Source organism: Acidimicrobiales bacterium, assembly GCA_035547835.1.
Taxonomy (GTDB): Bacteria; Actinomycetota; Acidimicrobiia; order Acidimicrobiales; family Iamiaceae; genus DASZTW01.
Genome location: DASZTW010000017.1, coordinates 170796 through 226193 on the forward strand (window position 1 = coordinate 170796; position 55398 = coordinate 226193).

The window sequence follows — 55398 nt, forward strand, 5'->3', positions numbered from 1 at the left end:
CGGCGAGACCGTGGTCGGTCAGCGGGTCGACCAAGTGCGCGGACTCGGTCGTGGCGGTCGCGGTACCGCTGACGAGGGCGAGCAGCCGAGCGGCCGGGTCGCCCGCCTGCGACACGGCCGGCGGCCCAGCGAGGGGATCTTGGCGGTTGGGCTCGTTCACGCCCCATGAGAGGAACCGCCCCACCGATCATGACGCAGATGGAGCGAATTTCTTCTGGCCGCGCCCGCCGTGTCGGCGACGCGGGCCGCGCCGGCCGTAGCGAGCCGGTGTCAGGTGAGCAGCGACGCCGCCTCGTCCAGCGCCGCGCCGCCGATCAGGCTGAGCACCGCGAACGGCTCGCCGTCGGCTGACCGGAGCGCGAGCGTGGCGACCATCGGTCGCGACCCTCCGGCAGGGTGCGCGTACACGACCGCACCGCGATGGTCGCGGCGGCCCGTCCCCACGCAGTACGCCACGGGGTCGGCCAGCCACGGCACCCGCTCACCGTCGGTTGTGCGCAACCTGCGGCCGAGCTCGGCTTCGACCGGTCCTGCGAAGAACTCCGGCGAGAGACCGAGCAGCTTGCTGGCCACCCGGTTCGCCGTCACGATCTCGCCGCCGGGCGCGACCACCACGAGCGCGTCGAACGTCGACGCCAACATGAGGTCGCGCGCCGCCTCGACCCAGCGCGACCGGGGCGTCTCGGCCAGGAACACCCGCACGCCGCCGAACGACGGGTGCCGGTCGCCCGACACGATCGCGTCGACCCACACCCACCCACCGGTGGCCCGCCACAGGCGCAGCTCGCAGCCGCCGAGCGGCGGATCAGCGTCGAGCAGCCGCAACAGGCGGTCGAGCGCCGGGTCGTCGGCACCGAGCAACGTGGCGATCGACTGGCCCACCAGCTCCTCGACCGAGCGGTGGAGGAGCTCCGCCGCGTCGGTGTCGGCCCACACGATGGCGCCCTCGGGGTCGAGGTACAGCGAGCCGCCGGCCGCGTTCACGCGACGTTCGTTAGCACAGCCGATCCACCCGGTGACAGGATTGTCACGGTCCGAGTGCGAATGCGCACGAACGACCCGGTGACCAGGAGCAGACAGGTGAACCCGGTGGCCGACACGTCCGTCGCCAGCGATGCAGACCTCATCACTCGGGCCCGGGAGGGCGACGAGGACGCTTTCGCGGCCTTGTGGGAGCGCCATGAGGCCGCGGCACGGCGGCTGGCCGGTACGTATGCCCGCAACGACGCCGATCGCGACGACCTCGTGTCGATCGCCTTCGAGCGGGTGCTGGGCGCGGTTCGCAACGGCGGCGGACCCGACGAATCGTTCCGCGCGTACCTGTTCGTCACACTGCGGCGAGCGGCTGCCGAGGCCGCCAAACGGCGCGAGGAGCTGCCGCCGCAAGGCTTGATCGACTTGGCGATCGAGGCCGACGAGCCGCCCCTCGAAGGCGAGGAGCGCGAGTTGATCACCCGGGCGTTCGCGTCGCTCCCCGACCGCTGGCAGACGGTGCTGTGGCACACCGCAGTCGAGGGACGGGCGCCACGTGAGCTGGCACCGCGCCTCGGCGTGTCCCCCAACGCGGCGGCGGCCATGGCGTACCGGGCACGCGAGAAGCTGCGCCAGGCGTACCTACAAGCCCATCTCCAGCAGGCACCACGGCCGGGTTGCGAGCCGCATACCGCCCTACTCGGGTCGTACGTGCGCGGCGCCCTGTCGGCGCGCGACCACCGCGCGGTGGAGGCGCACCTGGAGCACTGCGAGCACTGCCAGGCGTTGGTGGCCGAGCTCCACGACGTCAACTCGCTGCTGCTGCGGGCCGTGCTGCCGATCCTGGCGGTCGGCGGCGCCAAGGCCGCTGCGGTCGCGGGCGGCGCGGCGGCGGGCGGCACCGGCGGGCTCGCCGTGGTCCGGTGGTTGAGCGGCCGCTCGGGTCCCGGCCCCCAAGCCGGTGCGGTGGCCGGCGCGGCTGCAGCCGTGGTCGCCGTCGTGATGGCCTCGGTCGCGCTGGCCGGTGGGTTCCGGGGCGACCACCACCACACGCAGCTCGCTGCCGAGCGTCCCGCGCCATCGGTCGCCGCGCCCGCGCCCCCGTCGACCGCACCGCCGGCGACGCCCACCACGGCGGCGCCGACCACCGTGTCGCCCACCACCACCTCGACCACCGTGCCACCCACCTCCACCTCCTCGCTGGTGCCGGCACCACGGGCGATTCCGGTGCCGACCACCGCGCCCGACCCGCCGGTCACCACGCCCCGCACGGCCCCGACCACCACGCCGCCACCGCCGTCGACGGCGCCGCCGACTGCACCGCCCACGCCGCCGACGACCGTCCCCACCAAACCCGTGTTGTGGTTCGGTGGCTCCTACAGCCACGCCCACCCCGGGCTCCGCTCGACCAGCTTCCTGGTCGGGAACCGCAAGCCCTCGAGAGCGGCAACCGGCCTCGTGGTGGTGTTCGCCGCCGACCACGGTGCGGTGAGCCCGATACCCGGCGGACCGGGGTGGAACTGCGGGCCGGCCAACCACCACTTGACGTGCCGGTGGAGCGGGTCGCTCGCGCCGGGTCAGACCACCAACGTGCTCGGTTGGGACGCGCCCGGCGCCACCAAGGTCACCATCACCGCCACCACCGACCAGGGCGCCACCCAGTCGGTGACGCTCCAATAGCCGCCGCGCTCAGCGGGTGGGGGTGGTGAAGTTCTCCCAATAGCGGCTCGGCGTCGGGCCGCGCTGGCCCTGGTACTTCGATCCGACCTCGGCCGACCCGTACGGCACGTCGGCCGGGGTGGTCATGCGGATGAAGGAGATCTGGCCGATCTTCATGGCGGGATACAGCGTGATGGGCAACGTGGCGACGTTCGAGAGCTCGAGGGTGAGGTGACCCTGGAAGCCCGCGTCGACGAACCCCGCCGTCGAGTGGATCAGCAGACCGAGTCGACCCAAGCTCGACTTGCCCTCGAGACGGGCCACGAGGTCGATCGGGAGCTGCACCATCTCGGCAGTGGAGCCGAGCACGAACTCGCCGGGGTGCAACACGAACACGTCGTCGGCGGAGATCTCGACCAGCTCGGTGAGATCCTCGAGGTTCTGCTTCACGTCGATCATCGGCATCGTGTGATTCCGGAACACCCGGAAGTAGCGGTCGAGCGTGAGGTCGATCGACGACGGCTGGATGTAGGACGGGTCGAGCGGATCGACCACGATCCGCCCGGCCTCGAGCTCTTCACGGATGGACCGGTCAGACAGGATCACGCCGGGCACGATACTCGCCGCCGCCCCGGCACCCCGGCGGCGTCGCGGCGGACGCCGGAATCCTGGCGTCTGATGGCGATCCGGTAGGGTGATCGCTCCCTCGCGGGTGTAGTTCAATGGTAGAACAGCAGCTTCCCAAGCTGAGAACGCGAGTTCGATTCTCGTCACCCGCTCTCGTAGGAAGGCCCAGGTCAGCCGTGTTTCCGGTGCCTGGGCCTTCATCGCGCAAGGCCCGAGATCGGCGGGCGTGACCCTAACGTGACCCTACGGATCGGCCGCTTGTGACGTCGGCCTCCTCGGACTGGTCCCGCACCACGAGGGGCAGAAGGTTCAACAGCACGTCCTCATGAGCAGCGAAGCCTCCGTCTCGCTCGACGATCAGGTCGAGCCCCACGAGTTCATTGAGGTCTCGAGTGAGAGTCTTCGGCCCACAAGCGGCGTAGGCGGCGGCGAGGTCAGGCGTGAGCCGCGGGAGATCCTTCTTGGCGACGGCGCCGCGGCCGAGGAGGGTGTTGGCGATCAGGCTTCGCCGTTGGCGCATCTCGATGTCGCGGCCGGTCACCTGTTCAGCGACGTGCTCGTGCCAGGTGAGCCGGACCTGGCGGTCGTAGACGAACTGGAGTTGGCCGGTCAGTCCGGACACGAAGCCCTCGGCGCAGTACTCCAGGAACCGGCTGACATCGCCCCCGGACTCACTGGCGTAACGGAGTTGGCGGTAGTACTCGTCACGGGTGTCGTTGCAGTGGTTGGAAATGAGGTGGGCGGCGGATGTCGGCACCCCCGAGGTCACGAGCACGAGGTACTCGCAGAGGCGAGCTGTGCGGCCGTTGCCGTCGCCGAAGGGGTGGATCCATGCAAGGTACAGGTGTGCCATCGAGGCGCGGATGATCGCGGTCGGTAGGCGCATGTGCCCTTCACCGGCGAAGCCCGAACCGTTGAGCCAATCACACATCCACGCGAGGAGGGCTTCGCACTCAGCAGTTCTGTCCACGGGGCTAGGGCCTCTGAGCAGCGAGAATACAAACTACAAGTGTGTAACTTGTCCATCTATCCGTCCGAGGATGTCCCGAGACTTGTCCCGGGAGGCGTCCAAGAGCTGGTCGAGCGCATCGGCGATGGCTCGGCCCCGCTGCCTGGTGGAGTGCTGGTAGCGGCGTCGCCGGAAGCCACCCGGGCACCAGATACGCCCCAGCACGGAGGTGTCCCTGCGCTCGCAGACTCGCCTGCACGAAGGCGGCGCTGGCGGTCCGATCCCCAGGGAGGAGCGGCGAGGACGGGGCCCAGCTCGCAGCTGTGAGCTTGCCGACGTCGAAGGCCGCCTCATGCCGGAAGCGCCAACCGTGCGTGCCGACCAGCGGGCTGGCGCCGTGCTCCTGAAGCGTGCCCACCAATTCGGGCTTCCGCTCGGCCCAGGCTCCGTCGACGATTCCCCGCGGGAGATCAAGCGCGGTGGAGAAGAGGTCCGCCGGCCCTACGCAACGATCCACCGCCTTGTAGTTCTCGTCGCCGATGCGCGGGACCGTGTCCGAAGTCGAGGTCCACTGGATTGTCTCCTTACGAGCACTCGACGTATAGTATGACATATGCACGACGTATTGGTACATGTTGGGGCGACGAGGAGACCATGACCACACTCACCTCTCTGTTGGACCACCTCTACGAGGGTGACGTCGTCGACACGGCCGACCTGGCGCGGGTGAGCGACACCAACCCTCGAAGCGTGGCCCGGTGGAAGGCCGAGGCCGCCACCCCACGGCGTGACGCCGAGGAGCGCCTGCTCGAGCTCCGCGCGGTCATCGACCTCGCTCGACGCGTCATGCGCGACGACGCCGCCCGGTTCTGGATGCGCTCGCCGAACCCCGACCTCGGCTACGAGAAGCCCCTCGACCTCATCGCCGCCGGCCAGTACCAGCGCGTCGTCGACCTACTGCTCGCGTTGGCGGAGGGCGTGACCATCTGACATGCCGTCGCTCGACCCTCGGGCGATCGGTCTTGCGCCGGCTGCCTCGCTCTCCGTTGTCGCCTACCGGAACCAGGCCAAGGGGTTCGACCCCCGCAGCGGTGACGGTGCACGACGCCTTGGCGGCCGGTTCAACCCGCCACACAGCTTCCCGGTGCTCTACCTCTGCCTCACTCGACCATGCGTGGTCGCGGAGCTGACGCGACAGGCCGAGCGGCAGGGGCTCAACGTCGACGCCCTCCTGCCTCGCGAGCTGTTCGAGATCAGCGCCGACCTCGACATGGTCCTCGACCTCACCGACGCGGCAACTCTGGACGCGATCGGCGTCGCCCCGTCTGATCTTGTCCGCGAGGACCACCGGTTCACGCAGGAGATCGGCGACGCAGCCCACGAGCACGCCTTCCAGGCCATCCGCTCGCCGTCTGCGACCGGAGTCGACCAAGTCCTGGCAGTCTTCCCCGAGAAGCTCGCCGGTACCGTCCTCGACGCGAGGCCTCTCGGCGAGTGGAACACTCCAGACGACCTTGCCCACCTCGCTCCTTGATCGACCGATTCCAATCCTCGATCCCGAAACTGGGAATCGCAGCGTTGACATCCAACGTTCTGCGCGGGCACGGCAACCGCCGCCTCTCCCGAACCGTGAACCGCCAGAACAACGCAGCGGTTCACCGCATCGCGGCCACCCAGATGCGCTGTCACGACGACGCCCGCACCTACCTCGAACGGCGAATGAACCAAGACCACAAGACCAAGACCGAAGCGCTCCGAGCCCTCAAACGACGCCTCTCCGACATCGTCTACCGAGCCCTGCTCGCCGACACCCAACCAACCGACCAAGCCGGCAGAGCGGACTTGCTCGCCGCCGCCGCTTGACATAGGAGCAAACCATGGCCGATCTCGACGCCGACCGCGACCTCGACGCGTTCACCGCACGGGCAGCCGCCTTCCTGGCCGACGCCGCGGCCGCCGGCACCGCACCGGTCGACTGGGGGGCGATCGTGCCGCCCGAACGGGTCGACGAGGCCCGTGCCTGGCAGGCCGAGCTCCACGCCGCCGGCTTCGCCGGCATCCACTGGCCCGTCGAGTACGGCGGCCGTGGCCTGACGATCGAGCACACCGCGGCATGGACCACCGAGTGCGCCAAGGCCGAAGCGCCGGCCTTCCTGAACATGGTCGGGCACGTGCTCACCGCGGGATCGCTGCTGCTGTTCGGCAGCGATCAGCAGAAGGCGGCATACCTGCCCGGCATCGCGTCGGGCGACAAGGTGTGGTGCCAGCTCTTCAGCGAGCCCGGCGCGGGCAGCGACCTGGCGTCGCTCACGACACGGGCGGTGAGCGACGGCGACTCCTACGTGCTCACCGGGCAGAAGGTGTGGTGCTCCAACGGTCGGGTCGCCGACTTCGGCATCTGTCTCGCCCGCACCCTGTCGCTCGACGAGCAGCCCAAGAAGCACAAGGGCATCTCGTTCTTCCTGGTCGACATGACCGCGCCCGGCATCGAAGTCCGGCCGCTGCGGCAGATGACCGGCGGCTCGGAGTTCGACGAGGTCTTCATCGACGAGGTCACGATCCCGGCCAGTTCCCTGCTCGGTCCGGAGCACGAGGGCTGGGGGGTCGCCATGGCCACGTTGACCAACGAGCGCGGCCACATCGGCAGCGCGTCGATCTCGATGCAACGCCGCCTCGACCGCATGGCTGCCGGGCTGGCCGGGGCGACCTCGGCGCTCGAGCGCCAGCGGGTGGCGTCGCTGATCGGCCGCGGCAACGTGCTGGCCATGCTCGGCGGCCGCCAAGGGCCCGTGGCCAGCGTGGCGTCGTCGCTGTCGAAACTCGGCGTGACCGAGCTGATGTTCGACGCCGCCGTCGCCCGCTCCGACGCCGCCGGCGCCAACGGCATGCTCGCGGGCAGCGACGCGAACGGTCTGGTCGCCGCGCCCGGTGGACGCATCGCCGGCGGCACGACCCAGGTGCAGAAGAACATCATCGGCGAGCGGATCCTCGGCCTCCCGAAAGACCCGAGCTGAGCGCCGCGGCGCGGGGCCGCCGCCGTTCGGGCGCGGGTAGCCGCCACTCGACGGCGACCGGTCAGCGCGCCAGCGACTGCACCACGAGCGTCACCGTGTGGTCGTACAGGTCGGCGGTCAGCGCCACGTAACGACGCGCGTCGGCGCCGGCCAGGTCGCCGAGATCGAGCGCGTCGAGCTCGACCAGGGTGGCGAAGCGTCGCTGCGCGAACAGCCCGGCGGGATCGGCGCGCGACTGCTCGACCGCCCGCGCCAGTTCAGCGGTGACTCGGCCGGTGCGCACCTCGTCCCGGCCGATGGCCGACAAGTGGAGACCGCCACGTGATCGGACTTCGGCCACGAGACGACGCCGCAGCGTTTGGCGCTGCGCTCGCTGGTCCGCCGACAAGCCATCGTGATGGGCGATGATCCGCCCGCGCACGGCGCCGGCATCGACGTCGGGGCCGGACAGGATCGACAGCTCGATGTCGGCGTTCGAACCGTTCCATCGACGGTGGTCCCCCACTTGGCGCACCATCGACTGGTCGTGGCCGAAGGTGGGCACCACGAAGTCGATCCCGTGGCTCTGCAACATGGACAGCAAAGCCGGAGCGACCGCAAACAGCGCCTTGGACGGCAGCGCGGGCGGGCGACCCGGGTCATCGACCAACACCGCGTGGTTCCGCAACGCGGGTGCGGCTTGAGCGAACAACGACTTCGTCGCCCCGATGGCCCACATCGACCCGCCGCTCCCCCGGTCGACACGCGGCAAGTTCGCGCCGGCGATCACCGCCAGGACCATCACCAGCCCGAGCGCGATGAGCGCGGGTAGCGACCTTCCCGGCGACGACCGGCGTGGGTCTGCGCCACTCGTCGGTCGTGCAACCGGCTCGGCGCTCCGATCGCCCAGGGCGCGTTCGTCGCCGCCAGCGTCGCCGGCGTGGGCGGGATTGTGGACCTGTCCCCGGTCGGCTCGGCGGTCGGTCACCGCGCCGGCAGCGGACAGCACCAACGCGAACCAACTGAACATCGCGATGGGCCACATCCACTGCACGTACGCCGGGACGAGACCGAACGGCGACGTGCTGCGCGTCGCGCTCAGCAGACCGAGCGCCAGCGCGACCACCACGACCATGCCGAGCGATGCTCGCGTCCGATCGCCTCGCTTCCAGGCGAGCACCGCCAGACCCACGGTGACCACCACGACGAGCGCGAGCAGGAGCCCGGGCACGACCGCGTCGGACGCGGTGGGGTGCAGCGAGAAGCGGGGGTGGTCCCAGCTGCCCAGCAGCCAGAACGGTGGGCGGGCCACCACCGAGCCCAGCGCGTCGACGGCACCCGGCAGCCCCGGCGTCTGCGGCGGCTTCACCGACGAGGCCTGCCACAGTCGGGTGAAGTTGCCCTTCGAAGCGGTGAGCTGCTCGTACAGCGGGGCCGACCAGCACACGAGCAACGCCGCGAGCCCGACCAGCAGGCCGCGGCGGTCGCGGCGCGACAGCCACCGGCGGCGACGACCGGCCCGCCGGTCAAACCCGTGGTCGACCAGCGCGACGACGAGCGCGGCGGCCAGCAGGCCGGGCACGAGCAGCACGTAGCTCAGGTGGGTCTGGAGCGTGAAGCTGCCGGCCACCACCGCGACCCACAGCACGCCGAGGTCGCCGTCGGCCACCGACCACACGCCGAACAGGAACAAGACGAACGGCAACATCGCCGCGTTCGGGTTCCACGGGTCGTAGAGCAGCACGCTGCCGAACGTGAGCGACATCGCCGACATGGCGACCAGCGCGAGGATCGCGCCGAGAGGGCCGGCACGACGGCGGGCCAGGCACGCCGCGAGCACCACGCTGGCGGCGTTGACCAGCGCCATCCCCACCGCCACGCCGGCGCCGACGCCGAGGACGGCGACCGGAACGGCGAGGCTCACGAACAACGCTGGCCCGGGGTGGTTCAGCCACTGGTGCGACCACATCGAGGCAGAGGACCACGTGCCGAGCAGCGGTGGGCGGTTGGTGAAGACGTCCTGCGCGCGAAGGCCGACGATCCCGTCGTCGCCGGTCGGGTACCAGCCGCTGGTCGCGGCGCGAAGGCCGGCAACCAGGATCGGCGTGATCGCCACCGCGACCGCGACCACGAACCACCAGTCGAGCACGCCGCGCGCGACTGGCCCGTCGCCACGGCCGCCCGCACCGCGGCCGCCACCGCCGGCTCGGACGGTTGCCGGCAGACCGCTCCCCGCCGCCCGAGCCATCGCCGCCCGAGCCATCGCCGACCGCGCCATCGCCGTCAGCCGGCTCGGCGGGCCCGCAGCGCCCAGGGCCGGGCGTACTTCACGATGCACCACAATGCGGTGACGCCGTCGCGCCAACCGATCTTCTTGCCCTCGTCGTACGTGCGCCCGCGGTAGCTGATCGACACTTCGTAGACCCGGAACCCGCCGCGCGCGACTTTCGCAGTGATCTCCGGCTCGATGCCGAAGCGGTCCTCGCGCAAGTCGAGCGACTGGATCACCTCGCGGCGAAACGCCTTGTAGCACGTCTCGATGTCGCTCAAGTTCAGGTTGGTCAACATGTTGGACAGCAGTGTCAGCAGCGAGTTGCCGAGGTAGTGCCAGAAGTAGACCACCCGCCGGGCGCTGGCGGTGATGAACCGCGAGCCGTACACGACGTCGGCGTCGCCGGCCAGGAGCGGCGCGAGCAGCACCGGGTACTCGGCGGGGTCGTACTCGAGATCGGCGTCTTGCACGATCACGTACTCGGCGCTCGCCATGGCGAAGCCGCGTCGCAGCGCGGCACCCTTGCCGAGGTTGACGGGCTGGTGGAGCACGCGGACGCGCGGGTCGTGGACGTCGTCGAGCAGCTCGGCTGATCGGTCGGTGGAGCCGTCGTCGACCACGATGAGCTCTGCCGTCCAAGGCGATGCCAACACCCGGTCGATCACTTCGGTGACCGTCGCCTCTTCGTTGTAACAAGCCATGACCACCGAGAGGCACGGGGTGGGCTCCATCGGTAGCAACCTACTGGCCACCCGCCCGCCGTCCGGGTGACGCGACGACCTCGGCCCGTCCGACTCACGGGACGATTTCGCAAGCGCCGTCCGATCGGGCAGCATCGAGGTGATGGCTCAACCCGCCAGGTCTGGCTTGTTCCGGCGTCTGTGGCCCGCCGGCCAAGACGACGGCGCCCGCGCGTTCCGGCTCGCCGCGATCGCGCTGACCGGCGTGATGGCCGTGATGCTCGTGATCGTGGTGGTCGCCGCCATCATGTCGCCCGAGTCGAAGGACCAGCAGCAGCAGGCCCACCAAGACGCCATCGCCAACCCGCAGAGCGTGTCGCAACCCGACTACGGCCAAAAGCCCCAGCACAGCAGCGACCCCGGCGGCTGGGAGCAGCTGGCGCTCGGCGGCTTGTTGTTCGGCGGGATCGGCCTCTGTGGTCTGTGGGTGGTGCACACCAGCCGCAAGGCGCGAGCTGCCCGCGACCAACGCCGCGCGCCCGGCACCGCGCCGAGCGCCTGAACGAGCACCGACACCCCGCGCTGCGCCACCCCGTCCCGCTGTGAGCACTTGGCCACCTCCCCGGTGGCCAAGTGCTCACAGCACCGGGAATCACAGCACCGGGAATCACAGCACCGGGAATTACAGCACCGGGAATCACAGCACCGGGAAAGGGGGACCGGTGCTGACCGGTCCGGTCAGCTGTCGACTGCTAACCCAGCGCTAACGCACGGTTGCGGCGCGCTTTTCGGGGCCACCCGTACCGTGCGAGACATGGATCCGAACCACACCGGTCACCCGCACCCCGGGACAGGGGCACACGACCGAGACCGTGGCAACCGCCTCGTCCGGCGGGTCACCACCACGTTGGCCCTCGGTGCCGTCGGCGCCACGGCGGCCTTCGCCGGCCTCACCGGCCTCGTCACCCAGCACGCTCGAAACCACGCGGCGACCACCGCCACCACCGCGACCACCGCCACCACCTCCTCCACCACGTCGTCCACCGGCTCGACGACGAGCTCCACCGAATCGGAGCGTCACGAAGGGTCCGACGACGACGACGGGGCGGCGCGCCAGTCGACCGCTTCGACGACCACGACCACGACCACGCCCACGACGACGGCGACGATCACGCCGACCCAACAGGCTCCATCTGTCGTGAGCGGCGGCTCGTGATGCACGTCGACGGACCAGTCGACGCCAGCGCACGCTGGTCGGCGATCGGCACGACCGTCCGCGTGCTCGTCGCCGAGCCGGCGTACCTGGCGTCGGCGGCGTACGCCGTGGCGGCCGTCGTCAACGACGTCGACGTCGCCTGCAGCCGCTTCCGCGCCGACTCCGAGCTCATGCGCCTGTGTCGCGCCGGGGTGGCCACCGAGGTCTCGCCGCTCCTGGCGCAGGCAATCGAGGCGGCGCTCGACGCCGCCAAGCAGACCGACGGGGCGGTCGACCCCACCGGCGGTGCATCCATCCGTGCGCTCGGCTACGACCGCTCGTTCGACGACCTCGGCGGCACGAGTCGCACGCACGCCGCGTCCCTCAGCGCCGGACCGTACGACCCTCCCGGTCCCGCCTTCGCCGGGTGGGAGCTGGTCCGGCTCGACCCGCGCACCCGCACCGTCTGCATGCCGCGAGGCGTCGAGCTCGACCTCGGCGCGACGGCCAAGGGCCTCGCCGCCGACCTGGCAGCGCATGCCGCGGCCGGCGCGGCCGATGGCACCGGCGTCCTCGTGTCGCTCGGGGGCGACCTGTCGGTTGCCGGCGCTACGCCATCGGGCGGCTGGGCGGTCAAAGTCGCCGACGACCACCGCGCACCGCTCGACACGACCGGCCCGACCATCGCCGTCCACTCCGGCGGCCTGGCCACGTCGAGCACCACCGTCCGGCGTTGGACGCGCGGCGAAACAACCGCGCACCACGTGCTCGACCCCGCCACCGGACGCTCGACCACGGGCCCGTGGCGGACCGTGACCGCCGCAGCGGCGAGTTGCCTCGAGGCCAACGTGGCCACCACGGCCGCCATCGTCATGGGTGCCGCTGCACCCGCGTGGCTCGAAGCCCACCACATCCCCGCCCGCCTCGTGGGCGCCGACGGCCAAGTCGTGCTCGTGGGCGGCTGGCCCGCTGATGAGCAACCGGTCGAACCTGCGCCGGTCGGCCCGGCAACGGTGGAAGGGTCGCCACGATGACCGCAGCCATCGGCGGCCAGGCCATGTGGTTCCTCGTCAGAGGCTCAGGGATCGTGTCGCTGCTCTTGTTGACCGCCGGAACCGCCCTCGGCATCCTCACCTCGCAGCGCTGGTCGCTCACCCGCCGCATCCCTCGATTCGTGGTCGGCGACTTGCACCGCAACCTGTCGATGCTCGCGGTCGCGTTCGTGGCGTTGCACGTCGTCACCACGATCGTCGACGGGTTCGTGCCGATCCGCTGGATCTCCGCCGTCATCCCCTTCACCTCGTGGTACCGGGGCTGGTGGCTCGGCCTCGGCGCACTGGCAAGCGACCTCTTCCTGGCCGCGGCGATCACCAGCGCGTTTCGCCGCCGCCCGCCCTATCGGGCCTGGCGGACCATCCACCTGGCCGCCTATGCCTCATGGCCGATCGCCGTGGCGCACTCGCTCGGCACCGGAACCGATCGCGGTGAGGGCTGGATGCTCATGCTGGTCGCGCTCTGCATGGCCCTGATCGCCGGCTTGGCCGCCTGGAGGGCGTTCGACCGCTTGCGACCGCTCCGCACTCGGCCTCCCGCCGGCTCGCTGGGGACACAGGCAAGGTGACACGAGCCCGATGACGTCCACCGCGATCGACTTCCCCTCCGTGCACCGACCCTCGTCGGCCACCGCAGCATCGGGGCACCTGCCCCGGCTCTTCGCACCGATGTCCGGCCCGGCCCACCATCACGCCAGCCATCTGGCCCGCTTCGGCCCGCTGCCCGACGGCTACCACCGACTCGGGCATGGCCTCATCGAGGAGGTGCGGCGCGCCGGCCTGCTGGGGCGCGGCGGTGCGGCCTTTCCAGTCGCCACGAAACTCGACGCGGTGGCGGGACGGCGCAACGGGGTGGTGGTCGTGAACGCCACCGACGGCGAGCCGGCGAGTCGCAAGGACGCGGTGCTCGCCAGGGTCGCGCCACATCTGGTGATCGACGGTGCCGTCTTGGCGGCCGGAGCCATCGGCGCACTCGACGTGTTCGTGTGTGTCGACCGACTCGACGGCGACACCCTGCGCTCGCTACAAGCGGCCGCGGCCGACCGGCCGTCGTTCGAACCGCCGACCCGCGTGCTGGCGGCACCGGCCCGATACGTGGTCGGGGAAGCGACCGCGCTCGCTCGCTGGGTCGGCGGCGGCGAGGCGCGACCCGTCTTCGGTGTCCGTCCCGACCAGCGGGGGTCCTGGGGTCGTCCGACGTTGGTCCACAACGCCGAGACCCTGGCGCACCTCGCGCTGATCGCGCGCCACGGCGCAGATTGGTTCCGCGCGATGGGGACCGCGGCCGAGCCCGGCTCCACGCTGGTCACGTTCGTGGGCGACATCGAACGCCCCGGCGTCATGGAAGTGGCCATGGGGAGCGACTTGCGCAGCCTCGTCGACGAGGCCACGCCCACCGCGCGGCCCACGGCGTTGCTGCTCGGCGGCTACGGCGGCACATGGGTGCACGCAACGACGGCCGCAGAGCTCCGTTGGTGCGACCATTCCTTGCGCACCGCCGGCGCGTCGGCTGGCGCAGGCGTGGTGGCCGTTCTGGGAACCCACCGCTGCGGCCTCGCCGAGACGGCCGGTCTGGCTCGCTGGTTCGCCGGGGAGTCTGCGGGCCAGTGCGGGCCCTGTCGCTTTGGTCTGCCCGCCATCGCCGACGTGCTCGAGACCCTGGCGGCCGGTCGTGCCCAGCCCGGCGACGTCGCGCAGCTCCACCGATGGCTCGCTGATGTCGACAGGCGGGGCGCGTGCGCCCACCCGGACCTCGCGGTCCGCCTGGTGCGCAGCGCGCTCACCACCTTCGGAGAGGACATCGCGTCCCACCTGCAGGGTCGACCGTGCGCCGGCGCGGGCCTCCCACCGATGCTGCCCGTGCCCGACTTGGGAGGTGAACCGTGGCGTTGACCCGGCGGGCCGGACTCGAGTTGGTCGTCGACCCGATCCTGTGCGACGGCGCGGGGATGTGCGCCGAATTGCTCCCCGAGCACATTCGGCTCGACGACTGGGGCTTTCCGATCGTGCACACGCCCGAAGTGCCGCTCGCCAACCGTGGGGCAGCAAGGCGGGCCTGCCGGGCCTGCCCGAAGCTCGCGCTCCGGTTGCAGGGAACGCTCCGCTGACCGACCTCGTGCCTGCCGGGCCCTGTGGCTCGACGGCCTCTGCACGCACGGCCGGTGGCTTGATCGGTCATGCTGTCGACGTGCGGCTGCTGCTGATCGAAGACGACCGCGGCATCGCGGAACCGCTGGTCGAGGGCCTGCATGCCCACGGCTACGAAGTGGGCTGGGTGACCACAGGCGGCGAGGCGCTCGAGGACCAAGGCGGTGGTCTGGTGCTGCTCGATCTCGGTCTCCCCGACCTCGACGGCACCGAGGTGTGCCGGCGCCTGCGAGCCAGGGACGCAAACCGTCCCATCATCGTGATCACCGCGCGGGGCGAGGAAGACGATCGGGTCCGCGGTCTCGACGCCGGCGCGGACGACTATCTCGTCAAGCCGTTCGGGTTCCGCGAGCTCACCGCCCGGATCCGTGCCGTGACCCGCCGCGTGGGTGGCGACAACGCTGGCGAGGACGTGCGCGTGCAGCAGCTCGGACGGCTGGTGGTCGACCGGTCGGCGCACCGGGTGCTCGTCGACGGCCGAGAAGTGGCCCTCACACCGAAGGAGCTCCAACTGCTCGCGGCACTCGCCGAGCGTCCCGGCAGGGTCGTGAACCGTCACGTCGTGTTCGAGCGCGTGTGGGGCCCGCACTTCTACGGCCCGACCAAGACGCTCGACGTCCACGTCGCCTCGCTGCGCCGCAAGCTCGGCCACCCCGAATGGATCGAGACGATCCGCAACGTCGGGCTCCGGCTGGGCGACACCGGGACCGACGGCGCGCCGGACCACGCGCCGTCGCCGCGCGACTAGGTCCGCCGTGCGGCGCCGGTTGCTCGCCTCCTATCTGGTCTTGGCGCTGGTGGTGCTCGTGGCCCTCGAAGTCCCCCTCGGGGTCGTGGGCACGCGCCGTGAGCGCGACGGGGTGCGCGCCAATGCCGAGCGCGACGCCACGGTGCTCGCCGCGCTGTCGTACCTGGCCGTCGACCCCGACCACGACCGGCCCCACGGCGCGGACAGCGACCACCAGCGCGAGGTCACCGACCTCAACGACCTCACCCGCCGGTACGTGACCGGATCGCGCGTCGAGGTGCTCGTGGTCGACGCCAACCGCAACGTGATCGCCTACCAGTCCCACAACGGTGAAACGCGACCCGACACCCGCCAGGACCTGAGCCCGCTGCTCGGACAGGCCCTCGAAGGCAACGCAGCCGTCGCGGCTGGCACGACCGAGGGCGAAGCGACCGAAGTGGCCGCCCAACCGATCACCAACCCCGGTGGGCAGGTGGTGGGCGCCGTGCAGGTGACGGTGTCGGCCCAAGCCGCGCAACACCGGGCCCTCGAGCTGGTCTGGGCGCTCATCGGCTTCGCCGCGCTCGTGCTGGCGGTCGCCGCTGCGGTCGGTGTGCTGATGGCCCGATCCGTGGCTCGCCCGTTGGCGAGCTTGGAGACGGCCGTTCGCTCGCTCGAGAGCGGCGACCTCGACGTGCGCGCCCGGCCCGGAGGCCCGAAGGAGATCCGGACGGTGGCGGTCGCGTTCAACAGCATGGCCGACCGTCTGCGCGAGCTGATCAACAGCCAACGCAACTTCTTGGCCGACGCGTCGCACCAGCTGCGCTCCCCCCTCACCGCGCTGCGACTCCGGCTCGAAGCCATCAACCCGGACGACCGCGAAGGCACCCGGCGGCATCTGGCCGGCGCGGTCGGTGAGGTCGAGCGACTCTCGCGGCTGACCGAAGGTCTGTTGGCGCTCATGCGGGTCGAGGGCAGACGTCCATCCCGCAAGCAGGTCGCGGTCGGCGACATCGTCCGCGAGCGCGCGGCGATCTGGGAAGCCTTCGCCGACGAGCGCGAGGTCCACTTGCGCGTCGACCTCCCCGCCGAGCCGCTCCTCGCCCTCGACGTCGAGGGCCACCTCGAGCAGGCGCTCGACAACTTGCTGGCCAACGCACTCCAGGTCGCGCCCGCTGGCTCGGAGATCTCGCTGGCGGCCCAGTCGACCGTTGACGGTGACCGTTCCCTGGTCGAGGTGACGGTGACCGACGAGGGCCCGGGCATGACCCCCGAGGAGCGCGCTTCGGCGTTCGAGCGCTTCTGGCAGCACCACGACAACCGCACCGGCCGCACCGGACTCGGTCTCACGATCTCACGGCAGCTGTCGCGGGCCAGCGGCGGCGACCTGTTGCTCGACGACGCGCCCGGGGGCGGCTTGCGCGCGACCGTGCAGCTCGAGGCGGCCTCGGCCTGAGACGGGCGCCGTCGCGCGAGGGTGGTCGGCGCACCCGGCACGGTGGCCGGGAGTCTCCGGGCCGTGCCGAGGTCAGCGACTCACTTGGTGAGCAGCGTCGCCGCAGACCAGATCACGGCGATGGCACCGATGCCGATCATCACCAGACTGCGCCCGAGCGGCGCCTCGGGGAGGTCACGCCGACCGCCCCGCGCCGGCCCTCGCCCACCCGCCCTGGCCGGCCCGCGCCGGGTGCCACCCGCCTTGTTCGCCCGACCCGAGGCGGACTTGGCGCGACCCCCGCCGGACGTGGCAACACGCCCTCCGCCCGACTTCGCCCCGCGGCCCTTCCCCGACCTGGCGGCGTCTGGTGGACGCGACGGAGGGCGCAGCAACGCCAGGCCGTAACCGACCACCATCGCCGCGCCGAGCGCCAACACCAGCCACACCAGAAGGTCGGCGCCGAACACGCCGGAGTCAGCCAGCACGGGTCCTCCTCGGTCGTCGGCCGGACCGGGCCGCCCGGTCGAGCGTCGACCTTAGGACCCGGCTGGCTGCGCCGTGACACGCGACCGTCCACCAGGTCCACCGAGGCCGCCCCCCAGGCGCCGACGTGCCCGCCACGGGCGCGCCCGGCCAGACTGACGGGACCATGGAGCCCACCACCGCGGACCCCTCGATCGTGGCGCCGGTCACCACCCCCGCTGCTGACACCCCGGCCTGGCCGGTTTGGATGACCCGGGCATCGACCGCGCTGGCATGGCTGGCCGTGGCCTCGTTCGTGGGCGGCGTTGTCCTGTTCGCGTTGCCGGTGGCGAACCGCTACCGCGGCCGCACGCTGCAGGACTGCGGCGTGCCGGCCGCGTACCTCTGGGACGGGCGCAGCAGCGCCACCGTGTCGACCAGCGATCCGCCCACGTTCATCCGCCCAGCCGACCGAAACCACATCGACGCGATCAACGCCCACCAGTGCTCGTCGCTGGTGGCCGAGCGGGCCGTGCCCGGTTCGGCGCTGCTGCTCGGCGTGGTGGTGCTCGGCTTGGTGGCGTTCGTGTTGGCGATCATCGGTCATCGCGCCGACGAACGGGCGGCGATGCTCGCCCCGCCGCCGCCACCGCCCGCCCAGGGCTGAAGCCCACTGGCAACCTCACCGGCCGGCGGACCACCGACCTGCGCCCTGCGGGCCCTCCAGCCGTCGACCCGCCCGACCCTGCCCGGCCGGCCGGCCCATGTACCCCCACGCGAACGACGGGGCCACGCGGGCCCCGTCGAGCAGATCGTGTTGGCGGAATGGGCCGTCTAGGGCCGGACGACGGCCTCAGGGGTCGACATGTAGAGGCTGGCGTAGCGGACGACGTCGCCCGTGTGCGGCGCGTGGATCACGGTGCCGCCACCCACGTACATCGCCACGTGGCCGGTGCCGTAGTAGAAGACCAGGTCGCCCGGCTGGATCTGCGAGATCGACACGCGGCGACCGGCGTTGATCTGGGCGTACGTGGTGCGCGGGATGCTCACTCCGGCACGAGCCCAGGCCCATTGCGTGAGGCCCGAGCAGTCGAACGCCACGCCGGGTTGCTCCGCGCCCCAGCCGTAGGGAACGCCGAGTTGCGACTGCGCTGCGGCGACGGCCGCGCCGCCACCACTACCGCTGGAGACCGGGACGTTGTAGTTGCCGCCGGACGACGTCGGTGCGGCCGGAATGTTGGCGACGGCCACGACACCGGTGCTGCGGCGAGCGGCGCTGGCCTGTGCAGCTTGCGCCTGCGCCCGTGCCTGGGCCGCCGCAAAGGCGCGGGCCTCGGCGGCACGCGCTTCGGCCTGGCGCTTGGCCTCGACGAGCTGGCGCAGCTCGCCTTGCACCTGGTTGTTCAGCGCTTCGTACTGGTTGGTGGCCGCCTGCGCCGATGCCTTCTCCTGCGCGGCCTTCGCCTTGGCAGCGTCGGCTTCCTTGCGGGCGGCGTCGAGGCGCTGGATCTGGTCCTCGGCGTCCTTGCGGGACGCCTGGAGGTTGTCGACGAGCTGCTGGCGGTTGCCCATGGCCGCCTGGGTGTAGCCCTGACGCTGGCCCAGCTTGTCGGTCGACGTGCTCACGAGGTCGGTGAGCGAGTCGGTACCGCCGCCGGTCACATAGGAGTTGATGGCGTACTTGGCGAGCTCGCGCTGGTCCTGCGACTGCTGAGCCTTGGCGTTTGCGACGTTGGTCTGCTGCGTCTGGATCTCGGCGTCAAGCTCGGCGATCCGGCTCTGGGCCGCTTCGTACTTGTTGGCCGCGTTCTCGACCTGGTGCTGGAGGCTGTCGAGCTTGGCCGCGATCTCCTGTGCCTGCTTCTGCTTGTCGGCGATGGGATCACCGTGCGCGCCCGACGAAGTGACGGCGATCGGCCCTGCGGCCATCACCACACCCAGGCACGCCGCGACGACCCGCTTTCGGAGACCTCGGCGTGGCATGGGCGACAAAGCTACCGACCCCCCAGGATCATTACAAGTCGGTGACGATTCGCAACGTAGCGACCCGATTGCCCTGCCAAGGCCACCGTTCGTGTCGGATCGGGCCGACCAGCGCCCACGCCGGCTACGCAGCGTAGGGAATGACCGCGCGGGCCAGCGGCTGATGCTCGCATCCCAAAGCGGGGAAGCGGTGCGCCCGGGCAGCGCCCGGACCGGGAGCCGACGGACGCACCGCACCCCATCAGATCAGGCCTTCTTCAGCTTCGCTGCGGGCGATTCACCGTTGACGACCTTCTTCAGGGAGCCGCCAGCGGTGAGCTTCACGTTCTTGCGAGCCTTGGTCTTCACGGTCTCGCCGGTACGCGGGTTGCGGGCCGTCCCCGCCGGGCGGGACGTGCGGGACGCCGAGAAGAAGCCCGTGATGGTGATCTTGTCGCCCTTCTTGACCGTGGCGCCGATCACGTCCTCCATGGCGTTGAGGACCGCCGCCGTGTCCTTGGCACTGACTCCGGCCTGCGCGGCCACCTGGGCGATGAACTCGGACTTGTTCACAGAAGGAGGTTCCTTTCGAGTCGTTCGACAACGCCGTCGGGGGGATTCCTTGTCGGCGAGCAACCAGCTTGGCAACCAGGCCACCGCGATTGGGGGATGCTCGGCGCGGAACCCCTTGCGAGGCAAGGGTTCCCGACCCGCGATCTCGCCGAAAGCCTTGTCACACAACGACATCGGTCCGCTCACCCATGTGCACCACCCCGCCCCGAGACTCCCTACGCTGCGGATGACGCGATGCCGCTCCACCGACGGAGACCCGATGGACTCGTCCCAGCTGCCACCCGCCCGCCTCGACCACGACACGTGCGTGCGCGCCCTGCGCGAGGAGGCCGACCGCTACGCCGCCGCACTCGAGGCCGGTCCGCTCGATGCGCCCGTCGCCGCCTGCCCGGGCTGGGACGTGGCCGGTTTGATCGCGCACGTGGGCAGCGTGCACCGCTGGGCCACCCGCCATGTCACCGACCGGGCGACCGGGCTGATGTCGCGCCGCAACCTCGGCATCGAAGCGCCCGCCGAACCCGGCGCACTCGTGCCCTGGGCCCGTGAAGGCGCCGACGAGCTGATCGAGGTGTTGTCCAAGACTCCAGGCGACACGCCGGTGTGGAACTGGGTCGGCCCGCCGAGTGCCTGGTTCTGGTCGCGACGCCAATTGCACGAGACGGCCATGCACCGGGTGGACGTCGAGCTGGCCCGCGGTCCGGCGTCGCCCATCGACACCGCCGTCGCGCTCGACGGGATCGACGAGCTGCTCGCGTTGGTCAACGGGCTCGAGGACCTCCCCGGCCGGCTCGGCAGCGAAGGGGGTCCCGGCCGCACGATCCACTTGCACGCAACCGACGGCGCAGGCGGCGGCGACGGCGGGGGTGGCGGCGAGTGGACGATCACGACCACCGCCGAGGGCTTCGAGTGGACGCACGACCACACCAAGGGCGACGTCGCCGTGCGCGCCACGGCGTCGGACCTGTTGCAGATCCTGTCGAACCGGCTCGATCCCGCGGCCGGCGACGTCGGGGTGTTCGGCGACGCCGGCCTGCTCCGGCTCTGGACCTCGTCGACCGCGCTCTGACCGTCGCCATGCCCGGCCCCAAGCCAGCGGCCACCCGCCTCGAGATCTTCAGTGTCGACATCGACTCCGTGCAGGTCACCTGGGCGGCGCTCGGGCCTGGTCCGGTGTCGATCACCGCGGCGGACACCAGGGTCGAGCTCACCGCCGACGGCGGACCCGGCGCGGTCGTGCTCGACAAGTTGCCGCCAGGCCGCGCCCTCGAGGTCGTGGTCCGCGGCGAGGGCGTGCGCGGCGGGGAGCGGCGCCTGACCGCCACCACGTTGTCGCCGCCGCCCGGTGACGAAGTCGCCCGCTTCGCGACGATCAGCGACATCCACACCGGCGAGGAGGGGTTCGGCTACTTCCACGGCATCAAAGAGCGCGACGACGTCGAGCCCTACCCGACCCGCAGCGCGGCGGCCGCCGTCGACGAGCTCACGGCGTGGGGGGCCGAGCTGTTGGTCGTCAAGGGCGACATCACCAACAAGGGCGTCGAGACGGAGTGGGCGGCCGTCGCCGACGTGCTCGGGGCCGCGGCGCTGCCCGTGACGGCCGTCGCCGGCAACCACGACGTGAAGCACACCAGCGAGCTCGACCTGGCCGGTGGTTTGACCGGCACCGGGGTGACCACCGTCGAAGGAACCGGCATCCACGACCTGCCCGGCGCCCGCGTGGTGGTGGTCGACAGCACGATGCCCGACGTCCACCGCGGCCACGTCCACGCGCACATGCCCGCCGCGCATGCCGCGCTCGCCGAAGCCGCCGCCGAAGGCCGCGGGGCCGTCATCGCGCTCCACCACCAACTCGGCGTGCGCGGGCTCGGCGTGGGCTGGCCACCGGGCCTACGCCGGCGCGAGTCGCGTGACTTCCTCGCCGCGATCGCAGCCGCCAACCCGCACACGCTCATCACGTCGGGCCACACCCACCGCCACCGTCGTCACGAGGCCGGACCGGTGACGGCCACCACGGTGGGGTCGGTGAAGGACTATCCGGGCGTGTGGGCCGGCTACGTGGTGCACGAAGGTGGCATCCGCCAAGTGGTCCGACGGGTGGCCCGTCCCGACGTCATCCGTTGGACCGAACGCTCCGGCGACACCGCGTTCGGCGCGTACCGCCACTGGACGCCAGGGCGGTTGTCGGCCCGCTGCTTCGCCCTCGACTGGAGCGGCTGAGCGGCTGAGCGGCTGAGCGGCTGAGCGGCGAGCACCGACCGACACCCGTCGAACCACCCCGGAACTGGGCACCTGAATGAAGGTCTGCTGGGGGACGGGCTCGCGGGTGGGAAGGACGGTTGGGTCCGTCGGGTGGCGACCTCAGACGTCGCGGGCCATGTTGGCGAAGCGGGTGTAGTGGCTGAGGAAGGCCAGGCGGACCGACCCGGTGGGGCCGCTGCGGTGCTTGGCCACGAGGACCTCAGCCGTGCCCCGGTCGGGCGACTCGGCGTTGTACACCTCGTCGCGGTACAAGAACATCACGACGTCGGCGTCTTGTTCGAGGCTCCCCGATTCGCGCAGGTCGGACAGCATCGGCCGCTTGTCGGCTCGCTGTTCGAGGCCGCGGTTGAGCTGTGCGAGCGCCACCACCGGCACCTCGAGCTCGCGGGCCAGGATCTTCAGCCCGCGGGACAGCTCGGCCACCTCGACTTGGCGGCTCTCGGCGCCGGCCCGGCCGGTCATCAGCTGGATGTAGTCGACCACCACCATGCCGAGATCGCCCACCCGGCTCTTGAGCCGCCGAGCCTTGCCGCGGATCTCCATGAGCGACACGTTCGGGTTGTCGTCGATCCAGATCGGCGCATCGCCCAGGCGGCCGACCGCGTGGGTGATCTTGGTCCAGTCGGTGTCGTCGAGCTTGCCATTGCGGATCCGTTGCGAATCGACACGGGCTTCGGAGCACAGCAGCCGCTGCGACAGCTCGATGCGGCTCATCTCCAACGAGAAGAACAGCACCGGCCGGCGGGCATGCAGCGCGGCATGCGACGCCATACCGAGTGCGAACGAGGTCTTGCCCATGGCGGGACGGGCACCGACGACCACCAGTGCGTTCGGCTGCAGGCCCGACAACAGGGAGTCGAGGTCGACGAAACCGGTGGGCACGCCGGTGATCGCGTCGCCCCGGTCGTACAGCTCCTCGATGCGGTCGAGGGTGTCCTTCAACATGTCCTGCAGCTGACTCATGGAGTCGGTCATGCGGTGCTGGGACAGGTGGTAGACGAGCGACTCGGCGTGGTCGATGGTCTTCACCACGTCGTCGGGCAGGGAGTAACCGAGCTCGGAGATCTCGCTGGCCACGCCGATCATGCGCCGCAACAGGGCGTGCTCCTCGACGATCTTGGCGTAGTGCGCAGCGTTGGTGGTGGCCGGCGTGCTGGTCTGCAGCCGGATCAGCGCCTCGGGGCCGCCCACCGCGTCGAGCAGGTCGGCCCGGCGCAGCTCGTCGGCCACGGTGACGGGGTCGACCGGTTCTCCCGAGGCCACCAGCGACGTGATGGCTTCGTAGAGGTGGCTGTGGGCCGGCTTGTAGAAGTCGCCCGCCGCCACCTGCTCCGCGGCCGCGGCCACCGCATCGCGAGACAACAACATGGCCCCCAGCAACGACTCCTCGGCGTCGAGGTTGTGCGGCGGCACCCGCAGCGCCCCTTCCCGGGCCGCAGCGGGACGGCCACCCGCAGGACGCGAGGCCGCCAGCGCTGCGAACTCCGGATCGTCGTCGGGTTGCTCGCCGTTCGCCATTGGTTCACCTTGGAGGATCAAGCCTGTGGGCAACCAGCCCCAACAGCCTGGGGATTGCGGGCCGTGGCTTGGGGATGTCGGGTGGACAACCCCGCGCCGGTTGTGGATGGGCGCGTCGAAGCTGACGCGTCGACGCTCGGGCGTCGTTACGGGTCACGGGCTGCCGTGCAACCCGTTGGTCACGGGCCGGCGTACCGGTCCGTTGGCGGGGCGACCGGCCGACCGGCCGGGCACCCCCGATCGGGGCCTAGTGGTGCGTCTGGCAAATGGCGGGGCGGGCCTGGCGGCCCTCGCCACCGCTGGGCGGCGTCCCCCTCCTCACCGCAGCTACGGCTGCGCCTTCGTCGTGCGTCCTTGCCAGCGGCACCGAATGACTCGCCATGACCACCTCCTCACCCACCAGCCACACCGCTAGGAGGCGACGACCTCGATGGTGATGGGGAACTCCACGTCGGCGTGCAGCTTGGCGGGGACGAGGTGGGTACCCACCGACTTGATGGCGTCGTCGATGTGGAGCAGCCGACGGTCGAGCTCGATGCCGGTCTGCTCTTGCACCGCGTCGGCCACCTCGCTGGTGGTGATCGACCCGAACAACTTGCCTTCGCTGCCGGCGCGTGCCGCGACGGTGATCACTTTGGGCACGAGCTGCGAGGCGATCTGCTCGGCGGCCGCGCGGTCGGACGCGTCCTTCACGTCGCGCGCGCGGCGCATGCGAGCGGCCTGCTCCTCGGCGCCCTTGGTGGCCGTCATGGCGAGGCCCTTCGGGATCAGGAAGTTGCGACCGAACCCGTCGGTCACATCGACCACGTCGCCCTTCTTGCCGACGCCGTCGACGGCGGCGCGCAGGATGAGGCGCATCAGGCTTCGACCTCCTCAGTGGCCTCCTCGGCGACGAAGTCGGTCGACGTGTCGTTCACGGAGGTGTCGTCGAACGTCTCGTCGCCGAGCTCCTCGTCGCCCGCACGCGTGGGCGGCGGCGCGGTGGGGCGCGGCGGCGGGCCGTCGGCCCGGACCGAACGCTCGCCGCCGCCACCGTCGCGCTTGTTGCGCTGCTGGGTGACGCGGTTGGCGTAGGGGATCAACGCCATCTCCCGGGCGTTCTTGATGGCCATGGCCACCTTGGCCTGCTGCTGGGCGTTGTTGCCGGTGACCCGACGAGCGCGGACCTTGGCCCGCTCGGAGATGAACCGCCGCAGGAGGTTGACGTCTTTCCAGTCGACGTACTCGATGTGCTCCTGGGAGAGAAGGCTGACCTTCTTCTTGGCCCTTCGGTTGTTGTCCTTGTTCTTGTTGCGCTTGCCCTTGGGTGCCATCAGAAAGGTTCCTCGTCGTCTGCGTAGCTGCCGCCGCCACCGCCGCTGGACGCCGCGGGCCGGCTCTGGCCGCCACCTTGGTTGTCGTAGCCGCCGCCGGTGTTGCCACCCTCACGGCGCTCGTTCTTCTTGACTTCGGCAGTGGCCCACCGAAGGCTGGGCGCGACTTCGTCGGCCACGACCTCGACCTTGGAGCGCTTGTCGCCCTGCTCGGTCTCCCACGAGCGCTGCTCGAGGCGACCGGTCACGATCACCCGGGCGCCGCGGGCGAGCGACTCGGCGACGTTCTCGGCCATCTGTGACCAGCACTTCACGTCGATGAACGACGTCTGCTCCTGCCACTGACCGCTGCCACGGTCCTGCCAGCGGCGGTTGACGGCCAGCCCGAAGCTGGCCACGGACTGGCCCGAGGGCGTGAAGCGCAGCTCGGGATCGCGGGTGATGTTGCCCACGAGGGTCACGGTGTTGTCTGGCATGGTCGGTCTCCCTTACTCGGCGGACGCCGCTGCGGGCGCCTCCGCCGGTTTCGGTCCCCCGAACAGGCCACGGCGATCCGCCTCGGCGTCGGGCAACCGGATCAACTTGTGGCGGACGATTTCGTCCGCGAGCCGCAGGGTCCGGCCGAGATCGTCGAGCGCGCCGCCTTCGGCGAGCAACTCGAAGACCACGTACCAGCCCTCGTCTTTGTGGTTGATCGGGTACGCGAAGCGCCGCTTGCCCCACTTGTCGGTGGAGGCGACCGTGCCGCCAGCGGCCTGGACCTGCGCTTCGATCTGGTTGATCTGCAGCTGGACGGCCGATTCCTCGAGCTCGCCTTGGCAGATGATCATGAGTTCGTACGCTCGCACGCACGCTCCTCCCTGTGGACCCGGTCGTGCCGGGGCCCCGTCGGACACGGGGCAGGGTTTGCAGTTGACCGGGCGATGCTACTTGCCCGGCCTGCCGGCGCCCAAAGGACGCCGACCCGCAGGTCCCTGCCGATCACCCCAGTGTGCTCCCGGGGTGTGACATCGACCCCCGGGACACAACCGACGTCCACAAGCGCGGCGCACGCAGGGCGGGGCCCGACGCGGGGGACGCGGGGGACGCGGGTGAAGGCGCCTGGTCAGGGCGCGCGGGAGCAGGCGTCGGCGCCGCCGGACGGGATCACCAGCCGGGATCCCACGCCGATGCCGAGGCGGCCGAGGTTCCCGGCGGGCACCTCGATGGCGTAGCGGTATGGCGCGGCGGCCGGGTACTGCGGGCAGTCGGCGCGATCGCCGCACGGGTACATGCGCGTGGCCGACACGAACTTGCCGTCGCCGTCGAAGAACGCGATGCCGAGCTCTTGAGGCGTGTTGCGCATCCAGAACGAGGTGCTGTTCTCGGTGGCGAACGCGAACAGCATCCCGTCGTAACCGGCGAGGTGGCGATCGGTCACCCACATCAGCCCTTGGTCCTGGCGGGCCGTGGTGTCCGCCAGCATCAGGCACCAGCTCGCCTGCTTGCCGACGGCATCGACGATCGAGACTTCGACCGCGCGGAACCCGTGGGGCGCCGGGTCGGCCTTGCCGGCCAGCGGTGCGATCGTGGTCGCAGGCGCGGCGGTGCGACCCGGTCCTTCGTGGTCACGCCGGGCGATGGCGATCACGGCCACGACGATCAGCACGAGGGCGCCGGCCAGGCACGCCGTCGACAGCCAGATCAGCCAGCTCCGCCCCTTCGACTCCTCCGGCTCTGGCGCGGGCGCGGATGGCGGCGTGCCGGCAGGTGGGGCGTCCGCCGATGGCTGGCCCGGGGCCGACGACACAGGGTCAGGGACCCCGGGCTCCTCCATGTGTCGACCGCTACCTGCTCGTCAGCCTGCGGGGGAGTTGACGGCCCGGCCGTAGAGCTCGAGCGACTCGGCCACCTCGCCGGTGAGGTGGTACGACTCCTCGGGCCCAGGGAAGGCGCCGGAGCGGACGTCGGCCGCGTAGGCGGCGAGGGCCTGCACGGTGTCGGCCTTGATGGTGGCGTAGCGACGCACGAACTTCGGGGCGATCCGGTCCTCGATCCCGAGCACGTCGTGGTACACGAGCACTTGGCCATCACAGTGCACCCCGGCCCCGATGCCGATGGTGGGCACGTCGACGGCGTCGGTCACCATCGCCGCCACCTCGTCGGGCACGCCTTCGAGCACGATGGCGAACACACCCGCGGCCTCGAGGGCCTTGGCGTCGGCGATCAGGTTGAGTGCCGCGTCCTCCGACTTGCCCTGCACCTTGAAGCCGCCCATCGCGAGGACCGACTGGGGGGTGAGGCCGAGATGGCCCATCACCGGGATCTCCGCTGCCACAAGCGCGTCGACCATCGGCAGCCGCTTCGCCCCGCCTTCGAGCTTGACGGCCTGGGCGCCGGCCCGGATGAGGATCGCGGCGTTCTGGACGGTGTCGGGGACCGACACGTGGTAGCTGAGCCACGGCAGGTCGGCCACGACCAGCGCCCCGGGCTTGGCACGGCCCACCGCTGCGGTGTGGTGGGCGATGTCGGCGACGGTGACCTGCAACGTGTCGTCGTAACCCAGCACGACCATGGCGAGGGAGTCGCCGACCAACAGCAGGTCGACGCCGGCTTCGTCAGCCATGCGGGCACCCGGCGCGTCGTACGCAGTGACCATCACGAGAGGGTCGTCGCCGCGGCGTGCCTTGCGGGCGCGCACCGCGGGAACGGTCACGGGCTTTCGGGCCATGAGGCACCTCCTATCCGTCCAGCGCCACTCGGCTGCCGGCGGTGCTGTCATCGTATCGACGCTGTCGGCGGTGAACGCAAGCGGAGCGGTCGAGGTCGCCGGACCCGGCGCGAGACCGGCGACCCGGCGCCCCACCATCACCTGCACGCACCCGGCGACGGCGCCGTCCACGCCCCGCGCCAGGCCGGAGGTCGGGGCCCGAGGCGCGCGGCCGTATCCTGCGGTCCATGGCCGATGACGCGGCATCCCAGCCGACTCCCGAGCGCTGCGACAGCTGCGGCGACAGTGGCGACCTCACGACGGTGCGCCGCGTGTACGTACACCACGACCTCACCCCGCAAGAAGCCGACCGTGCCGTGGCCACGGGGGGCGACGACGGTCGGTCGTTCACCCGCGCGGGCGAGCTCGAGCGCTGGTGCCCGACGTGCCGCACGTTGTACCTGCACGACGTCGACGCGGTCGAGGGCTGACGGGACCGACCGGACCAGGAGCCGCCTGCGGAGCCCGGCCACCGGAGCTCAGAGTCCGCACCGGCCACCTCGCTCGGGCGGCTCGACCCCCGATGCGGTTCAGTGTCCGCCCTGCCCCGGCGGCGACGGGCCGTGCGTCACGGGCGGCGCCGTGCTCGTCGAGGTGGTCGACGGCGCGTTGGTGGTGCTGGTCGACGATGCCGGCGTCGACGATGTGGTCGACGGCGCGGTGGTCGACGATGTGCTCGGCACCGTCGACGGCGCGGCAGAGGTGACGGGCGGGTTGATGTACTCGCCGCCGGACAGGTCGGTGGCGGTCGGGAACGTGGTGTGCGGCCCGTCCTTCAACGCCGAGTACATGAAGTTGTGCCAGATCAGCGCAGGGAACGTGCCGCCCTGCACGTACTTGGGCATGGGCTTGTTGCCGCTTTCGGGGTAGCCCATCCACACCGCGGTGGTGAGCTGCGACGGGGTGAACCCGACGAACCAGCCATCGGCGCTGTTGTCGGTGGTACCGGTCTTGCCGGCGGCCTGCCACGGAAGGCCCTTCCCGCTGGCGGTACCCGACACGAGCACCTGCTGGAGGGCGTACACGACCTTGGCGTTCTGTTGCTCGGTGAGGACCTGGTCGGTGCTGTCGGGGGCCTTCCAGACGACCTTGCCGTTGGCGTCCTCGATCCGCGTGATGACCGTGGTGTCGATGTGGCGACCGTTGTTGGCGAACGTGTTGTACGCGGTGGCCATGTCGATCGGGGCGACTTCGCCGGTGCCGAGCACGAGGCCGGGGCTGAACGAACCGTCGCTGTTGCGCAAGTTGGAGTTCGACGGGTCGATGCCGAGCTGGTACGCCAGCTTGGCGACGTTCTCGGGGCCGAGGTCGTGCATCAACGGCACGTACACGTTGTTCACCGAGTGGGCGATGCCCGTGATCAAGTTGAAGGACCCTGCCTCAGAGTGGACCGGCTGGGGGTGCACGCCGTCCTTCGTGTACCAGGGATACGTGGCCACGGCAGGGGCGGTGAAGCCCGAGTACAAGCTCTTGTCCTGCTTGACGGCCTCGGCCAGCGCGAACGCCTTGAACGTCGACCCCGGCTGGCGGCCCCCGCCACCGCCCGCCTTGCCGACCGTGAGGTTGACCTGACTCTCCCCCGCTCCCGCGCCGAACGGCCGGTCGCCTGACACCATCGCCACCACGTGACCCTTGGAGTCGACCGACACCAGCGCGGCTTGCGGCTTGGGACTGAACATGGCCGAGCTGTTCAGGGTGGACACGACCGAGTCGTACGCCTTGGTCTGCAAGCCCGGGTCGAGCGTGGTGTACACGCGGTAGCCACCCGAGTACGCCTCCTTCTCGCCCACGATCGAGATGAGCTGGTGGGTGACGTACGAGACGAAGTACTGCGAGCCGCTCGAGTTGGCCGCGTCGGGACCGAACGGGCCGCCGAGCCAGGTGATGCCGTTCGACGGCTTGAAGCCGATCACGCCGGCCTCGACTGGTACCCCTTTGGCGTCGGTCTCTTGCTGTTGGGTGATCCAGTGCGCCTTGCGCATGTTGGTGAGAACCGAGTCGCGGATCTCCTTGGCGTAAGGCCGCTGCGACGCCACGGTGGGATCGGTGCCCGGCGACCGGATGATCGCGGCGAGGAATGCCGCCTGGGCGAGGTTCAGGTTCTTCAGGTCGGCGTGGTAGTAGGCGCCGGCCGCGGCCTGGATGCCGTACGCGCCGCGCCCGAAGTAGATGGTGTTGAGGTAGCGGCGGAATATCTCCTTCTTGGAGAGCTTCTGCTCGATCTTGACGGCCAGGACCGCTTCTTTGAGCTTGCGGGTCCAGGTGCGCCGCTGGTTGAGGTACACGTTGCGGACGTACTGCTGGGTGATGGTCGACCCGCCCTGCGAGCGGCTGCCGCTGGTCAGGTCCTCGACCGCGGCCCGGGCGATGCCGACCGGATCGATGCCGCCGTGCTTGAAGAAGTTGCGGTCCTCGGCCGCCAGCACCGCGTGTTGCACGACCTGGGGGACGTCGTCGAGCCGGTTGATCTTGACCCGGTTGATCGCGCCGTGGAGGGCGGCGGCCGCGTTGTCCTTGTTGCAGTTCTTGGGCTGGTCGGCGAAGCAGATGAACGAGGTCTGCGCCTGGGTGGGCTCAGCCGGCGGCAGCTTCACCTGCGACAGCACCCACGCGAAGCCCGCGAACCCCATCACGGCCACGATGCCGACCAGGAACAACCCCCGGCGCCAGCGCCACAGGAAGCTGCGCTTGGTGACCTTGCCCTTGCGGGTGGTCTTGAGGTTGTGCGCGGGTGTCCGCTTCGGGGGGGCCATGTCGAGGTGGGGGCCGGCGCCGGCGCCGTGGACGACGGCCGGCGGGGTGGGCGACGATCCTACCAGCGGCCTTGCGGGGCTCCCGGGTCAGGACTGGGCGCGGGTCGACGCCGTGGGCTGGCCGTCGACCACGAACGACCGTGCCAGGTGGTTCCACCAACAGCCGGTGCAGACCTCGACCACGTAGCAGCCGTACGTGCCACCCCCACGGGTGATCTTGGCGAGCTCGCCGCGCATGGTGAGGCACCGCCCGTGGGCCGGGAGGCGGGGGCCGAACACGAACGTGACCAGGACCAGCGGTTGTTCCTCGCAGATCGGGCACGTCTGGGAGGTCGGCGCGCCGTACTCCGCGGCCACCCGGCGCAGTTCGGGGTGGGCGTCGCAGACCTCGTGTTGCGCGATGCGGCCCTTGCGGAACTCCGACACCAGCGCCTGGCGAGTGAGGCGGTAGTCGATCTCGCCACCGGCACCCTCGTGGCCCTCGCCGCCACGGGCGAGCGTCCGAGGGCGAAAGGAGCTGGGCCCAGACGGCATCGGCGCCAGGGTATCGCCGTGGCCGCCCCGAGGTACTGCCGTCCCGACTGCCGACTCGACTGCCGACTCGACTGCCGAGCTGTGAGCAGCTGGCCACCTGGGAGGTGGCCAAGCGCTCACAGCAGGGAGGGGGTTTGGGCGGGACTGCCTCTTCCCGGGTCCCGGCGGTCCCGGGTCCCGGCGGTCCCGGGGTCTCGGAGGTCCCGGCGGTCCCGGGGGTCCCGGGGTCTCGGGGTCCCGGGGTCTCGGAGGTTCGGTGGTCCCGGGGGTCCCGGAGGTCCCGGGGGTTCCGTGGGTTCCGGGGTGGGGGTGGCGGGGTCTACGGTCTGGCGCGGGGCACCGGTCCGAGGCCATGCACCGTCGGGCGACGGGCCGAGCACACACAAGGGGGAACCAGCCGTGCGCTTCACCACGGCCACCGAGCCGATCGACGCCGACGACGCCACCATCCGCGCCGCGCTCGACCACGCCGACCTGCCGGCGCTGTTGACCGCGGTCGCCCACCTGACGGGCGACCGCCGCGTGCTCGATCCCCGCTTTCGTCCGCGTCCCGACCAACTGCTGATCCCCGACTACGGCGTCACAGCCGCCGACGCGGCAGAGGCCCGCGACCTCGCCGCCGCGGCGTTGGCCCGCCACCGCGACGCGGGCAATCCCGCTCCCGCACCCCTCCCCACCGAGGAGTTCCGTGAGCTGGTCCAGTTCCTGATCGGCGACGACCAGGCCGACGCGTACCTCCCGCTGCTCTGGGAGGAGTCGGGTCTCGGCGGCGATCTGCGCACCCCCACCTGGCACAAGGACGACCTCGCCCCCGACACCGAGTTCACCGTGGCCATCATCGGCGCGGGCATGTCGGGCATCGTCACCGGCCATCGACTCGGCCAGGCCGGCGTGCCCTATGTCGTGCTCGAGAAGAACGACGATGTCGGCGGCACGTGGTTCGAGAACCAGTATCCCGGTTGCCAGGTCGACATCCCGAACCACATCTACAGCTACTCGTTCGCGCAGACCAGCGAATGGCCGAACCACTTCTCACCCCAGAAGGTGCTGCTCGACTACTTCCGCCAGTGCGCCGACGAGTTCGGCGTACGGCCTCACATCCGGTTCGGCACCCAGGTCGTGCGAGCCGACTTCGACGACGACCGTCAGGTGTGGAACGTCACGGTGCGGCCCACCGCCGGTGGTCCCGAGGAGACGATCGTCGTGCAGGCGGTCGTGAGCGCGGTCGGGCAGCTCAACCGACCCAAGTTCCCCGACATCGAGGGCCAGGAACGGTTCGCCGGGCCGTCGTTCCACTCGGCGCGCTGGCGCCACGACCTCGACCTCGGCGGCAAGCGGGTGGCGGTGATCGGCACCGGCGCGAGCGCCGCGCAGTTCATCCCTCCGGTGGCCGAGCAGGCAAGCGAGCTGCTGGTGTTCCAACGCACCCCGCCGTGGTTGGTGCCCGCGCCGACGTACCACGAGGACCTCCCCGACCCGCTGCGCTGGTTGCTCGGCCACGTGCCCGGCTACCTCGGCTGGTCGCGCACCTGGCTGTTCTGGCGTGCGCACGAGGGCCTCTTGCCGATGGCTGCCGTCGACCCCGACTGGCCGCATCAAGAACGGTCGGTCAGCCTCATGAACGACATCGTGCGGGAGATGTTCACCGCCGCGATGCAACTCGAGGTACCCGACCCGGAGCTGCTCGCGAAGATCTTGCCGACGTACCCGCCGATCGCCAAGCGGGTGGTGCTCGACGACGGCACGTACACCCGGGCGCTCGCCCGCGAGAACGTGCAGCTCATCACGACAGGCATCGCCGAGATCACCGAGAGCGGCGTCCGCACGACCGACGGGGTCGACCACGACGTCGACGTCATCATCTACGGCACCGGCTTCACGGCGTCGGAGTTCCTGATGCCGATGGCCGTGACCGGCACCGGCGGCGTCGACCTGCACGAGCGTTGGGGTGGCGAGGCCCGGGCGTTCCTCGGCCTCACGATCCCCGGCTTCCCGAACCTGTTCCTCCTCTACGGGCCCAACACCAACATCGTCATCAACGGCAGCATCGTGTACTTCTCCGAGTGCGGCGCCGGGTTCATCGTCGAGGCGATCCGGACCCTGCTCGCTGGCGGCGCGCAGACCGTCGAGTGTCGCAAGGACGCGCACGACGCGTTCAACGAGCGGGTCGACGCGGCCAATGCCCGCATGGCGTGGGGCGCGTCAAGCGTCAACAGCTGGTACAAGAACGCGTCGGGCCGGGTCGCGCAGAACTGGCCGTTCTCGCTGCTCGAGTACTGGGAGCAGACCCGCACGGTCGACCCTGCCGACTACGTCATCCGCTGACAGCTCTGCCCGAGGCCCCAGTCGCCGCCTTGGATCGAGCGGCGCGTCGCCGCGCGCCGGACGCCTGACCGATCGTGGTCGCGCCTGTTGGCGTCGCGCTGGCCGGGCAGTCGCGGGCCGGGCAGCCGCGGGCCGGGCAGCCGTGGGCCGGACGGCTGCCCCACCCGCACCGGCCCGTCGGGATCTTTTCGCCCGAATCGCTTCATCGTGCGTTTGTGAAGCCGATGGGAAGGGCAGACGTCCGCCCGGACCGACTGCGGCTCGCCAATGACGCCGACCGCACGGAACACGACCCGCTCACGTGGAGCGGGTCGTTCCGCGTCCCGGCCCCTTCACCGCACCCGACCGGGTCGGGGGCCAGGGGGCCGGGCCGAGATCCGACCGTATCGGTGGGATGGTCGCCCGACATGCGCGGCGGGGCGGGGAGGGGTGCCGGTCACCACCGCGAAGGTCTCGGCGATGTCAGACCCGGTCCGAGTCGCAGCCGCACTCCAGGTCACCCCAGCGGCTGAAGACCTCGGTGAGGTCCACATCCCAGATCTCGTGCAAGGTGCGGACGGCCAGCTCGCTCAGCAGCGCCGGGGGCCAGCCGTCGGCGACGTCGACCAGCTTGAAGAAGTTCGGATGCCCCGGGGCGGCGGTCGGCAGCTCGAGCACCGGAAGGTCGGGCGTGTCCCACCCGAGCCGCAGCAGGCCCGCCTGTTCGACCGCAGGCAGCTCATGGCGCCGCGGCCCGCACCTGGGCCCGCACCGCCTCGAGGCAGCCGCTTCGGCCATGATCTGACCCTCGGGGCAGTGTGCGAACTGGACGAAGACGTCGTCGTCCCGAGCGACGTCGAACACGATGTACCAGCCGGGAGTGGCAAGCAGCGCAGCGAGCTCCTCCTCGATCTCGATCAGCGCTTCGGTCCAGGTTCGTGCGCAGAGTTGCAGGCCGTGGACCGCGGGCGACTCGAACAACCGGCCGGCTGGTTCGGCGCACCGATCCGCCGCCGATTCCTGTGGGCTCTCGACCATGGCCGCCTCCTGGCTCGCCTCCACCAGCCAGTACGCGGCGGCCGTGACGATCGCCGGACCACCCCGCCGCCCGTTCCAGCTGTCGAGGCTGGGCGGAAATCCGACCGCAACGGTGGGATCGTCGCCCAACCCGTCCGCCGCGGAGGGCGTCGGCGCTCCGTCGGCCCGCCGGTCAGCCGACCTTCGTCCAGGTTCCGCAGTCTTCGCTCTGGAAGTAAGCGCTGTCGATGACGATGGTCACCGGACCGGTGGCGTTGTCGTTGTCGGCGATGTTGCTCGTGTCCGACGAATTGAGCTTCGCCCAGTAGCAGCCGGACCCGCCATCGGTGTGGTACTTGCCCGGCTGGATGTCGTGACCGACCTCGAACAGGCCGTCGGAGAACTGGCTCTGCTTGAGCCCGCCGAGCATCTGATCGAGTTGCTGCTGCTGCTGGTCGAGGCTCGCGGCGCGCTGGTTCAGGCTCTGCTCACGCTGGTCGAGCGCCTGCTTGCGCTGGGCGTCTCGGGCGTCGACCTGCTGCTGGGCGTGCTGCACCGCGGTCGCCGCGGTCTTCTTGGCGTCGGAGAGATCGTGGCGAGTGTCGGACAGCTTCCCTGCGGCGGTCTGCGCGTCGGCCTTCAGCGTGACGATCTCACGGTCCCGGGCCCGCACGTGCTGATGCTGCGTGTCGGCTTGGTGCTCGGCAACCGCGAACGCCACGCCCCCGACGGCCAGGCAACCGACCGCGAAGAGTGCCGCCGCCTGCAGTCGCACCGGTCGGGACCACCAGTGAGGCCGTGGGTCGCCCGTCTTCGTCAGGTCGGGCGCCGGCGGCGGGTCGGCGGACGGCCAGACCTGGGGGTGCGGCAGGTCGGGCGCCGGCGGCGGGTCGGCGGACGGCCCGGCCGGCGGGGCACCCGGGGCCGCCACCTGGTCCGGCACCTCCGTCACCTGCGGTCTCACGCCGGGCGCGGTTGCCTCCGGCGCCGGCGCGTTCTTTCGTCGCAGTTGGAACCGCTTCTCGCCCACTGTTCGAGCCCCCTTGCGGTGTGGGACCAGGCGGTCCACACCTTTTGTCGCTTCCTCTGGCCGTACGCCACCGCCGTGACGAGATCGGGGGCATCCGGGTCCAAGTCGCCCCGTCGCCCCGTTCCAGCTGTCGAGGCTGGGCGGACATCCGACCGCAACGGTGAGATTGTCGCCCAACCAGCGCGGCAGGTCCGGCGTGGGGGCGGCGACGGTGCGTGTCCCGTCCTGGGTGACGTGCCACAGTGCAAGCGTGTCGAGAGACATGAGCTCGAGGCGACGGAGCCACCGGTGACGAGGTCGAGGTCGCGGGTCGTCACGATCGCCGCGGCGCTCACCTTCGCAACCGGGGTGGTCCGCCCGCGGCCATGTCGCCAGGGCGCGCGCCGATGGGTGGAACGGGAACGGGCGCCGGTAGCGTCCCCGTTCGGCTCGCTGGGCCGGCCGTACCACCACCGACGCAAGGGGGCGACATGACGAGCGCGCTGTTGTTGATGGACCTGCAGGCCGGGATCGTCGATCGCTTCGGGGCCGACGAGGGCTACACGGCACGGATCCGCGACACGGCCGCGACCGCACGGTCAGCCGCCATCCCGGTGATCTGGGTGACGGTCGGGTTCCGTGAGGGGCACCCGGAGGTATCCGCACGCAACAAGTCGTTCCGCGCACTCGCCACGTCGGGGGGCCTGACCGGCGGCCCCGCCACCGAGGTCCATCCGGCGCTGGCTCCCGCGCCGGCCGACATCCAGGTCCGCAAGCGGCGGGTCAGCGCCTTCACGGGCAGCGACCTCGACGTGGTGCTGCGCGGCGTCGACGCCGACACGTTGGTGCTCGCCGGCATCGCCACCAGCGGCGTGGTGCTGTCGACGGTCCGCCAGGCGGCCGACCTCGACTACCGCCTCGTGGTGCTCGCCGACGGCTGCCTCGACGCCGACGACGAGGTGCACCGCGTGCTCACCACGAAGGTGTTCCCGCGCCAAGCCGACGTGACCACCGCGGCCGAGTGGGTCACAACGCTCGGGTGACCGCCGGCTGTCGTGGACCAGAGCGGGCGAGCGAATCCGCTCGATAGCCTGCCGCGATGGCAGACATGCACGACTTCAACGCCCGGATCATCGACGAGTTCCGCGCCAACGGCGGCAAGGTCGGCGGCGATTTCGAAGGCGCTCCGCTGCTGTTGCTGCACTCCACCGGCGCCAAGTCGGGCCAGGAGCGCATCAGCCCGGTCATGTACCAGGCCGTCGGCGACGGCTACGCCGTGTTCGGTTCGAAAGGTGGTGCGCCGACCAACCCCGCGTGGGTGCCCAACCTGGTCGCCAACCCCGACACCACGATCGAGGTCGGTGCCGACACCGTGGCGGTGACGGCCCGTGTCGCCGGAGGCGACGAACGCGACCGGATCTGGTCGCAGCAGAAGGAGTCGTTCCCGCAGTTCGCCGAGTACGAGGCGAAGACCGACCGTCAGATCCCCGTCATCGTGCTCACCCCCAAGCCCTGACCGATCCCGCTGCCGCGGCCGCCTTCGGCGCGCCGGCTGCGGTCGGCTGGGGGTGCGTCGGGACCAGCGCTCGTCAGGCGGCCGCTCGCGGGGACCGGGCTGACCCGACGCTCATTGCTGGGCGTGATGCTCGACGAATGTCTTGAACGCGTCGTTGGCTCGCGGGGACCGGGCTGACCCGACGCTCATTGCTGGTGCTCGGTCCAGGCTGATCCGTCCCACCACCGTTGCCTCGAGGGATCGCGCGGGTCGGTGTACCAGCCCGGCGGGGGCGCGACCGAGACGGGCGCGGCCGGGGTCGGGCGTTGGGGCGGCGGCACGCCGTAGGCACCCGGCCCGAAGCCCGGGTCGCCACCGGCTCGGGCCATGACCTCCACCAGACGCGGCCGCGCGGCGGCGAGGTACACGATCGACGCGATGAGCCCCACGATCCCGAACAAGAAGAACCCGACCACGATCAAGATGATGTAGGTCGACTTGGCCGAGCCGATCTGCTGCCAGGCCCAGTCCGGCCGACTGGCCGCGTCGATCAGGGCCCACAACGGGAGCACCAGCCCCATCACCAGGATCACCAGCACGATCAGGATCACAGGCCCCTCGACAAATCCCACCACCTCGCCCGCTCCCCTTCGATCGCCCGCGGACCCGGCAGCCCGCCGGACTACCCACGAACGCTACTGCTCGCCCCGCCCCAACCGTTCTGGGCTGCTTTCTACGCGCTGGGACGCGTAATTCTCAGCCCAGAACGGACGGGTGGGAGGACGGGTGGGAGGACAGGTGGCTAGCGGAGGTCGCGGATGACACGGGCGGGGTTGCCCACCGCCAGCACGTCGGGTGGGAGGTCGCGCGTCACCACTGCCCCGGCGCCGACCACCGTGTTGGTGCCGATGTGGACGCCGGGCAGCACGATCACGCCGCCGCCGAGCCAGACGTTGTCGTCGATTGTGATCGGCTCGGCCCACTCCCACCTGGCGCGGCGGGCGTCGGCATCGAGCGGGTGCGTAGCGGTCAGAAGTTGCACGTTGGGGCCCATCTGCACGTCGTCGCCGATCGTGATCGGCGCCACGTCGAGGGCGACGAGGCCGTAGTTGGCGAAGCAGCGGTCGCCGATGCGGACGTTGGTGCCGTAGTCGCAGTAGAACGGCGCCCGGATGCCGGTGTCGACGCCGAGCGAGCCCAACAGCTCGCCGAGGATGCGGCGCCGTTCCTCGCCGTGGTCGTCGCCGGTGGCCGAGTTGAACGCGTCGCGCAGCCGGCGGGCCCGTTGCGCCGCAGCCACCAGCTCGGGATCGTCGGCCAGGTAGGGGTCGCCCGCGAGCATCCGCTCGCGGTGCGTCCGTGGATCGTCGGGTCCCGGGATCGCCTTGTCCGCCATCCCGTCAGCGTGCCAGAGCGACTCCCGCCGGCCCCACCCGCCGGCCCCGCCCGCCGACCCCACCCCCTCGGCCCCGCCCGCCGGCCCCACCCCCTCCGTGGCCGGCATCCAACCGTTCTGGGCTGCTTTCTACGCGCTGGGACGCGTAATTCTCAGCCCAGAACGGGATCAGGTCAGATGCGGTCACAGAACCACTCGTCGAAGACGAGCAACTACATCGTGGACGTCACAGCCGACTCGGCCGACGGCACCACGCAGATCGACTCCGGAACGGCCGCGGCGAACGACCTCGCTCCGGGCCAGTCCACCGACCAGACCGCCCAGTTCACCAAGGCGCTGCCGGCGGGAGCCACATGCAAGGTCGCGAACGTGACCCGCTACGCGTCGTGAGGCGCGTGCTCCCACAGACGCTGTCAGAGCTGGCAACGTTCGGCACGGTGGCTGCGATCGCGCTGCTCCCGCTGATCGAGAGGCGCGATCGCAGCTGCCGAATCGCTGAGCGGACCGGACAACCGTGTCCGCTGTGCGGAGGCACCCGGGCCGTGCATGCGCTCCGGCACGGCAACGTCCCCACCGCATGGTCGGCGAACAAGTTGGTCACTGCGGCCGCCGCGGTCGGCGTAGCCGCCTTGCCCACGACGGTCCTACGCCGCGTGTGACCGCGGCCAGCGTGTGCCCGGCGAACTGGGTGGGGTCTGGTCGCTGGAGCGACCACAACGCCCCGGTTCGGGATCTTGGGGGTTGGCCGCCTATCCCGGGGCGGGCTGGGTGAGGGAGAGGGTGTTGCCGTCGGGGTCGGGGAACCAGGCGACCCGGTCGCCGCCGGGGGTGTGCCAGATGCCGGCGTCGTCTTGGGTCATGCCGTCGTAGCGGTTGAACATGACGCCGCGCTGGACCAGCTCGGCGACGGTGGCGGCGATGTCGTCGACCTGCCAGCCGGCGACGGTGAACGGCTGCGGCCGCAGGTCGGGCACGGGTGTGATGCGGATCTCGGTGCCGTTGGCGTCGATGACCAGGGCGAAGGGCGTGTCGGCCACGACGCGCAGCCCGAGCGTTGCCTCGTAGAAGGGCCGGGCGAGGGCCGTGTCACGGACCGGGATGAACGCGACCAGCGTGGCGTCGTCGAGCATCGGCGCAGCGTAGACAGTCGTGCGGCACGCGGCCCGGCCGTTCCGGGACTTGGGAGCCGAACCGGGCGGAGATCTCGTCGCTGGAGCAGCCCCCACACCCCCCAGTTCGGGATCTCGCGGTCGGCGACGACTCAGCTGGCGGCGGGGCAGGCGCCTTCGGGTTGCCAGTCGCGGCCCATGAGGCGCTTGGCGAGCACGCCGGCCATGCGCTGTGCGTGGCGCTTCGCCCGCGCCGCGGTGGGGCCGGCGAACTCCTTGTCGATGCTGGCTTCCCACAGCTCGAGCCAGCGGGCGAACCAGGCGCTGGCGAACGGCTCGATGCCGTCGACGCGCTCGTGGGCGCCGAGGAAGTAGCCGTCGTAGCCGCGCTCGCCGAGCAGCACGCGGCACCAGTAGTCGATGAGCTTGGGGATGTGGGTCGGCCAGTCGACTTCGGCGATCTCGTCGAACACGGGCCCGAGCACGTCGTCGAACACGATCTCTCGATAGAAGTCGACGACCACGTCGTGGATCTTCGCCCGCGTGTCGAGGTCGCCGCGGGTGGCTGCGTCGGTTGAGATTGGCGTGGTCACCGCGACCCGTCCCTCCAAATATTTCCGGTCGATACCAGAAATATAGCGCCCGGTGCGACCCTCCGCACGCCGATCACGATCGCGCTGCGGTCGCTGGCGAACGCGTAGGTCTTGGCGCCGTCAGGGGTCTCGGCGCCGAGCCCGACGGAGGCGGGCGGCACGGCGCTCCAGCCGCCCTCGGTCGTGGCGGGGGCGACGCTGGACGACGTCGTCGCAGAGCGACGCGGCCACCGCGGGGCTGGGCGGAATCCCACCGATCGGTCGGGATGTCGCCCAGCTGGACAGACTTGCGCGGGGGCTGGACGGGCGCGGCGCCGCCTCAGCGGGGGCGACGGAGGTCGACGGTGTCGGCGAGGCGGGCGCCGGTGGTGGCGGCGTGCACGCCGAGCCAGCGCAGAGGCTCTGGCTCCCATGAGCGTGAGCGGTGGTCGACCCACGGGAGCTCGGTGCGGTCGGTGCGCTGGTCGGTGATGAGGTCGGCGAGGGTGGCGCCGGCGAGGTTGGCGGCCGCCACGCCGGCGCCGAAGTAGCCGCCGGCCCAGGCCAGGCCGGTGCGACGGTCGAGCCCCACGCTGGGCCGCAGGTCGCGGCTGATGCCGAGCACGCCGCTCCAGTGGTGTGACAGCCCGATGCCGCGCAGCGGCGGGAAGAGCTGCACGAGGCGGTCGCGCAGTTGCTGCGCGGCTCGGCGGCTGTGCATTGGGGTCGGCGGTGTGCGCGACGCCCAGCGATACCGGGTGGTGAGACCGCCCCAGGCGATGCGCCCGTCGGCGGTCCGCTGGCCGTAGCCCAACATGAGCCGGGAGTCTTCGAACAGCTCGCGACCGGCGAGGCCGATCTCGGCCCAGGTCGCGTCGTCGATCGGCTCGGTGGCCACCAGGAAGTTCGCGAGCGGCAACGTGACCCGGCGTTGGCCGCGCAGCGAGCGCGTGTAGGCCTCGGTGGCGCGCACGATCACCTCGGCGCGCACGGTGCCGTGCTCGGTGCGCACGCGGCCGGGTTCGATGGCGGTCGCCGCGGTCTGCTCCACGATGGTGGCGCCGAGTCGCTCGGCGGCGCGGGCCACCCCGCGCACGAGGCGCGCGGGGTGCACCGCTGCGGCGTGGTCGGTGTGCAGCGCGCCGACCACCCCGTGGGCCCGCACCACGCCAGCCGTGGCGTCGGTGTCGAGCACCCGGAAGGTGCCGGGCAGGCCGTGGGCGTCGCACTGTCGGGCGCGCGCGGTGAGGCGGCGCAGTTGGGTGGCGCTGGAGGCGAGCAGGAGCGCCCCGCCTTTGGCGTAGCCACAGTCGATCGACTCGGCCGCGCTGACGACCCCGACTTCGTCGACGCTGGCTTGCACGGCGCGCACCATGCGTGCCGCGGCGCCGGGTCCGCCGTGTTTGTCGAGCACGCCGAGTGCGGCGGCCTGGTCGCCGACGCACCAGCCGCCGTTGCGGCCCGAGGCGCCGAATCCGGCGGTCTCGCGCTCGAGCACGATCACCCGCAGCGACGGGTCGGCGCGCAGCAGGTAATAGGCGGTCCACACGCCGGTGAACCCGGCGCCCACGATGGCGACGTCGGCCTCGCGGTCGCCCGCGAGCGGGGGGCGGGGCGCTCCGGTGTCGCCGGGTTCGAGGGTGTCGTGCCACAGCGACTTGGGCCCGAAGCCGTTGGCCACGGGTTCGTCACGGTTGGTCGGGGTGCGCATCCGCACAAAGTAGGCGCGCTGTATAGTTTGTGTCCATGACGACGACCGCACCGGCCCGAGTGCGCGCTGGGGGTCGGAGCGAGGAGGTCCGCCGCCGGGTCGCAACTGCCTGCCTCGAGCTGTTGGCCGAAGGCTCCTCCGATCTCGGACCTGCCCAGGTGGCGCGTCGCTCGGGGGTGACCCGGGCCACGATCTACCGCTGGTGGCCGTCGCGTGCCGCGCTGATCGCCGAGGCGCTCACCGAGCACACGGGGGTGCGGCTCGAACCGCCCGACACGGGCACGTGGGCCGGCGACGTGCGCGCACTCGCGGCGGCGATGGCGGCCTTCTTCAGCGACCCGGTCGAGGTCAGCCAGAACCTGATCATGGCGAATGGCCACGACCCGGACTTCGAGCAGCTGGTGCTCGAGCACTACGCGCCGCTGTTCGCTGCGTGGCGGGCGGTGGTCGAGCGGGCCCGCAGCCGTGGCGATTTGGCGCCGGACCTCGACGCCGACGCGGTGGTGTTGGCGCTCGCGTCACCGCTGGTGCTGGTGCCGCTGTTGTTCCACCGGGCGCTGCGCGCGGACGAGGTCGTGCGCCACGCGGATCTCATCGTGTGCGCCGCCGCAGCGCCGAGCCAGTGAGCGCGCCGAGGAGAGCCTCGTGAGGACCGCTCAGGCTCCGGAACGAGCGCCGCACAAACCGCCTGGCTTGGGCGGAGATCCCACGGATTCGGTCGGATGTCGCCCATCCCGAGCCACCCGGAGGAACGGCATCGCGGGAACCGGCGCGTGGCCGGCCCCGCTCGTCACACCTAGCTAGTGCACCGTGGACTTGAAGTCGGCCACGAACTTCTGCACGTTGGCGTCGGTGAGGTAGGCCGCGTCGATCTTGCGGACATCGGCGACCGAGGTGACCGCTCCCGGCGTGTTGGGCAGCACGGATGCCGTCTTGCGAGCGAGCTTCACCTGGCCCTCAGAAGTGACCATGAAGTCGGCCAGCAATTGCGCGGCCGCGGGGTGCGGAGCGCCCTTCACGATCGAGGCGTAGAAGCGAGCCCCCCATGCCGGCTTGGGCACCATGTAGTCGACCGGCGCACCGTCGGCTTTCTCGTCAACCAGGGGTGCGACGGCGATGCCTACGGCGAGCTGGCCCGAGGTGAGGTTCTGCGCGATCTGCAGCACGCTCGGGAAGACCTGCGGGTCGAGCTTGCCGACGTCGCTGAGGAAGGTGGGGCTGGTCTGCTCTTCCACGTAACGGTAGAAATCGACGACGACAGGTGAGGTCGCCGGGTCGTTCAGCCCGATCTTGCCCTTGAATTTCGGGTCGAGCAGGTCGTCGTAGGCGTTGATGCCGTCGGGCACCTGCTGGGTGTTCCATCCAATGGCGTACACGACCGCCGTAGTGACGAACGAGCCGTTGGCGTCCATGTTCGTGGCCTTGTCGTAGGCCGGCGCGTCGAAGTCGGGCCCGGTCGGCCTGGTCCACCAGCCGGCGGCACCTTGGGTGGTCACGAAGGACTGGTCCGCGAACGCAGCGACGTCCGCGACGCCCTTGCCGCTGCTGTGCTCGGCCTTGACCTTGGCTTCGAGATTGGAGTCGATGTCGCGCAGCACGTTCACCTTGACGCCGTACTTGTCCTCGAAGGCCTTGCCCATGGCGTTGAGCTCATCGGTGCCTTGGCTCGAGTAGATGGTGACTGAGCCTTCCTTCTTGGCTTGGTCGATGACCTTCTGCCAGGCCGGGCTCACGGCGGCGGGCGCGATGGTGGAGCCGCCCGTGTCGTTGGTGGCCGTCGTGTCGGTGCCGCTGCTGCTGCATGCCGCCACGAGCAGTACCGCGGCGAGCAGCGCAACAGCCCCGGTCACGATCGATCGGCGCGAACTCAACATGTTTGGGATTCCCCCTGCTCCATGGGCATCCGCAGCGCGGCCCACCCTCCACGTGAACGTGGGAAACTCGCCACGTCCTATTTCTCATGATAATAATGGCGACTCGGCCCATGTCAATCCCCGAGGGCCTCGAGCGACCCGGAGCGGCTCCATGACCGAACAGCAGAACACCCAGCTCGTGCTCGCCGAACGTCCGACCGGCCCCGTCGGCAACGAGCACTTCCGCACGGTGACCGAGCCCGTCCGCGAACCGGGCCGGGGAGAGATCGTGGTGCGCACCGAGTGGCTCGCCTTCGACCCAGCACAGCGTGGCTGGCTCAACGACATCCGCAGCTACGTACCGCCGGTCGCGATCGGTGAGGTGATGCGAGCCCGTGGGGCGGGCGAGGTGGTGGCATCGGGCGACCCGTCGTACGCGGCGGGCGACCTCGTGACCGCACAGACCGGCTGGCAGACTCACCCCACGTTGTCGACGACCGATCCTGCCACCGAGATCGAACGGGTGCCGCGCGACGTCACGGACCCGAAGCTGATGCTGTCGGTCGCCGGCATCACCGGCCTCACCGCGTACTTCGGCATGATCGGCGTGGCGCAACCCCACGAGGGCGACACCGTGCTGGTCACCGCCGCGGCGGGCGCGACGGGGTCGGTCGCCGGTCAGATCGCTCGGCTCCGTGGTGCGGCGCGGGTGGTCGGCACCGCCGGCAAGCCGGAGAAGCGAGCGTGGGTGCGGGAGATCGCCGGGTTCGACGAGTGCATCTCGCACTACGACGACAACGTGAAGCGACGGCTGCGCGAGGTGGGCCCAGACGGTTACAACGCCGTGTTCGACAACGTGGGTGGCGAGCTGCTCGACGCGGCGATCTTCAACATCGCGCTCCATGGTCGCATCGCGCTCTGTGGCTCGATCTCGACCGGCTACCGACCGGAGAAGCCCGCCATCGGCCTGCACTACTACCAGCGGCTCACGACCATGCGGGCCCGCATGGAGGGGTTCTTGGTGAGCGATCACGCCGATCGGTACCCCCAGGCGCGAGCCGACCTGCTGCGTTGGGTGGCGAACGGCGACCTGCACGTGGCCGAAGACATCGTCGAGGGGTTCGAGCAGGCTCCCGCGACACTGCAGCGGCTCTTCGACGGCAAGAACCTCGGCAAGCAGCTCCTCCGCGTGAGCTGACGCGGCCACGCCGGCTGGGCCAGCGAGGCGCTGCCCTCACCAGGGCCGCCGCCAGGTCACCAGAGGTGCTCACCCCCGTCGACGACCACATTCGTGCCCGTCACGAACGAGGAGGCGGGACTGGCGAGAAAGCGCGCGGCGGCCGCCATGTCGCCAGGCGTTCCCGCGCGACCCATGGGGACGGTCTGCGACATCCGGGCGAACACGTCGGGGTTCTGCCTGGTGAGGGGGGTCTCGGTGATCCCCGGCAGCAGACCGTTCACCCGCACCTGGTGTTCGGCCAATTCGTAGCCGGCAATGCGGACGAGCTGGTTGAGGCCGGCCTTGGCGACGCCGTACGCGGACACGCCCGGGCGGGCGCCGATCCCACGGATCGACGACACCACGATGATGGAGCGGTTCGTGCCGGGGTGTTCGACCATGGTCGCCGCCGCGCGCCGTACGCAGTCGAACGTGCCGGTGAGGTTCAAGTTGATGGCCCACTCCCAGTCCTGGCGGGTGAGCTCCAGGAACGGGGTGACCCGTCCGGCGCCGGCGTTGGCGACAAGCACGTTGAGTCGGGGGGCCGTCGCCGCGATGTGGTCGAACAACGCCGCAATGGACTCACCGCTCTCGATGTCGGTGACGCAGACGTCGACCGTCTGGTCCTCCCCCGCCAGTGCCTGCACCTGTGCCTGCGCCTTGTGGAGGGCGTCTCGGTTTCGGGCGGCCAGGATCACGTTCGCGCCCGCGCGCACGAGCTCCTCGGCGATGCCGAGCCCGATGCCCTTGCTGCCACCGGTGATGGCCGCCCATTGCTGCTCGAGCGGACGTTCGTCGCTTGCCGTCATGATCGAGATCCTCCCCGGGGCCACGCGGCGCGCCCTCCGATTTGGACCGTATTCCTCATGAGATAGCGACACAAGACCCTCGACAGCAAAATCCTCATGAGGTATCGTCCAAAGGACGCAAGGGGGTCATCGTGGCGCACGAGCAGTTTGAGCACCGTGACAAGACGGCGATCGTCGGGATCGGGGCCACCGACTTCTCGAAGAACTCTGGGCGCAGCGACCTCACGCTGGCCACCCAGGCAGCGCTCGCGGCGATCGACGACGCCGGTCTGACCGTTGCCGACATCGACGGTGTGGTGCGCTGCACCCACGACACGGTCTTCCAACACGACCTCGCCGACTCGTTGGGCATCCGCAACATGACGTACTGGAGCGAGGTCGGCCCCGGCGGCGTGGCGCCCGCAGGGATGGTCGGCCAGGCGATCGCCGCCATCTTGTCGGGGCAGGCGACCAACGTGCTCGTGTTTCGCGAGCTCAACGGACGCTCCGGCGTGCGCTATGGCCTCGCCCGTGCCAAAGAGGAACGGGTCGGTGGCCAGGGAACCTATGACGAGTTCTTCAACCCCTACGGCCTGCTCACCCCGGGACAGACGTTCGCGCTGATGGCCCGTCGGCACAGCGCGGAGTACGGCACCACACCCGAGCAGCTCGGCCACATCGCACTGGCCTGTCGCAAGCGCGCCAACGCCAACCCGCGTGCACAGATGCACGACCGCGAGCTCACCATGGACAACTACCTCGGCGCCCGGATGATCGCCGACCCCTTGCGCCTGTTCGACTTCTGCCTCGAGACCGACGGCGCGTGCGCGGTGGTGGTCACCAGCACCGAGCGGGCGCGCGACCTGCGTCAGCCCCCTGCGGTCATCCGAGCGGTCGCGCAAGGCAGCATGCCCGACCCGCAGCCCGGGATGATGTATCCGGTGCTGATGCGCGAGTCCATCACCGAGCTGCCGGCCCGATACGTGGCCGACACGCTGTACCGCCGCGCCGGGATGGGCCCCAACGACATCGATGTGGGCCAGTTCTACGACTGCTTCACCATCACCGTGCTGCTCCAGCTCGAGGACTGGGGCTTTTGCAAGAAGGGCGACGGCGGCCCGTTCGCAGCCAGCGGGGCCATCGACCTCGGCGGCGAGATCCCGATCAACACCGGGGGCGGTCACCTCTCCGAGGGATACATCCACGGCATGAACCACGTACTCGAAGGGGTGCGGCAGGTGCGCGGCACGTCGACCTCGCAAGTGGAGGGCGCCGAGACCTGCCTGGTCACGTCGACCCCGCTGCCACCCGGCAGCGCGCTGATCTTGAGGAGCGACACATGACTGCCCCACGCCTGCTCCCCGCCGACGACGACCTCGACACCGGGCCGTTCTTCCAAGCCGCGGCAAACCACGAGCTGGTCATTCAGCGCTGCAACGGCTGCGACGCCGTGCTGCACGTGCCCCGTGCGTACTGCAGTTCCTGCGGTGGCTGGGACAGCAGGTGGGAACGGTCCGACGGCAAGGCCCACCTGTACTCGTGGACAGTGGTCACCCACCAGGTGCACCCGGCCTACCCCACCCCGTACACCGTGTTGTTGGTGAAGCTCGACGACACGGGCGCCAACCTCATCGGTTCGATGCCCGGCACCCCTGACCTCGAGGTCGACCAGCCCATGGAGCTCTGGTTCGAGGATCTCGACGGCGCCACCTTGCCGAACTGGCGGCCCGCCCCGCCGGCCGCCTGATCGACGCACCCCGGCGGGCACGCGCCTGCGCCGCCGAGGTCCGCGTCAGCCCAACCAGTCGCGAACCAGCGCCGTGTGTGCCCGATGTGCCATGGCGAGGGGGGCTTTGGCCCGCCACAAGTCGGACAGCACCTCCAGCGTGATCGGACCGGCAAAGCCCGTGGACTTCACCGCTTCGACGAAGCGCTCGAGGGGAAGTTCCCCTCGCCGGGCATCTCACGCAGGCAGCGGCTGTCGGTGATCGGGTCGCTGGACGGCCGCGCCGCGCCGTCGCAGTACTGCACCAAGGCGATCTGGTCGGCACGCAATCGCGCCACGGCGTCGAGCGAAGTGTTGCAGCGAAACACGTGCAACCCCCCGCATCGCCGGCCACCCGATCCGCTGATCTGCGACGGGAACCCACGATGCAAGTTCATCATGAGATTTAGCAGACAGGCTGTCAACCCCTTCGAGGCCCGCGCCGCCCATGGGCACGGGCCCGGGCGTCGTTCAGCGCCTGGGCGCGCGGCGAGTCAGAGCCACTCGACCAGATCGTCGACGCGTTCGCCGAGCTGCTTGCGGGCGTCGTCGATCACGTGCGAGATATGGGCTTCCATCGCTCGCCGAGCGCTGTTGGGATGCCCCGAGATGATGGCCTTTGCGACCGCTCGGTGATCCTCGGCGAGCACGCTACCGAGGTGGCGAGGGTCGTCGACGATCGCCACATGGTGGCTCACGATCATGCCGTAGCTGCGATACGTGAGAGCGAGCACGTTGTTGCGCACCAGTTTCGCCATGCGCCCGTGGAAGTCGGTGTGCGACGTGACAAACTCTTCGAGCTCCTCGGGGTCGTCGGGTCGGTCCTCGAGGTAGGCCGCCATCGCCGCGGCGCGCTCGTCGGGATCAGGGTTGCGCGCGGCACGCTCGGCCAGCAGCGACTCTGCCTCGACCCACGCGTCGAACAGGTCGTTGTAGGTGGCACCGGCCATGTGGAAGTAGAGGGTTGCGACGCGCCCGAGGTTGCCGGGGTCGACGCTTCCCACGATCGGGCCGCCCCGCGGCCCGCGCTTGATCACGATGAGGCCCTGCGTCTCGAGCAGCCGCAAACCCTCCCGCAACGACTCGCGGCTCACGCCGTAGTGCTCCATCATCGCCGCCTCGGGCGGGAGGGAGTCGCCGGTGCCGAGCCCGTCGGCGAGCATGTCGTGCACGATGTCACGTGCGACGCGCTCGGCGGTCTTCAAGGGCCGGAAGATGCCGCCCGAGGCGTCGACCACGATGCGGCTGTCGGCGCCACCTGCTGCCGACGCGGACTTCTGGGCAGCGGCCGCCTTTTCGCGCCCCTTTGTCCCGCGGGTGCCCACCCGTGTCATCGATCGCTTCGCCGCGCGACTGCTCACGGCCTCCCGCCCGGGCGTACTGGTCGACTTGGTTTGCCTGGCGCCCACCGCGCTGATCCTGTCTGCCGCCGGCACGATCACTCCGATCGTGGCGTCCAGCTCGTCGAGTTCCTCCTGAGGATCGTAGGTGACCCGGAGACCCTGAGGCGCTCGAACGTCACCACCAGTCGATCACGTCGTCGAGCTCTCCTCGCAACACGTCAGGCCGGTCCTCGAACTCGGCGACGTGCGCCTCCATGAGGAGTCGGGCCTTGCGATGCCTTCCCGCCACGATGGCGCCGGCGATCTCCAGGTGGGCGGCTCCGATCTCGGGGCGCGCCGCCCAACCGACGGCGTCAGGCACGTGCCGACCGACGATCCAGCCGTAGCTCTGCAAGGAGAGGGCGAGCACCCGGTTGGTCACGAGCGCCGCCACGTCCCAATGGAAGCGCCGATGATGTGCCACTACGGTCCGGCGGTCGATGTGGAGGTCGCTGCCAGGGTCGCCGGGCTGGAGGTGGGGCCCCATCAGGCGCCGCCGCTCGACGCGATCGGGGTGTGTCGCCGCGAGCTCCGCCAGCGTGCCCTCCGCATGAAGCCAGGCGGCATAGAGCTCGTCGTACGTGGCGCCGGCCATCAAGAAGTGCATCGCGGCCATGCGCCCGAACGCGTCGAGGTCGGCCCGACCGACGCTCGGGCCCCCGCGTGAGCCACGACGGATGGCAACGAAACCCTGCGACTCGAGCAGGCGCAAGCCCTCGCGCAGCGATTCGCGGCTCACCTGGTGGTGGTCGGCCAGTGCGGACTCGGATGGGAGCGGGTCGCCCGGAGCGAGACCGCGGGCGATGATGTCGCGCACGATGGAGCGCGCGACCCGCTCGCTCGTCTTCTCGCCACGACCGCGGGGGGCGGAGCGAAGCGGCACCGCTCGGCGCGCGGCACGGGCGGCGACCAAGCGACGGCTCACCCTCGGGCCCGGTGGCCCCCCATTGTCCGGACCGTCACCACGCGCCGCCATCGCTCACAAGCTGCCGAACGATTCGGCGCCGCCCAGCAACAGCGCCACGAACACGCCGACGGTGGTCACCCCCGCCATGATCAGAGCCACCGCCGCCACGAGCGGTGCGCTGCCGTTGCTCCAGTAGTCGAACAGCACGGTGCCCATCACGTTCGTGTGCAGCGAACGCACGAGCACCGATGCGGTGAACTCGTGGGTGAGCAACACGAACATGAGTGCCGCCGCGCCGCCGAGGCTGGATCGCATCATCGGGAGCACGATGCGCAATGTGGTGCGCACCGGCCCGGCGCCGCTGGTGCGGGAAGCTTCCTGGTAGCCCTCGCCGAGCGCCAACAATGACGACATCTGCATGCGCGTGGCGAAGGGCAACATGAGCGTCACGTACACCAGGATCATCACCCACTCGGTGCCATAGAGCACGAACGGGCCTTGGCTGTACGCGAGCAGAAAGCCGACGCCGAACAGCACGGCGGGAACGCCGAGGGGCAGCGCAACGATGAAGTCGAGCATCTTGCCCACCACGGGATAGCGCTTGCCGCGCAAGATGATCGAGGCGGCGACGAAACCGATCGGCAACACGATGATCACCGCGATCAGGGAGAACTTGAGGCTGTTGGTGATGGCCTCGGTGGTCTTGGGATCGTTCAGGATCTTGGTGAAGTTGGCGGTGGAGAACCGCGACATGTCGATCTTGGCGCTCCAGTACTTCGAGAGCGACACGACCACGAGGCCGAACAGCGGCAGCGCGGTGGCGATGAGCGTGTAGACCACCAGGCCCGCAGCCGCGAGCTTCGAGGGGCGGCCGGATTGCCGGAAGCCCTTGCCGCCGTGGGTGACGAAGCGACGCTCGTCTCCGAGCAACACCTTTTGCAGCGCCACGATCAGCACCCCGAACACGAGCAGCGGCGAGCCGATGGCGGCGGCCCGCCCGTAGTACACGGGAGTGGACGCCACCTGGTTGTACATGTCGGTCGTGAGCACCGTGATGCCTTCGTTGGTGCCGAGCAGCAGCGGCGCGGTGAACTGCCCGAGGCCCAACAGCAACGCGACGCCGCCGCCATAGAGCAGCGCCGGACGCAAGAGTGGCAACGTGATCCGCCAGAACACCCCGAACCCCGACGAGCCGCAGACCTGCGCAGCTTCGATGTAGTCCGAGGAGATGTTGGCAAAGGCAGAGCGCACGAAGAGGTACACGAACGACGTCAACCCGAAGCCCGTGAGAATGATGATCCACGGCAGCGAGTAGATGTTGACCGGCCCGGTGGTGAGATGGCTCCACCAGGGGAGCTTGCGCAGCCAGGCGTTGAGGTAGCCGGGGCCCGGCGAGAGCAGGAAGGCCCAGCCCGCCACGGAGGCGATCGCGGGCACGACGATGGGCAGCACCGGCAAGATCGCGAGGAACCTCGCACGGCGCGGGAGCCGGCTCGCAGCCCAGGCGAGCAGTGTTCCGAGTACGAGGCCGATCACGAGCGACCCGGCTGCGAGCCCGATCGTGTACGTGATCGTGCGGCCGAAGTCGGGGCGACTGAACGCGCCGTGGTAGCTGTCGGCGCCGGAGCCGCTGAACGCCCTTGCCTGCAGCCGGTACAAGGGCACCAGCACGAGATACGCGATGGCAACGAGGAACGCGAGGCTCCCCACGTAGCGGAGGGTGGAGCGCGTGTCGATGCGCCACACCCGGGTTGCCCGACGGGTCACCGGCAAGGCGATCGCCATGTCACACGACCGCAGGCTCGGAGCTGGCTGAGGGCTGGCCCTGGCCGTCCGACAGGTCGGCGGCGCCGGCTCCGGTGTCGGGGTAGGCCGCCACGCGGCGCGGGTCGATCGCCAAGACCACCGAGTCGCCGCGCGTGATCGAACGGGTCCACGACTCCTCGCCGCCACGCAGCATCCGGGTGCGGGCATGGCAGGCGCCGGCTTCGAGGGAGAAGTTGCGGTGGCGGCCGCCGAACTCGGTGTCGACCACCAGGGCGGTCACGCCAACCTCGTTGGGCTCGAGCTGTTCCTCGGATGCCAGCAGGCGGGTGTCGTCCATGCCGAAGCGCACTGCCGTGGGCGCGTTCCAGGTGAGCTGGTCGACGGCTCCGAAGACCGGGGCCCCGCCAGCCCACCACTTGCCGTCGTTGCGCTCGAACACCAGCCGGTTCGACAGGCCGATGAAGCCCGCCACGTATTCGGTCGCCGGGTGCTCGAACACCTCTGCGGGGGTGCCGAGCTGCTCGAGGTGGCCGGCGCGCATGATGGCGATGCGCTGGCCCAAGGCGAGCGCTTCGCTCTGGTCGTGGGTGACGTAGATGGCGGTGAATGGCCGATCGCGGTGCAACCGGTGGATCTCGGCTCGCATCTGGTCACGCAGCCGCGCGTCGAGATTGCTCAAGGGCTCGTCGAACAAGATCACCTGGGGTTGCGCAGCGAGGGCACGGGCGAGCGCCACGCGCTGTTGCTGACCGCCACTGAGCTGCGCCGGGTAGCGGTCGAGGAGGTCGTCGCACTCGACGAGCCGCGCGGTCTCCTCGACACGACCCGACTTCAACGCCGCGCGCTGTCGACGGGCACGCAGTGGGTACCCGATGTTCTTGCGCACGGTCATGTGCGGCCACAGCGCGTACGACTGGAAGACCATGCCGATGTGGCGACGGTCGGGGGGCTGGTTCACGCGCTTGTCGGCCGCGAACACGGTGGTGCCGCCGATGGTGATCTCGCCCTCGTCGGGGCGTTCGAGACCGGCGACGCTGCGCAGCGTGGTGGTCTTGCCGCATCCGCTCGGTCCGAGCAGCGCCACGAACTCGCCTTCGTTGATGTCGAGCTCGAGGTTCTCGATGGCGACCGAAGGTGGCTTGCCGTCGAACTGCTTGCGGAGCCCGTTGATGGTGACTCGCGACATGTCGTGTCCCCCAAGGATGCGTGGGAGCCGGCCGGGGCGCGCACTCCCCGGCCGGCTGGTGGTGGAACGTGGTTACTGGAAGAGCTTCTTGAACTCGGCGTCGAAAGCGGAGACCGCGTCAGGCGTGAGCTTGGACGGGTCGGGCTTGCGCACATCTTTCACCGAGATGACGGCGCCGGCCACGTCGGGCAACGCCGAGCCCGACTTGCGTGCGATCGCCTCTTGGCCGCCGGTGGTGACCATGAAGTCGCCGAGCAGCTGCGCGGCGTTGGGGTGCGGTGCGTTGGCGGTGATCTGCGTCCAGAAGCGCACGCCCCAGGCAGGCTTGGGGACGAGGAAGTCGACGGGGGCGCCGTTGGCCTTCTCGTCGACCAGTGCTTGGACGGCGAGCCCGACCGACAGCTGGCCGGAAGTGACGTTCTGACCGATCTGCAGCACGCTCGGGAACACCTGCGGGTTGAGGGCAGCGAGCTTTTGCACGAAGTCGTTGCCGTTTTGCTCCTGCAGGTAGAAGTAGAAGTCGACGACTGACGGTGAAACGGTGGCGTCGTTGATGCCGATCTTGCCTTTGAACTTCGGGTTCAGCAGGTCTTTGTAGGACTTGATCCCTTCGGGCACCTGCTGGGTGTTCCAGCCGATGGCGAACACGGCTGCGCTGGTCACGAACGAGCCGTGCTCGTTGATGTTGTCCGCCTTGTCATAAGCGGCCGCGTCGAAGTCGGGGCCGGTTGGCTTGGTCCACCAGCCAGCGGCGCCCTTGTCGTTGATCCACGAAGCGTCGGAGATCGCGACCAGGTCGGCCACGGGCTTGTTGGCCGTGTGCTCGGCGCCGACCTTGGCCTCGATGGTGGCGTCGACGTCGCGCAGGATGTCGACCTTGATGCCGTACTTCTTCTTGAAGCGCTCGGCGAGGTCGTTGAGCTGGTCAGTCCCCTGGCTGGAGTAGATCGTGACCGACCCCTCCTTCTTGGCGGCATCGATCACCTTCTGCCAGGCCGGCGTGACCTTGGCGACCGGAACGGTGGAGCCGGTTGAGTCTGGGGTCGCCGCCTTGCTCGACCCTGAGCTGCCGCAGGCAGCGAGTGCCACGAGCGCAACAGCGAAGACGCCTACGAAGCGCCATGGACGACGGAGCTTGGTGTTCACCACGGGTCCCCCTGGATCGGAGCGGCGTGCCGTCACGCGACTCGCTATTTCTCATGAGGTTAATCAGGACCGGTCAACCCGTCAACGGAGATTTCGACAATCCTCCGGAGATTTGAGCCACCCGTCACGCGGCCAGCAGGCACTTGACAGATGATCCTCATGATGTTTACTACGTGGATGGACTCCTCCGTAGCGCCCGCGCCGACAGCCGAGACGATCGAGGCGTTCACCGAGCGCTCGAAGATCTGGCTGGACGACCACGCAAAGCCGCTCGGAACGGTGACGACCGCAGGCGACGAACACGATGTGTCGGTCTTTCGCGACATGTCACACGACGACGAACGGGCGCTGCTCGACGGGCTCATGGCGTGGCAGCAGGCCAAGTTCGACGCCGGCTTCGGTGCGCTCACCAGCCCCGTGGAGTGGGGCGGGGCAGCGCTCGGCGCGTCGTACGAGCGAGCGTTTCGGTCCCTCGAGGCCAACTACGAGCTGCCCGGACACCACGAGACGTTCAGCGTGACCCGCTACCTCGTGGCACCGACCGTGCTGGCTTACGGCACCCACGAACAAAAGGAGCGGTTCGTTCGCCGCTTCCTCCGCACCGAGGAGCTGTGCTGCCAGCTCTTCTCCGAGCCCGGCGCGGGCTCCGACCTCGCGGGGTTGAGCACGCGGGCGGTCCGCGATGGCGACGAGTGGGTGATCAACGGCCAAAAGACCTGGACGTCGGGCGCCATGTTCTCGCAGTGGGGTGAGCTGATCGCCCGTAGCGATCCTGACGTGCCCAAGCACAAGGGGCAGACCGCGTTCGTGATCCCGATGGACACACCCGGGGTGACCGTGGTGCCGATTCGCCAGATGACCGGTGGCGCCACTTTCAACGAGGTGTTCTTCGACGACGCGCGGGTTCCGGACTCGTTGCGGCTCGGCCCGGTCGGCGAAGGCTGGAAGGTGGCACTCACCACGCTCGGGTTCGAACGCGACCACAGCGGCACCAACGACCACGTGGGCGGCTCGTGGGCACAGGTGCGGGAACTGGCGGAGCGGCTCGACGCGACCGACTCCCCCACGCACCGTCAGGCACTCGCGCGCTTGTACACCCTGCACAAGGTGCGCCAAGCGCACAACGAGCGCATCCAGACCAACCAGCGAGGTGGCGGCACACCTGGCCCCGAGGCCTCGGCCAACAAGCTCCTTTGGACCCGCTGGCTCGCCGCGGTGTCCGACGTGGTGGCCGATCTGCTCGGCCCGCGGATCGTGGCCGACACGGGTGACGCGGGTAGCTATCGCTGGAACGACCACCTGCTCGGCGCCCCCGGGTACCGCATCGCCGGGGGCAGCGACGAGATCCAGCACAACATCATCGGCGAGCGCGTGCTCGGCCTACCCGGTGAGCCACGCGTGGACCGCGACGTGCCGTTCCGCGATGTACCTCGCTGAACACCGCAAACGGCCGTACGGGCCTCGGGGTCTCAGGTGACGGACGTCGGGAGGATCGTGGCACCAGGGGTACTGGCCTCCCAGGTGCACGTGTGCCTGCGGTGGGCGAGGAGCCAAGTTCCGTCGGTTTGCGCGAGCGTGTCGTCGTAGCGCAGGCCGCGCAGGACCATCGTGGCCCGGCCGACTGCAGTGTGAAACGACACCGCTGACGTCGTCGCGGAGGCGGATGCGTCGCCGTCGAACGTCACCACTGTGTTGGCCATCAGGTGCGTCGATGCGCCCTGTGCACCCATGCGGGGGGCCTGGAGCGCGTCGCGGAAGAACGCGCGTATCGCGTCGGCGCCGCGCACCGGAGCGGCGTCGCCGAACTCGATGGCACCGTCGGGGGTGAAGCACGCGGCGACGGCCGTCACGTCGCGCGCGTCGACGGCGTGTGCATAGCGGCCGATGATCTCGAGGATCTGGTCGCGGTCGCTCGTGGGGGGCGACGCCATTGCCGC

General features: G+C 70.4%; 59 protein-coding genes, 1 tRNA gene and 1 pseudogene (1 of these 61 cut by a window edge). 27 read left to right on the forward strand and 34 right to left on the reverse strand.

Annotated features, from left to right (window positions below; translation table 11 throughout):
* Together VHA73_13465 and VHA73_13470 are read right to left on the reverse strand one after the other, a co-directional pair.
* Nucleotides 1–160: the start of a hypothetical protein gene (locus tag VHA73_13465; GenBank protein HVX19034.1), read on the reverse strand. Its footprint begins 713 nt before the window's first position; only the first 160 of its 873 coding nucleotides appear in the window; its start codon is at nucleotides 158–160; its stop codon lies off the left edge, out of view.
* A gap of 110 nt (nucleotides 161–270) precedes the next feature.
* Entirely contained in the window at nucleotides 271–984 is a 714-nt protein-coding gene (locus VHA73_13470; GenBank protein HVX19035.1) for a PAS domain-containing protein, read from the reverse strand.
* A 105-nt stretch (nucleotides 985–1089) separates the two neighbouring features.
* Between VHA73_13470 and VHA73_13475 the strand changes: the two genes are divergently transcribed.
* Nucleotides 1090–2652, forward strand: a complete 1563-nt coding sequence (locus tag VHA73_13475; GenBank protein ID HVX19036.1) for a sigma-70 family RNA polymerase sigma factor — start codon at nucleotides 1090–1092, stop codon at nucleotides 2650–2652.
* A 9-nt stretch (nucleotides 2653–2661) separates the two neighbouring features.
* On the opposite strand, the gene dcd is transcribed toward VHA73_13475, so the two are convergent.
* Nucleotides 2662–3237, reverse strand: coding sequence for a dCTP deaminase (gene dcd, locus VHA73_13480; protein HVX19037.1), 576 nt, complete (start codon nucleotides 3235–3237; stop codon nucleotides 2662–2664).
* A gap of 102 nt (nucleotides 3238–3339) precedes the next feature.
* On the opposite strand from dcd, the gene VHA73_13485 reads away from it, so the two are divergent.
* A tRNA-Gly gene (locus VHA73_13485) sits at nucleotides 3340–3410 on the forward strand.
* 80 nt (nucleotides 3411–3490) lie between these two features.
* On the opposite strand, the gene VHA73_13490 is transcribed toward VHA73_13485, so the two are convergent.
* Nucleotides 3491–4228, reverse strand: a complete 738-nt coding sequence (locus VHA73_13490; GenBank protein ID HVX19038.1) for a Fic family protein — start codon at nucleotides 4226–4228, stop codon at nucleotides 3491–3493.
* A 633-nt stretch (nucleotides 4229–4861) separates the two neighbouring features.
* On the opposite strand from VHA73_13490, the gene VHA73_13495 reads away from it, so the two are divergent.
* From VHA73_13495 to VHA73_13510, 4 genes are read left to right on the forward strand one after another with little or no spacing between them, the layout of a single operon-like run.
* Nucleotides 4862–5197: an antitoxin Xre/MbcA/ParS toxin-binding domain-containing protein gene (locus VHA73_13495; GenBank protein HVX19039.1), complete on the forward strand. Its 336-nt coding sequence runs from the start codon at nucleotides 4862–4864 to the stop codon at nucleotides 5195–5197.
* Nucleotide 5198: 1 nt separating this feature from the next.
* Nucleotides 5199–5741, forward strand: a complete 543-nt coding sequence (locus tag VHA73_13500; protein ID HVX19040.1) for an RES family NAD+ phosphorylase — start codon at nucleotides 5199–5201, stop codon at nucleotides 5739–5741.
* Nucleotides 5742–5785: 44 nt separating this feature from the next.
* Complete coding sequence (locus tag VHA73_13505) at nucleotides 5786–6070, forward strand: hypothetical protein (protein ID HVX19041.1); 285 nt, start codon at nucleotides 5786–5788, stop codon at nucleotides 6068–6070.
* A gap of 14 nt (nucleotides 6071–6084) precedes the next feature.
* Nucleotides 6085–7221: an acyl-CoA dehydrogenase family protein gene (locus VHA73_13510; protein ID HVX19042.1), complete on the forward strand. Its 1137-nt coding sequence runs from the start codon at nucleotides 6085–6087 to the stop codon at nucleotides 7219–7221.
* A 61-nt stretch (nucleotides 7222–7282) separates the two neighbouring features.
* Here VHA73_13510 and VHA73_13515 read toward each other — a convergent pair whose 3' ends face one another.
* The gene (locus tag VHA73_13515; protein HVX19043.1) at nucleotides 7283–9463 is read right to left on the reverse strand and encodes a hypothetical protein; all 2181 of its coding nucleotides are present in this window, start codon (nucleotides 9461–9463) and stop codon (nucleotides 7283–7285) included.
* Nucleotides 9464–9483: 20 nt separating this feature from the next.
* Nucleotides 9484–10203 (reverse strand): glycosyltransferase family 2 protein, encoded by a 720-nt coding sequence (locus VHA73_13520; GenBank protein ID HVX19044.1) that lies wholly within the window; start codon nucleotides 10201–10203, stop codon nucleotides 9484–9486.
* 112 nt (nucleotides 10204–10315) lie between these two features.
* Between VHA73_13520 and VHA73_13525 the strand changes: the two genes are divergently transcribed.
* The 8 genes from VHA73_13525 (at nucleotide 10316) to VHA73_13560 (ending at nucleotide 16730) form a co-directional block, all read left to right on the forward strand.
* Nucleotides 10316–10714 carry a hypothetical protein gene (locus tag VHA73_13525; protein HVX19045.1) on the forward strand — a complete coding sequence of 133 codons (399 nt, stop codon included), beginning with the start codon at nucleotides 10316–10318 and terminating at the stop codon, nucleotides 10712–10714.
* A gap of 252 nt (nucleotides 10715–10966) precedes the next feature.
* On the forward strand, nucleotides 10967–11368 hold the full coding sequence (locus VHA73_13530; protein HVX19046.1) for a hypothetical protein: 402 nt from the start codon (nucleotides 10967–10969) through the stop codon (nucleotides 11366–11368).
* Nucleotides 11368–12381: an FAD:protein FMN transferase gene (locus VHA73_13535; GenBank protein HVX19047.1), complete on the forward strand. Its 1014-nt coding sequence runs from the start codon at nucleotides 11368–11370 to the stop codon at nucleotides 12379–12381. Before VHA73_13530 ends, VHA73_13535 begins: the two co-directional genes overlap by 1 nt.
* On the forward strand, nucleotides 12378–12968 hold the full coding sequence (locus VHA73_13540) for a ferric reductase-like transmembrane domain-containing protein (protein ID HVX19048.1): 591 nt from the start codon (nucleotides 12378–12380) through the stop codon (nucleotides 12966–12968). Before VHA73_13535 ends, VHA73_13540 begins: the two co-directional genes overlap by 4 nt.
* Before the next feature lie 10 nt (nucleotides 12969–12978).
* On the forward strand, nucleotides 12979–14292 hold the full coding sequence (locus VHA73_13545; GenBank protein HVX19049.1) for an NADH-ubiquinone oxidoreductase-F iron-sulfur binding region domain-containing protein: 1314 nt from the start codon (nucleotides 12979–12981) through the stop codon (nucleotides 14290–14292).
* Nucleotides 14283–14507 (forward strand): ferredoxin, encoded by a 225-nt coding sequence (locus VHA73_13550; GenBank protein ID HVX19050.1) that lies wholly within the window; start codon nucleotides 14283–14285, stop codon nucleotides 14505–14507. The genes VHA73_13545 and VHA73_13550 overlap by 10 nt, the downstream gene beginning before the upstream one ends.
* An 80-nt stretch (nucleotides 14508–14587) precedes the next feature.
* A complete protein-coding gene (locus VHA73_13555) occupies nucleotides 14588–15295 on the forward strand; it encodes a response regulator transcription factor (GenBank protein ID HVX19051.1) in 708 nt (235 codons plus the stop codon).
* Between the two features lie 7 nt (nucleotides 15296–15302).
* Complete coding sequence (locus VHA73_13560; GenBank protein ID HVX19052.1) at nucleotides 15303–16730, forward strand: HAMP domain-containing sensor histidine kinase; 1428 nt, start codon at nucleotides 15303–15305, stop codon at nucleotides 16728–16730.
* 80 nt (nucleotides 16731–16810) lie between these two features.
* Here VHA73_13560 and VHA73_13565 read toward each other — a convergent pair whose 3' ends face one another.
* On the reverse strand, nucleotides 16811–17197 hold the full coding sequence (locus VHA73_13565; protein ID HVX19053.1) for a hypothetical protein: 387 nt from the start codon (nucleotides 17195–17197) through the stop codon (nucleotides 16811–16813).
* Between the two features lie 164 nt (nucleotides 17198–17361).
* Here VHA73_13565 and VHA73_13570 point away from each other — a divergent pair, with 164 nt between their 5' ends.
* Nucleotides 17362–17841, forward strand: a complete 480-nt coding sequence (locus VHA73_13570; protein HVX19054.1) for a hypothetical protein — start codon at nucleotides 17362–17364, stop codon at nucleotides 17839–17841.
* 167 nt (nucleotides 17842–18008) lie between these two features.
* Here VHA73_13570 and VHA73_13575 read toward each other — a convergent pair whose 3' ends face one another.
* Together VHA73_13575 and VHA73_13580 are read right to left on the reverse strand one after the other, a co-directional pair.
* Nucleotides 18009–19157, reverse strand: coding sequence for an NlpC/P60 family protein (locus VHA73_13575; protein ID HVX19055.1), 1149 nt, complete (start codon nucleotides 19155–19157; stop codon nucleotides 18009–18011).
* A gap of 246 nt (nucleotides 19158–19403) precedes the next feature.
* Entirely contained in the window at nucleotides 19404–19895 is a 492-nt protein-coding gene (locus VHA73_13580; protein HVX19056.1) for an HU family DNA-binding protein, read from the reverse strand.
* A 73-nt stretch (nucleotides 19896–19968) separates the two neighbouring features.
* Between VHA73_13580 and VHA73_13585 the strand changes: the two genes are divergently transcribed.
* Together VHA73_13585 and VHA73_13590 are read left to right on the forward strand one after the other, a co-directional pair.
* The gene (locus VHA73_13585) at nucleotides 19969–20775 is read left to right on the forward strand and encodes a maleylpyruvate isomerase family mycothiol-dependent enzyme (protein ID HVX19057.1); all 807 of its coding nucleotides are present in this window, start codon (nucleotides 19969–19971) and stop codon (nucleotides 20773–20775) included.
* An 8-nt stretch (nucleotides 20776–20783) separates the two neighbouring features.
* Nucleotides 20784–21926, forward strand: a complete 1143-nt coding sequence (locus VHA73_13590) for a metallophosphoesterase (protein HVX19058.1) — start codon at nucleotides 20784–20786, stop codon at nucleotides 21924–21926.
* Nucleotides 21927–22067: 141 nt separating this feature from the next.
* Here the strand turns inward: VHA73_13590 and dnaB are convergent, their stop codons facing one another.
* From dnaB to panB, 7 genes and pseudogenes are all read right to left on the reverse strand, one after another.
* Nucleotides 22068–23486, reverse strand: coding sequence for a replicative DNA helicase (gene dnaB, locus VHA73_13595; protein ID HVX19059.1), 1419 nt, complete (start codon nucleotides 23484–23486; stop codon nucleotides 22068–22070).
* A 411-nt stretch (nucleotides 23487–23897) separates the two neighbouring features.
* Nucleotides 23898–24344 carry a 50S ribosomal protein L9 gene (gene rplI / locus VHA73_13600; protein ID HVX19060.1) on the reverse strand — a complete coding sequence of 149 codons (447 nt, stop codon included), beginning with the start codon at nucleotides 24342–24344 and terminating at the stop codon, nucleotides 23898–23900.
* A gap of 206 nt (nucleotides 24345–24550) precedes the next feature.
* Nucleotides 24551–24799, reverse strand: a pseudogene (gene rpsR / locus VHA73_13605) (30S ribosomal protein S18).
* Nucleotides 24799–25275, reverse strand: coding sequence for a single-stranded DNA-binding protein (ssb, locus tag VHA73_13610; GenBank protein HVX19061.1), 477 nt, complete (start codon nucleotides 25273–25275; stop codon nucleotides 24799–24801). Before ssb ends, rpsR begins: the two are co-directional and overlap by 1 nt.
* Before the next feature lie 12 nt (nucleotides 25276–25287).
* Nucleotides 25288–25647 (reverse strand): 30S ribosomal protein S6, encoded by a 360-nt coding sequence (gene rpsF / locus VHA73_13615; GenBank protein ID HVX19062.1) that lies wholly within the window; start codon nucleotides 25645–25647, stop codon nucleotides 25288–25290.
* Between the two features lie 257 nt (nucleotides 25648–25904).
* Nucleotides 25905–26615: a DUF192 domain-containing protein gene (locus VHA73_13620; protein HVX19063.1), complete on the reverse strand. Its 711-nt coding sequence runs from the start codon at nucleotides 26613–26615 to the stop codon at nucleotides 25905–25907.
* A gap of 21 nt (nucleotides 26616–26636) precedes the next feature.
* On the reverse strand, nucleotides 26637–27509 hold the full coding sequence (panB, locus tag VHA73_13625; protein HVX19064.1) for a 3-methyl-2-oxobutanoate hydroxymethyltransferase: 873 nt from the start codon (nucleotides 27507–27509) through the stop codon (nucleotides 26637–26639).
* 227 nt (nucleotides 27510–27736) lie between these two features.
* Here panB and VHA73_13630 point away from each other — a divergent pair, with 227 nt between their 5' ends.
* Nucleotides 27737–27979, forward strand: coding sequence for a hypothetical protein (locus tag VHA73_13630; protein HVX19065.1), 243 nt, complete (start codon nucleotides 27737–27739; stop codon nucleotides 27977–27979).
* Nucleotides 27980–28078: 99 nt separating this feature from the next.
* On the opposite strand, the gene VHA73_13635 is transcribed toward VHA73_13630, so the two are convergent.
* Both VHA73_13635 and VHA73_13640 read right to left on the reverse strand, forming a co-directional pair.
* On the reverse strand, nucleotides 28079–30301 hold the full coding sequence (locus tag VHA73_13635; GenBank protein ID HVX19066.1) for a transglycosylase domain-containing protein: 2223 nt from the start codon (nucleotides 30299–30301) through the stop codon (nucleotides 28079–28081).
* 87 nt (nucleotides 30302–30388) lie between these two features.
* Nucleotides 30389–30835, reverse strand: coding sequence for a DUF5318 family protein (locus tag VHA73_13640; protein HVX19067.1), 447 nt, complete (start codon nucleotides 30833–30835; stop codon nucleotides 30389–30391).
* A gap of 399 nt (nucleotides 30836–31234) precedes the next feature.
* Between VHA73_13640 and VHA73_13645 the strand changes: the two genes are divergently transcribed.
* Complete coding sequence (locus VHA73_13645; protein HVX19068.1) at nucleotides 31235–33160, forward strand: NAD(P)/FAD-dependent oxidoreductase; 1926 nt, start codon at nucleotides 31235–31237, stop codon at nucleotides 33158–33160.
* A gap of 462 nt (nucleotides 33161–33622) precedes the next feature.
* Here VHA73_13645 and VHA73_13650 read toward each other — a convergent pair whose 3' ends face one another.
* Entirely contained in the window at nucleotides 33623–34306 is a 684-nt protein-coding gene (locus VHA73_13650; protein ID HVX19069.1) for a hypothetical protein, read from the reverse strand.
* A gap of 43 nt (nucleotides 34307–34349) precedes the next feature.
* Complete coding sequence (locus VHA73_13655; protein HVX19070.1) at nucleotides 34350–34931, reverse strand: hypothetical protein; 582 nt, start codon at nucleotides 34929–34931, stop codon at nucleotides 34350–34352.
* Nucleotides 34932–35656: 725 nt separating this feature from the next.
* Here VHA73_13655 and VHA73_13660 point away from each other — a divergent pair.
* Both VHA73_13660 and VHA73_13665 read left to right on the forward strand, forming a co-directional pair.
* Nucleotides 35657–36208 carry an isochorismatase family cysteine hydrolase gene (locus VHA73_13660; protein HVX19071.1) on the forward strand — a complete coding sequence of 184 codons (552 nt, stop codon included), beginning with the start codon at nucleotides 35657–35659 and terminating at the stop codon, nucleotides 36206–36208.
* A 56-nt stretch (nucleotides 36209–36264) separates the two neighbouring features.
* Nucleotides 36265–36681 carry a nitroreductase family deazaflavin-dependent oxidoreductase gene (locus VHA73_13665; GenBank protein ID HVX19072.1) on the forward strand — a complete coding sequence of 139 codons (417 nt, stop codon included), beginning with the start codon at nucleotides 36265–36267 and terminating at the stop codon, nucleotides 36679–36681.
* 185 nt (nucleotides 36682–36866) lie between these two features.
* Here VHA73_13665 and VHA73_13670 read toward each other — a convergent pair whose 3' ends face one another.
* Both VHA73_13670 and VHA73_13675 read right to left on the reverse strand, forming a co-directional pair.
* Entirely contained in the window at nucleotides 36867–37292 is a 426-nt protein-coding gene (locus VHA73_13670) for a DUF2516 family protein (protein HVX19073.1), read from the reverse strand.
* A gap of 170 nt (nucleotides 37293–37462) precedes the next feature.
* Complete coding sequence (locus VHA73_13675) at nucleotides 37463–38056, reverse strand: sugar O-acetyltransferase (GenBank protein HVX19074.1); 594 nt, start codon at nucleotides 38054–38056, stop codon at nucleotides 37463–37465.
* A gap of 177 nt (nucleotides 38057–38233) precedes the next feature.
* On the opposite strand from VHA73_13675, the gene VHA73_13680 reads away from it, so the two are divergent.
* A complete protein-coding gene (locus tag VHA73_13680; GenBank protein HVX19075.1) occupies nucleotides 38234–38446 on the forward strand; it encodes a hypothetical protein in 213 nt (70 codons plus the stop codon).
* 359 nt (nucleotides 38447–38805) lie between these two features.
* On the opposite strand, the gene VHA73_13685 is transcribed toward VHA73_13680, so the two are convergent.
* The 3 genes from VHA73_13685 to VHA73_13695 all read right to left on the reverse strand — a co-directional run bounded on the left by VHA73_13685 (nucleotide 38806) and on the right by VHA73_13695 (nucleotide 41448).
* Nucleotides 38806–39186, reverse strand: coding sequence for a VOC family protein (locus VHA73_13685; GenBank protein HVX19076.1), 381 nt, complete (start codon nucleotides 39184–39186; stop codon nucleotides 38806–38808).
* Nucleotides 39187–39317: 131 nt separating this feature from the next.
* Nucleotides 39318–39758: a group III truncated hemoglobin gene (locus tag VHA73_13690; protein HVX19077.1), complete on the reverse strand. Its 441-nt coding sequence runs from the start codon at nucleotides 39756–39758 to the stop codon at nucleotides 39318–39320.
* A gap of 319 nt (nucleotides 39759–40077) precedes the next feature.
* A complete protein-coding gene (locus VHA73_13695) occupies nucleotides 40078–41448 on the reverse strand; it encodes an FAD-binding oxidoreductase (protein HVX19078.1) in 1371 nt (456 codons plus the stop codon).
* 35 nt (nucleotides 41449–41483) lie between these two features.
* On the opposite strand from VHA73_13695, the gene VHA73_13700 reads away from it, so the two are divergent.
* The gene (locus VHA73_13700) at nucleotides 41484–42074 is read left to right on the forward strand and encodes a TetR/AcrR family transcriptional regulator C-terminal ligand-binding domain-containing protein (protein HVX19079.1); all 591 of its coding nucleotides are present in this window, start codon (nucleotides 41484–41486) and stop codon (nucleotides 42072–42074) included.
* Between the two features lie 174 nt (nucleotides 42075–42248).
* Here the strand turns inward: VHA73_13700 and VHA73_13705 are convergent, their stop codons facing one another.
* Nucleotides 42249–43298 carry an extracellular solute-binding protein gene (locus tag VHA73_13705; GenBank protein HVX19080.1) on the reverse strand — a complete coding sequence of 350 codons (1050 nt, stop codon included), beginning with the start codon at nucleotides 43296–43298 and terminating at the stop codon, nucleotides 42249–42251.
* Nucleotides 43299–43473: 175 nt separating this feature from the next.
* Between VHA73_13705 and VHA73_13710 the strand changes: the two genes are divergently transcribed.
* The gene (locus VHA73_13710) at nucleotides 43474–44499 is read left to right on the forward strand and encodes an NADP-dependent oxidoreductase (GenBank protein HVX19081.1); all 1026 of its coding nucleotides are present in this window, start codon (nucleotides 43474–43476) and stop codon (nucleotides 44497–44499) included.
* Nucleotides 44500–44555: 56 nt separating this feature from the next.
* On the opposite strand, the gene VHA73_13715 is transcribed toward VHA73_13710, so the two are convergent.
* Nucleotides 44556–45329: an SDR family oxidoreductase gene (locus tag VHA73_13715; GenBank protein HVX19082.1), complete on the reverse strand. Its 774-nt coding sequence runs from the start codon at nucleotides 45327–45329 to the stop codon at nucleotides 44556–44558.
* Nucleotides 45330–45460: 131 nt separating this feature from the next.
* Between VHA73_13715 and VHA73_13720 the strand changes: the two genes are divergently transcribed.
* Both VHA73_13720 and VHA73_13725 read left to right on the forward strand, forming a co-directional pair.
* Nucleotides 45461–46651, forward strand: coding sequence for a hypothetical protein (locus VHA73_13720; GenBank protein ID HVX19083.1), 1191 nt, complete (start codon nucleotides 45461–45463; stop codon nucleotides 46649–46651).
* On the forward strand, nucleotides 46648–47055 hold the full coding sequence (locus VHA73_13725; protein ID HVX19084.1) for an OB-fold domain-containing protein: 408 nt from the start codon (nucleotides 46648–46650) through the stop codon (nucleotides 47053–47055). The genes VHA73_13720 and VHA73_13725 overlap by 4 nt, the downstream gene beginning before the upstream one ends.
* A 167-nt stretch (nucleotides 47056–47222) precedes the next feature.
* Here VHA73_13725 and VHA73_13730 read toward each other — a convergent pair whose 3' ends face one another.
* The 6 genes from VHA73_13730 to VHA73_13755 form a co-directional block, all read right to left on the reverse strand.
* Complete coding sequence (locus VHA73_13730) at nucleotides 47223–47471, reverse strand: hypothetical protein (GenBank protein HVX19085.1); 249 nt, start codon at nucleotides 47469–47471, stop codon at nucleotides 47223–47225.
* A gap of 96 nt (nucleotides 47472–47567) precedes the next feature.
* Nucleotides 47568–48407: an FCD domain-containing protein gene (locus VHA73_13735; protein HVX19086.1), complete on the reverse strand. Its 840-nt coding sequence runs from the start codon at nucleotides 48405–48407 to the stop codon at nucleotides 47568–47570.
* A 184-nt stretch (nucleotides 48408–48591) separates the two neighbouring features.
* The gene (locus VHA73_13740; protein ID HVX19087.1) at nucleotides 48592–49380 is read right to left on the reverse strand and encodes a GntR family transcriptional regulator; all 789 of its coding nucleotides are present in this window, start codon (nucleotides 49378–49380) and stop codon (nucleotides 48592–48594) included.
* 54 nt (nucleotides 49381–49434) lie between these two features.
* Nucleotides 49435–51147, reverse strand: coding sequence for an iron ABC transporter permease (locus VHA73_13745; GenBank protein HVX19088.1), 1713 nt, complete (start codon nucleotides 51145–51147; stop codon nucleotides 49435–49437).
* Between the two features lies 1 nt (nucleotide 51148).
* Nucleotides 51149–52315, reverse strand: a complete 1167-nt coding sequence (locus VHA73_13750) for an ABC transporter ATP-binding protein (GenBank protein HVX19089.1) — start codon at nucleotides 52313–52315, stop codon at nucleotides 51149–51151.
* 72 nt (nucleotides 52316–52387) lie between these two features.
* Complete coding sequence (locus tag VHA73_13755) at nucleotides 52388–53461, reverse strand: substrate-binding domain-containing protein (GenBank protein HVX19090.1); 1074 nt, start codon at nucleotides 53459–53461, stop codon at nucleotides 52388–52390.
* 177 nt (nucleotides 53462–53638) lie between these two features.
* On the opposite strand from VHA73_13755, the gene VHA73_13760 reads away from it, so the two are divergent.
* Nucleotides 53639–54898 carry an acyl-CoA dehydrogenase family protein gene (locus VHA73_13760; protein ID HVX19091.1) on the forward strand — a complete coding sequence of 420 codons (1260 nt, stop codon included), beginning with the start codon at nucleotides 53639–53641 and terminating at the stop codon, nucleotides 54896–54898.
* Between the two features lie 32 nt (nucleotides 54899–54930).
* On the opposite strand, the gene VHA73_13765 is transcribed toward VHA73_13760, so the two are convergent.
* Nucleotides 54931–55392, reverse strand: a complete 462-nt coding sequence (locus tag VHA73_13765; protein HVX19092.1) for a nuclear transport factor 2 family protein — start codon at nucleotides 55390–55392, stop codon at nucleotides 54931–54933.
* Nucleotides 55393–55398: the final 6 nt, after the last annotated feature.

Bases quoted from the DNA above. Each gene is read 5' to 3' on its own strand.
- VHA73_13570 (HVX19054.1), top strand. From the start codon at position 17,362: ATGGAGCCCACCACCGCGGACCCCTCGATCGTGGCGCCGGTCACCACC.
- VHA73_13660 (HVX19071.1), top strand. From the start codon at position 35,657: ATGACGAGCGCGCTGTTGTTGATGGACCTGCAGGCCGGGATCGTCGAT.
- VHA73_13515 (HVX19043.1), bottom strand. From the start codon at position 9,463: ATGGCTCGGGCGGCGATGGCTCGGGCGGCGGGGAGCGGTCTGCCGGCA.
- VHA73_13665 (HVX19072.1), top strand. From the start codon at position 36,265: ATGGCAGACATGCACGACTTCAACGCCCGGATCATCGACGAGTTCCGC.
- ssb (HVX19061.1), bottom strand. From the start codon at position 25,275: ATGCCAGACAACACCGTGACCCTCGTGGGCAACATCACCCGCGATCCC.
- VHA73_13635 (HVX19066.1), bottom strand. From the start codon at position 30,301: ATGGCCCCCCCGAAGCGGACACCCGCGCACAACCTCAAGACCACCCGC.
- VHA73_13710 (HVX19081.1), top strand. From the start codon at position 43,474: ATGACCGAACAGCAGAACACCCAGCTCGTGCTCGCCGAACGTCCGACC.
- VHA73_13765 (HVX19092.1), bottom strand. From the start codon at position 55,392: ATGGCGTCGCCCCCCACGAGCGACCGCGACCAGATCCTCGAGATCATC.
- VHA73_13525 (HVX19045.1), top strand. From the start codon at position 10,316: ATGGCTCAACCCGCCAGGTCTGGCTTGTTCCGGCGTCTGTGGCCCGCC.
- VHA73_13730 (HVX19085.1), bottom strand. From the start codon at position 47,471: ATGAACTTGCATCGTGGGTTCCCGTCGCAGATCAGCGGATCGGGTGGC.
- VHA73_13685 (HVX19076.1), bottom strand. From the start codon at position 39,186: ATGCTCGACGACGCCACGCTGGTCGCGTTCATCCCGGTCCGTGACACG.
- rplI (HVX19060.1), bottom strand. From the start codon at position 24,344: ATGCGCCTCATCCTGCGCGCCGCCGTCGACGGCGTCGGCAAGAAGGGC.
- VHA73_13500 (HVX19040.1), top strand. From the start codon at position 5,199: ATGCCGTCGCTCGACCCTCGGGCGATCGGTCTTGCGCCGGCTGCCTCG.
- VHA73_13700 (HVX19079.1), top strand. From the start codon at position 41,484: ATGACGACGACCGCACCGGCCCGAGTGCGCGCTGGGGGTCGGAGCGAG.
- panB (HVX19064.1), bottom strand. From the start codon at position 27,509: ATGGCCCGAAAGCCCGTGACCGTTCCCGCGGTGCGCGCCCGCAAGGCA.
- VHA73_13735 (HVX19086.1), bottom strand. From the start codon at position 48,407: ATGACACGGGTGGGCACCCGCGGGACAAAGGGGCGCGAAAAGGCGGCC.
- VHA73_13545 (HVX19049.1), top strand. From the start codon at position 12,979: ATGACGTCCACCGCGATCGACTTCCCCTCCGTGCACCGACCCTCGTCG.
- VHA73_13695 (HVX19078.1), bottom strand. From the start codon at position 41,448: ATGCGCACCCCGACCAACCGTGACGAACCCGTGGCCAACGGCTTCGGG.
- VHA73_13585 (HVX19057.1), top strand. From the start codon at position 19,969: ATGGACTCGTCCCAGCTGCCACCCGCCCGCCTCGACCACGACACGTGC.
- VHA73_13535 (HVX19047.1), top strand. From the start codon at position 11,368: ATGCACGTCGACGGACCAGTCGACGCCAGCGCACGCTGGTCGGCGATC.
- VHA73_13640 (HVX19067.1), bottom strand. From the start codon at position 30,835: ATGCCGTCTGGGCCCAGCTCCTTTCGCCCTCGGACGCTCGCCCGTGGC.
- VHA73_13745 (HVX19088.1), bottom strand. From the start codon at position 51,147: ATGGCGATCGCCTTGCCGGTGACCCGTCGGGCAACCCGGGTGTGGCGC.
- VHA73_13715 (HVX19082.1), bottom strand. From the start codon at position 45,329: ATGACGGCAAGCGACGAACGTCCGCTCGAGCAGCAATGGGCGGCCATC.
- VHA73_13675 (HVX19074.1), bottom strand. From the start codon at position 38,056: ATGGCGGACAAGGCGATCCCGGGACCCGACGATCCACGGACGCACCGC.
- VHA73_13495 (HVX19039.1), top strand. From the start codon at position 4,862: ATGACCACACTCACCTCTCTGTTGGACCACCTCTACGAGGGTGACGTC.
- VHA73_13590 (HVX19058.1), top strand. From the start codon at position 20,784: ATGCCCGGCCCCAAGCCAGCGGCCACCCGCCTCGAGATCTTCAGTGTC.
- VHA73_13725 (HVX19084.1), top strand. From the start codon at position 46,648: ATGACTGCCCCACGCCTGCTCCCCGCCGACGACGACCTCGACACCGGG.
- VHA73_13750 (HVX19089.1), bottom strand. From the start codon at position 52,315: ATGTCGCGAGTCACCATCAACGGGCTCCGCAAGCAGTTCGACGGCAAG.
- VHA73_13620 (HVX19063.1), bottom strand. From the start codon at position 26,615: ATGGAGGAGCCCGGGGTCCCTGACCCTGTGTCGTCGGCCCCGGGCCAG.
- VHA73_13760 (HVX19091.1), top strand. From the start codon at position 53,639: ATGGACTCCTCCGTAGCGCCCGCGCCGACAGCCGAGACGATCGAGGCG.
- dnaB (HVX19059.1), bottom strand. From the start codon at position 23,486: ATGGCGAACGGCGAGCAACCCGACGACGATCCGGAGTTCGCAGCGCTG.
- VHA73_13680 (HVX19075.1), top strand. From the start codon at position 38,234: ATGCGGTCACAGAACCACTCGTCGAAGACGAGCAACTACATCGTGGAC.
- VHA73_13510 (HVX19042.1), top strand. From the start codon at position 6,085: ATGGCCGATCTCGACGCCGACCGCGACCTCGACGCGTTCACCGCACGG.
- VHA73_13520 (HVX19044.1), bottom strand. From the start codon at position 10,203: ATGGAGCCCACCCCGTGCCTCTCGGTGGTCATGGCTTGTTACAACGAA.
- VHA73_13530 (HVX19046.1), top strand. From the start codon at position 10,967: ATGGATCCGAACCACACCGGTCACCCGCACCCCGGGACAGGGGCACAC.
- VHA73_13575 (HVX19055.1), bottom strand. From the start codon at position 19,157: ATGCCACGCCGAGGTCTCCGAAAGCGGGTCGTCGCGGCGTGCCTGGGT.
- VHA73_13630 (HVX19065.1), top strand. From the start codon at position 27,737: ATGGCCGATGACGCGGCATCCCAGCCGACTCCCGAGCGCTGCGACAGC.
- VHA73_13540 (HVX19048.1), top strand. From the start codon at position 12,378: ATGACCGCAGCCATCGGCGGCCAGGCCATGTGGTTCCTCGTCAGAGGC.